36 protein-coding genes and 1 pseudogene (2 of these 37 cut by a window edge) are annotated in these 57671 nt (G+C 41.5%); 8 read left to right on the top strand and 29 right to left on the bottom strand.

Annotated features, from left to right (window positions below; genetic code table 11):
* The 7 genes and pseudogenes from V6D44_RS02040 to V6D44_RS02065 form a co-directional block, all read right to left on the bottom strand.
* Nucleotides 1-6499, bottom strand: the 5' portion of a protein-coding gene (locus V6D44_RS02040; protein WP_333516250.1) for an SDR family NAD(P)-dependent oxidoreductase. It extends 2249 nt beyond the left edge of the window; 6499 of the gene's 8748 nt are visible here — the first part of the coding sequence; it begins with the start codon at nt 6497-6499; its stop codon lies off the left edge, out of view.
* Between the two features lie 46 nt (nt 6500-6545).
* On the bottom strand, nt 6546-11333 hold the full coding sequence (locus V6D44_RS02045) for a type I polyketide synthase (protein ID WP_202328629.1): 4788 nt from the start codon (nt 11331-11333) through the stop codon (nt 6546-6548).
* Nucleotides 11333-23860 (bottom strand): SDR family NAD(P)-dependent oxidoreductase, encoded by a 12528-nt coding sequence (locus V6D44_RS02050; protein ID WP_253269055.1) that lies wholly within the window; start codon nt 23858-23860, stop codon nt 11333-11335. The genes V6D44_RS02045 and V6D44_RS02050 overlap by 1 nt, the downstream gene beginning before the upstream one ends.
* Before the next feature lie 25 nt (nt 23861-23885).
* On the bottom strand, nt 23886-26186 hold the full coding sequence (gene fabD / locus V6D44_RS02055; RefSeq protein WP_437177784.1) for an ACP S-malonyltransferase: 2301 nt from the start codon (nt 26184-26186) through the stop codon (nt 23886-23888).
* Between the two features lie 135 nt (nt 26187-26321).
* Nucleotides 26322-27173, bottom strand: a pseudogene (locus tag V6D44_RS21050) (acyltransferase domain-containing protein); the annotation flags it as partial.
* Between the two features lie 415 nt (nt 27174-27588).
* On the bottom strand, nt 27589-27738 hold the full coding sequence (locus V6D44_RS02060; protein WP_333516298.1) for a YkyA family protein: 150 nt from the start codon (nt 27736-27738) through the stop codon (nt 27589-27591).
* A 141-nt stretch (nt 27739-27879) separates the two neighbouring features.
* A complete protein-coding gene (locus V6D44_RS02065) occupies nt 27880-28050 on the bottom strand; it encodes a YkyA family protein (protein WP_242519920.1) in 171 nt (56 codons plus the stop codon).
* 425 nt (nt 28051-28475) lie between these two features.
* Between V6D44_RS02065 and V6D44_RS02070 the strand changes: the two genes are divergently transcribed.
* Both V6D44_RS02070 and def read left to right on the top strand, forming a co-directional pair.
* Complete coding sequence (locus V6D44_RS02070) at nt 28476-28628, top strand: YjcZ family sporulation protein (protein WP_087992204.1); 153 nt, start codon at nt 28476-28478, stop codon at nt 28626-28628.
* A gap of 108 nt (nt 28629-28736) precedes the next feature.
* On the top strand, nt 28737-29291 hold the full coding sequence (gene def, locus V6D44_RS02075; RefSeq protein ID WP_202328627.1) for a peptide deformylase: 555 nt from the start codon (nt 28737-28739) through the stop codon (nt 29289-29291).
* Nucleotides 29292-29326: 35 nt separating this feature from the next.
* Here def and V6D44_RS02080 read toward each other — a convergent pair whose 3' ends face one another.
* On the bottom strand, nt 29327-30100 hold the full coding sequence (locus V6D44_RS02080) for a Cof-type HAD-IIB family hydrolase (protein WP_087992206.1): 774 nt from the start codon (nt 30098-30100) through the stop codon (nt 29327-29329).
* A 382-nt stretch (nt 30101-30482) separates the two neighbouring features.
* On the opposite strand from V6D44_RS02080, the gene rnpZA reads away from it, so the two are divergent.
* Both rnpZA and rnjA read left to right on the top strand, forming a co-directional pair.
* Complete coding sequence (gene rnpZA, locus V6D44_RS02085) at nt 30483-30692, top strand: RNA polymerase subunit omega 1 (protein ID WP_003238840.1); 210 nt, start codon at nt 30483-30485, stop codon at nt 30690-30692.
* Between the two features lie 5 nt (nt 30693-30697).
* Nucleotides 30698-32365, top strand: coding sequence for a ribonuclease J1 (gene rnjA / locus V6D44_RS02090; RefSeq protein ID WP_148963702.1), 1668 nt, complete (start codon nt 30698-30700; stop codon nt 32363-32365).
* 33 nt (nt 32366-32398) lie between these two features.
* On the opposite strand, the gene ade is transcribed toward rnjA, so the two are convergent.
* The 5 genes from ade to abhA all read right to left on the bottom strand — a co-directional run bounded on the left by ade (nt 32399) and on the right by abhA (nt 37578).
* Nucleotides 32399-34132 carry an adenine deaminase gene (gene ade / locus V6D44_RS02095; RefSeq protein WP_087992208.1) on the bottom strand — a complete coding sequence of 578 codons (1734 nt, stop codon included), beginning with the start codon at nt 34130-34132 and terminating at the stop codon, nt 32399-32401.
* Nucleotides 34133-34287: 155 nt separating this feature from the next.
* Nucleotides 34288-34953, bottom strand: a complete 666-nt coding sequence (gene ktrC / locus V6D44_RS02100; RefSeq protein ID WP_087992209.1) for a Ktr system potassium transporter KtrC — start codon at nt 34951-34953, stop codon at nt 34288-34290.
* A 71-nt stretch (nt 34954-35024) separates the two neighbouring features.
* Complete coding sequence (locus V6D44_RS02105) at nt 35025-35852, bottom strand: gamma-glutamylcyclotransferase (protein WP_253269054.1); 828 nt, start codon at nt 35850-35852, stop codon at nt 35025-35027.
* Between the two features lie 15 nt (nt 35853-35867).
* Complete coding sequence (gene kinC / locus V6D44_RS02110; protein WP_253269053.1) at nt 35868-37154, bottom strand: two-component sensor histidine kinase KinC; 1287 nt, start codon at nt 37152-37154, stop codon at nt 35868-35870.
* A 145-nt stretch (nt 37155-37299) separates the two neighbouring features.
* The gene (gene abhA, locus V6D44_RS02115) at nt 37300-37578 is read right to left on the bottom strand and encodes a transcriptional regulator AbhA (RefSeq protein WP_087992212.1); all 279 of its coding nucleotides are present in this window, start codon (nt 37576-37578) and stop codon (nt 37300-37302) included.
* A gap of 284 nt (nt 37579-37862) precedes the next feature.
* Here abhA and mreBH point away from each other — a divergent pair, with 284 nt between their 5' ends.
* The 3 genes from mreBH to V6D44_RS02130 all read left to right on the top strand — a co-directional run bounded on the left by mreBH (nt 37863) and on the right by V6D44_RS02130 (nt 40450).
* Nucleotides 37863-38870 (top strand): cell shape-determining protein MreBH, encoded by a 1008-nt coding sequence (gene mreBH, locus V6D44_RS02120; protein ID WP_087992213.1) that lies wholly within the window; start codon nt 37863-37865, stop codon nt 38868-38870.
* A gap of 101 nt (nt 38871-38971) precedes the next feature.
* Entirely contained in the window at nt 38972-39106 is a 135-nt protein-coding gene (locus V6D44_RS02125; protein WP_087992214.1) for a protein YkpC, read from the top strand.
* A gap of 111 nt (nt 39107-39217) precedes the next feature.
* A complete protein-coding gene (locus V6D44_RS02130; protein ID WP_087992215.1) occupies nt 39218-40450 on the top strand; it encodes an aminopeptidase in 1233 nt (410 codons plus the stop codon).
* A 30-nt stretch (nt 40451-40480) separates the two neighbouring features.
* Here the strand turns inward: V6D44_RS02130 and V6D44_RS02135 are convergent, their stop codons facing one another.
* Entirely contained in the window at nt 40481-41392 is a 912-nt protein-coding gene (locus V6D44_RS02135) for a ketopantoate reductase family protein (protein ID WP_087992216.1), read from the bottom strand.
* A gap of 59 nt (nt 41393-41451) precedes the next feature.
* On the bottom strand, nt 41452-43071 hold the full coding sequence (locus V6D44_RS02140; RefSeq protein WP_087992217.1) for an ABC-F family ATP-binding cassette domain-containing protein: 1620 nt from the start codon (nt 43069-43071) through the stop codon (nt 41452-41454).
* Between the two features lie 181 nt (nt 43072-43252).
* On the opposite strand from V6D44_RS02140, the gene V6D44_RS02145 reads away from it, so the two are divergent.
* Nucleotides 43253-43522: a hypothetical protein gene (locus V6D44_RS02145; RefSeq protein WP_087992218.1), complete on the top strand. Its 270-nt coding sequence runs from the start codon at nt 43253-43255 to the stop codon at nt 43520-43522.
* A gap of 35 nt (nt 43523-43557) precedes the next feature.
* Here the strand turns inward: V6D44_RS02145 and sipT are convergent, their stop codons facing one another.
* The 14 genes from sipT to V6D44_RS02215 all read right to left on the bottom strand — a co-directional run.
* Nucleotides 43558-44139, bottom strand: coding sequence for a signal peptidase I sipT (gene sipT / locus V6D44_RS02150; protein ID WP_087992219.1), 582 nt, complete (start codon nt 44137-44139; stop codon nt 43558-43560).
* Between the two features lie 143 nt (nt 44140-44282).
* A complete protein-coding gene (locus tag V6D44_RS02155) occupies nt 44283-46187 on the bottom strand; it encodes a PTS fructose transporter subunit IIABC (protein ID WP_087992220.1) in 1905 nt (634 codons plus the stop codon).
* Between the two features lie 14 nt (nt 46188-46201).
* Nucleotides 46202-47113 (bottom strand): 1-phosphofructokinase, encoded by a 912-nt coding sequence (gene pfkB / locus V6D44_RS02160; RefSeq protein WP_087992221.1) that lies wholly within the window; start codon nt 47111-47113, stop codon nt 46202-46204.
* Nucleotides 47110-47865 carry a DeoR/GlpR family DNA-binding transcription regulator gene (locus V6D44_RS02165; RefSeq protein WP_087992222.1) on the bottom strand — a complete coding sequence of 252 codons (756 nt, stop codon included), beginning with the start codon at nt 47863-47865 and terminating at the stop codon, nt 47110-47112. Before V6D44_RS02165 ends, pfkB begins: the two co-directional genes overlap by 4 nt.
* Before the next feature lie 278 nt (nt 47866-48143).
* Nucleotides 48144-49337 carry a sporulation-delaying-protein transporter subunit SkiZ gene (skiZ, locus tag V6D44_RS02170; protein WP_087992223.1) on the bottom strand — a complete coding sequence of 398 codons (1194 nt, stop codon included), beginning with the start codon at nt 49335-49337 and terminating at the stop codon, nt 48144-48146.
* Nucleotides 49334-50026: an ABC transporter ATP-binding protein YknY gene (gene yknY, locus V6D44_RS02175; RefSeq protein WP_087992224.1), complete on the bottom strand. Its 693-nt coding sequence runs from the start codon at nt 50024-50026 to the stop codon at nt 49334-49336. The genes skiZ and yknY overlap by 4 nt, the downstream gene beginning before the upstream one ends.
* Nucleotides 50027-51160 (bottom strand): efflux RND transporter periplasmic adaptor subunit, encoded by a 1134-nt coding sequence (locus tag V6D44_RS02180; RefSeq protein WP_202328622.1) that lies wholly within the window; start codon nt 51158-51160, stop codon nt 50027-50029.
* 4 nt (nt 51161-51164) lie between these two features.
* Complete coding sequence (gene yknW / locus V6D44_RS02185; protein WP_087992226.1) at nt 51165-51860, bottom strand: toxin SDP protection protein YknW; 696 nt, start codon at nt 51858-51860, stop codon at nt 51165-51167.
* Nucleotides 51861-51973: 113 nt separating this feature from the next.
* Nucleotides 51974-53788, bottom strand: a complete 1815-nt coding sequence (locus tag V6D44_RS02190; RefSeq protein WP_202328621.1) for an ABC transporter ATP-binding protein — start codon at nt 53786-53788, stop codon at nt 51974-51976.
* Nucleotides 53789-53797: 9 nt separating this feature from the next.
* Nucleotides 53798-55555: an ABC transporter ATP-binding protein gene (locus V6D44_RS02195; protein ID WP_253269052.1), complete on the bottom strand. Its 1758-nt coding sequence runs from the start codon at nt 55553-55555 to the stop codon at nt 53798-53800.
* Nucleotides 55556-55775: 220 nt separating this feature from the next.
* Entirely contained in the window at nt 55776-56009 is a 234-nt protein-coding gene (moaD, locus tag V6D44_RS02200) for a molybdopterin converting factor subunit 1 (RefSeq protein WP_087992229.1), read from the bottom strand.
* Nucleotides 56002-56475 (bottom strand): molybdenum cofactor biosynthesis protein MoaE, encoded by a 474-nt coding sequence (locus V6D44_RS02205; RefSeq protein ID WP_087992230.1) that lies wholly within the window; start codon nt 56473-56475, stop codon nt 56002-56004. Before V6D44_RS02205 ends, moaD begins: the two co-directional genes overlap by 8 nt.
* The gene (gene mobB / locus V6D44_RS02210; RefSeq protein ID WP_087992231.1) at nt 56475-56996 is read right to left on the bottom strand and encodes a molybdopterin-guanine dinucleotide biosynthesis protein B; all 522 of its coding nucleotides are present in this window, start codon (nt 56994-56996) and stop codon (nt 56475-56477) included. Before mobB ends, V6D44_RS02205 begins: the two co-directional genes overlap by 1 nt.
* A protein-coding gene (locus V6D44_RS02215; protein WP_087992232.1) for a molybdopterin molybdotransferase MoeA crosses the window boundary here: on the bottom strand, nt 56957-57671 show its 3' portion. Its footprint extends 578 nt past the window's final position; 715 of the gene's 1293 nt are visible here — the last part of the coding sequence; its start codon lies beyond the right edge, outside the window — the gene reads right to left on this strand; the stop codon is at nt 56957-56959. Before V6D44_RS02215 ends, mobB begins: the two co-directional genes overlap by 40 nt.

The raw sequence follows: 57671 nt of genomic DNA on the forward strand, positions 1-57671 counted from the left end.
CGCAGCTCATTCCGATAATTGCAATCGGTTCTTTCTGCAGAGGCTTTTTTAACTGACCTGTTTGCTTTTTTGCAGGCGGAAAGCGGATTTCAGACTTTTTCAACTTCTCAGTGTGCCGTGATTCTCTTTTTTCTTGAATATCTATATCAGATTTCACATTTTCTTTAGCTTCCACAGGCAGTTCACCAATTATAAAGTCAGAAAGCGATTCGATATTACTATAAGTAAAGAAAATCGCCGGTGTTAATTCCAGCTTATATCTTTGGTTTATTTGGACGGAGAAAGTTTTCAAACTGATGGAATCGAAGCCAAGATTGCCGAAATTCTCTGATATATCCAAGCGATCGATATTAATTTTCAGTAATTCAGACACCATCCGTTTCAACTCATCTAATACATGAGCCTGTCTAAATAATTGTGTATAATCACCTTTTTCTTGATCCAACTCAGCTGTTAATTCTTGAATAGACTTATCATCAGCTGCTGTAAACCTGCCGTTGTTACCAGTAAGCACGGCTATTTGCAGATCTTCATTTGATAAGATTGCCTCAAATGCTGTTATTCCGTCTTCTGTTTCTAAATAGCGGAACCCCGAAGTTAAAAGGTATGCAGATTCAGCTTCTTTACTTAAATGCATGCCGCCTTCTCGCCATAATGGCCAATTAATTGAAATGCTTCTACCCTGTCTCTCATGCTTTAGACTCTTTTCATTTCGCCAGTGGATATATCGATCTTGGAAATAATTACCTAACGAATAATTAACCTGTCCAAAGTCACCAAATATCGAAGAGATGGAAGAAAACACCACAAAGAAGTCGAGCGGTTCTTCTTTCGTTATTTGATCTAAACATATCGTCCCTTCAATTTTAGCAGCCAGCCCCTTCGAAAAATCAGCGAGACTCATTTCCGTAAATAGACGATCATCAGCATGACCAGCTGCGTGAATAACACCTTGAAGGGGTCCCCAGTTCCGTTTCGTTTCATCTAATACCTGTTTCATCGCATCTTTATCTGTTACATCAGCTTGAAAATACAGCACGGCAGCACCATGTGCCTTTAATTTTTCAATTTCATGCTGTTTTTCAGCTGTTAACGCTGACCTTCCCGTTAACACTAATCTCGCCTTATATTCAGACGCCAAATATTTAGCAAATGTCATTCCAAGACCGCCTAAACCGCCTGTTAACATATAAACCCCTTTATTTTTAAGTATTATGCCGCCTGCATTCGTTAGCGCTCTATCTTCCAGGGTTTTGACATACCTTATATCCTTTACATATTTGACTTCTTCAGCAGTAATATGGCCTTTTGCAGATACAATTTCTTGAAGGCAGTGTTCAGCCTGCTTGTCGGCTGAAATATGTTCAGAAAAGCTGATTGATACAGCATGCTCTACAGAAGGCAGCACCATGTTTATCGTTTTCAAATAACCTGGTAAAGTCTCACCAAAAGGATCACTCATATCTTCTCTATAAGACTGAGTAATCAGTAAATGTTTAAGAGATAAATTTTTTCGGTCACTCAGCGCCTTTAATAAATGAAAGACCGAATACAGTCCTCTAACCGGATGTTCGCCTGCATCAAAATCTCCCCCTGTATGCAGAACAATGTCTGGGAGCATCTTGTTTTTTTCTAATTTTTCAAACAAACGATTATAATCTGACGGTATTTTAGGGTCTATGCTAAATGTCAGAGCATTCTTTATAAGCTGTCGTTGATACGGCGTTACAAGAATTATCCGGTAGGCAGATTGGTCTATTAGCGCCTCAGCAATTTCTTTATCATTTGCAAACAACAAGATCGTACCTGCATTTTCATTTCCAACTTTCACAGGGGAAAGGTTCTTTTGCACCCACTTCTGCAAACAATAATTCACCTCAGTATGCGGCTGTGGATTTACAGTCAGTCCCTTAAGCTCTACAAGCACCCGTCCGTTACCGTCTAACAGAAATACGTGATAAGACGATTTGCCATATTCACTTGGTACTGCGTATGCATATACAGCTTTGGCCTCTTCATCAAAAATGGTACACTCTTCTACTGTTTTAGGTACTGTCCCCGTATTTTTCTCTAAGAGACATAATATCGTCTGATAAGCACTTTCAAGAACAGCGGGATCGAGCGTATAACCCTCTGCCTTGTCGCTTGCCTTTAAGATTGTAAGCGCCTTTCCGTCCCGTATCACGCAACGGTCTATGCCTTTAAGTTTACTGCTGCAATCATAGCCGTTTTCAGCAAGCCGATGATAAAACGCTTCTCCTGATATCCAGTCAGTATACTCTGACATAAACGGTTTAATATTGATAAATTGTCCCTTTTCCTTAAGCCCCTCTAATACAAGTTTGCCGGAGAAATAAAATGATGATTCATTCTGATCTTTTATAAAAAATGAAGCAGTATCGCCTTCCGGTGCCAGCACAATTTGAATTTGGTCATTTAGACCGCTTTGTACGATCGGTTTTGAAAAAGAAAGATTTGTCAATCGAGTAATCGGATGCCCTGAAGCTATTTCTCCTGCCGCCCTCGCGATTTCTATTTGTAAAAGATACGGAAACATCCTTTCATCGTGTTTTGCTTTTACGTATAAATTATCACCTTTGACATTTATATTGAACTTTTGGTCATTAAAATCTGAAACATTGCAGTTAATATGCGGATGCAGAACATCAATTGCATCTGCCTTTTGGCGGCTTCTAGGTTTAGAGGCGCTTATTCTGCATAATTCTTTGGCAAATGGATATGTCGGTGCAGAAATCCGTCTAGGTTTGTCATTTCCATAGAGGAACGACCAGTTTATCGTGTATCCGCTGATCCAAAACTCAGCAACCCTTGAAAGATCTCTCTCTGCAATTGCTTTTTCAATTTCTTTTTCTGTCTCATGACTTTCAAATTCAATGGTGTTTGATACGGATGTAAGTTCAGATGTAAATAGCTGCTCTGATAATGTTTTTCCCTGTGAATAATCTAAAAGCTTCTTAATCAATTCCTCTTTTGAAGATGCAATGACGGCCAATCGGTATGCCATTTCTTCTCTGCCTGTCTGTAAAGTATATGCTATATTCCTAAGTGCATCTGAAGTATAATCTTTTGACTGTATGTACTCCGCTGCACCCTTTGCATAGTCAACCAGTCTTTCAGCATTTTTGGCGGAAAAAACAAATACAAGCGGCTCTAGCTCGGTTGTTTCAAATACGGCATTCTCACTATTTACGTACTCTTCCAAGATGATATGGGCATTTGCCCCTCCGGCTCCGAATGAACTTATACCTGCACGCCTTGGAATTGATATTTTTTTTCCGTCACGCTCTGCAACGGAAGACACCCATTTTTCAGGACTTTCCGGTACATAGAAAGGCGTTTCTTGAAACTGAATATGCTCATTCAATTTAGAAGAATGAGTCAGCGATGGAACGATTGTTTTATGTTTCATTTGTAATATTACTTTTGTAATTCCAGCTATGCCTGCAGCTGCCTCCAAATGTCCGATATTAGATTTAATAGACCCGACTGCGCATGTCTTTCTGTCTGTCATTGCATCGGCAAATACTTTGTGCAATCCGGCAATTTCAATCGGATCTCCTAATGCAGTGCCTGTGCCGTGAGCTTCTATATAACTGATACTTTCCGGGTCAACCTTTCCTTTTTTCAGGGCTCTGCTAATCACCTTACTTTGAGCGGTCGGGTTAGGCACAGTATATCCATTCGTCTTTGCCCCATGGTTGACAGCTGTTGCCTTAATGATGGAATAAATTTGATCACCGTCAGCAATTGCTTTTTTTACAGGCTTCAGTAAAACAGCACCGGCTCCCTCCCCGGGAACATAGCCGTCTCCCCCAGATCCAAAGCTTCTGCAGCGACCATCGCTGGACAAAAAACCGCCTTGAGTGAGGAGTTTATATTTATCAGGATGAATGGAAAGATTAACTCCTCCGGCAATTGCAAGCTCACATTCATTCGTTATTAAACTCTCACATGCCAAATGAACAGCAGTCAAAGACGAGGAACACATTGTATCCAAAGCAATACTAGGTCCGCTGAAATTAAAAAAGTAAGATACTCTGTTCGCGATGGATGCATATGAAGAAGAAACGGCCTGCTCATGATTTCCAGCACTGTACAGCTGATATTGCCCGTACATGACACCTGCAAACACGCCGACATTTTTCCTTTCAAGCATTTTCTTCGCATACCCCGCATCTTCTATGGTATGCCACACTGTTTCCAGAAAAATTCTTTCTTGAGGATCTATTAACTCCGCTTCAGCCGGAGAAATATTGAAGAACAACGGATCGAAATGATACACGTCATCAATAAATCCTCCCCATTTACTTTGATTTTTTATGTCATGATCAGCTTCCGGCTGATAATGCAGGCTAAAATCCCAGCGGTCTTTAGGAATTTCAGTTATACAATCTTTCCCTTCCATTAAATTTCTCCAGAGAGTGTCAAGATCGTTTGCCATCGGATAGCGGCCACTGATTCCAATGACGGCAATATCATTGTCCTGATATTTTTCTGCTATTTTCAGGTTTGACTGATGAGCCAGCCCTTTTGATTTATGTTGAAAGCTCGGTACTACTGGATCAGCAGCTTCCGCCGCCTGTTGAACATTACCGCTGTCGTTTACTCCTAATTTCAGCATATGAACCAGAGCATCATGGTGCTTTTCAATGAAATAAGCTGATAATTCGGATGCAGTTTGAAACTCAAATAACAGGGTTTTTGAAAGCGCACCAAAATGCTTCTCCAGCTCATTGGTTATATTGATGATCATGACTGAGTCAAGTCCGTATTTATCCAGCGCTGCCTCTGCGTCTATTTTGTCTGCTGGCATTCTGAATTCTGCTGAAATAATTTCTTTTATAAATGTCAAAGTGTCAGCTTTCAGCTTTTTATCAGGCTTTACCGTCTCACTGACGGTTGTTTCTTCTTGAAGCAGACCGCTATCACGTTCATACAATTTATGTACATGTCTGTCTATATGATCATCTCCGCAAAATACCGTGAATTGGGAAAGCCCAGATGACAAACCTGCTGAAAACGCTCTGATCCCCTCCTCTTTCTCCAAGGGATAAAAGCCCGATTTTTTCATCGTCTCCAACGTGCGCTCATCTACTTGCATGCCGACTTCTTTCCAAAGTGGCCAATTCAGAGATAGGAACATTTTGCCCGTATTCTGAGCGGCACGCATGTTCATCAAATGATCCATATAACTATTTCCGAATGCATAATCAGCCTGTCCAATATTTCCTAAAACGGCTGAAGTAGAGGAAAAACAAATAAAAAAGTCGAGACGCTCCTGCTTTGTGGCTTCATCCAGCCAAAGTGTGCCCAATACTTTCGGCTTAATCACCTGATTGAATTCTTCTATTGTTTTTTTATGAAGAAATGAGTCGCGGATGATACCCGCGCTTTGAATGATTCCGTTTATCTTTCCATATGCTCTTTTGGTTTCATTGATTATATATTCTGCCTCTTCTTTTATTGAAATGTCAGCCTGTAAATAAATAGAAGAGGCTCCTAAGGCTTCTAATTGTGCTATCTTATTTTGTATTTTGTCTGAAAAAGGTGATCTCCCCGTTAAGACAATCTGGCATTTGGTTTGTTGAGCCAAATATTCAGCAAAGGTGAATCCTAATCCGCCCGCCCCTCCTGTGATAATATAAACACCATTGTCCCGCAGTATATATTCCTCACTTGTATGTTTGTTTGCAGGTTTATATGTTATCAGGCGTTTAACAAATCTCTCCATTCCTTGGTAACGGATTTCGATCTCAGGAGAGCTGAAGTCTCTCAGTTCATTGATCAAAATATCGCCTAAGCTGCCGTTTGCGAAAGCCGACCGCTCTAATTCAATGCTTTTTGGCGAAATTAGCGGGTTCTCCTGCTGCCAAGTCCGCAAAAAGCCGCTTGCCGATGCATAAAGGGGCTGTTCTCCTAAACGCTCGGAAAAATACGCATACAATACGTTTACTTTTTTGCGCATTTTACTCTTGAAGAGAGCCCGGTTTAATAAAAATAAAGAATAAACCCCGCTGTCACATTGTCTTTCAATCGCTTTCTCATTACTGCTAAACGGTTGGTCAGACCATAGATGGACGGCTTCCCTTATGTCTGCTTTCTCTTCTTTCAGTAACGCAAACAAGCTTGTATAATCTTTTTCAGACCGAGGGTTGATTTCAAACACACCACTCCGAATACGTCGAAATTCTTTCCCAGGCATGACTAAAATAATACTTCTATCATGCCGTACAGTCAGTTCCTTATGCAAATCCTCATTTGTATCAAATAATAAAAGACTGCCCTCTCTTCGGCTGTCTTTTGGATCTAAATCGAGATCAGCTGGCTGCCAATCCGTCTTATAATAAACAGTCTGTTCCCTTCGCTGAGCCATACCAGAATCAAGTTGCTTAATCCGTATTACTCCTTCTTCCAAGGAAATCAGGCCGCTTTTAATGTCAGAAAGTATTTTTTTTCTTACATCACGAGTTACGCTCATAAAACATATCATCCCCTTTACAAATTACATTGTTGAACATCCAGTGTTAATCCAGCATTTGAGCAAGCAAATGATCAGCTTCCTCTGTCGTCAACTCGCCAGCCTGCAATTGACCGAGCAGCTCGGTCAATTTTTCTTGTGTCACGGAAGAAACCTGTTTCTTTTGATACGGATCTCGATCTGAAAATACCTCGCCTTTTCGAAGTGTTACGTTTTGCAGTTGCACAAGCAGGTCTCCTTGATGATTCACCAGCATAATATCGTAAGTAAACTCGAATTGATCTTTTTGGCTTGTTTTGCGTGCATACACCCAGCATTCTTCCGGTACTTTCTGGTGGATATAAATCTCACCAATTGAATAAGGTACATATACAAAAGCACGTTCTCTTCCTTCGGTGATGCCAAACAATGATTGCAAAGCCCCATCAAGCAGAGACGGCGGCAGTATATTGTTATTAAAGGTATGTGCTGCTTCTTGAGGTAGTATTAAATGCGCCAGAGCTTCTGTGTCTCCGCCCCATAATCGTTGAATTGACTGAAAGCTGCGGCCATAGTCAAAACCGTTTTCCCGGAAGTGTCGGTAACATTCATCATGTTCATGGATAAAAGCGCTTCTCTTGATGATCTCGTGTCTATCAATACTCTCTATGGGCTTGACATTTTGATGAGCATCATAGCTTAATTCTCCTGATGCAAATACGGCTTTTGTACCTGCATCTTCGTCAGCCGTCATTTTAAAAAGGATGCGTCCGTCTTCGACAGAAATGAAGGAGTAAACAATTACGCTCTCTTGATATAACATTGCCGGTCTAATAAATGTAATGTTTTTCAAACCAGAGACCTTTTTCCTGCGATACGATAAATTTCCTGCGGCACATGCCATTTCAAGAAAAACCGCCGCAGGCAAAATACGCTTATCTTTCACCACATGATCCTTTAACCAGATCTCTTTTTCCATTACTGTTTTTTTAAAATATTGCTGCTCAAGGGTAGATTCGTTAGAATCAAGCAACGGATGCAAGACGGTTTTATTTTGCAATGCTGAAAGCTTTTCATCAGAAACACGGGGCACCCAATAAGATTCCTCAGCAAACGGGTACAAAGGAAGATCCACCCGCCGTGCTTTAGGTCTATCTTCATATAAATTTCTCCACTGAATATCGACACCGTAAGACCATAACTTAGCAAGGTCATTGACATCTCTTTTTTCCATAACAGCTTTAAGGAATTGTTCTTTCATTTTCCGATCATGGAAAACAAAGACTTTATCATAATCTTTAGTCACATTGCCCTTGTATACATTGTCTCCAATTATTCCTTCATCACAGAAAAGCTTCAAATTCCCCCTAAGTTCATGCAGATCCGATGCCACAAAAGCAATTCTCTCTTCCATCGGCTCCCTACACGTTTGTAGTGTATAAGCAATATCATCGACCGATACAGCTGTCACCTGGTCTGTGTATTGAAGAAGACGACGGGCGTATTCCCTCAGCCTGTCTTCGTTTCTTGCGGAGAGAACTGCGGCATAAGGACCGCTACCTGTATTTTTAACAGAATCAATATGATTTTCATATTCTTCAAGAATAATATGGGCATTCGCCCCCCCTGCTCCAAATGAACTAACCGCTGCCCTTCTACGAGTTATACTGGCTTCTTTACGCCACTCCTCTTCTTTTTGCTGAACATAAAAAGGCGTATTTTCGAAATTTATATTAGTATTTAATCGCTCAGAATGAATGGAAGGCGCCAATTTTCGGTGCTTAAACTGAAGCAATACCTTTGTAAGCGCCGCTATGCCTGCAGCGGATTCTAAATGTCCGATATTTGATTTAACTGAACCAATTGCACAAAATTGTTTATCATCGGTAAATTGTTCAAAAGCTTTTGTCAGCCCCGCAATTTCAATCGGATCTCCAAGTGAAGTACCCGTTCCATGTGCTTCCAAGTAACTGATGGATCTTGGACTAATACCTGACTTTTTAAAGTTTTCGGCGATCAGCTCAGCTTGCGCATTTGGATTTGGAACAGTAAAACCATTTGTTTTCCCTCCATGATTTACAGCTGTTCCTTTAATCACACCATAAATACAGTCTTGATCATTGATTGCTTTATGTAACGGTTTTAATAGTACGGCTCCCGCCCCTTCTCCTGGAACGTAGCCGTTCCCACCTTCCCCGAAGCTTCTGCATAGACCTTCTGTAGAAACAAAATTCCCTTGGCTCAGCCAAAGATATTTGTTAGGGTGTATGGACACATTTACGCCCCCAGCTAACGCAATCTCACTTTCTCCCCTTTTTATACTTTCACATGCCAAATGAATGGCTGTCAAAGATGACGAGCACATCGTATCTAAAGCAATACTTGGTCCAGAGAAATTAAAAAAGTATGAAACTCTATTAGCTATAGAAGAAAAAAAAGAACTGAGCGCAACAGCATTGCCTTTTGCTGTCTCCTCCGCACCAAATAATTGATATTGCCCGTACATTGCTCCTACAAACACCCCGGCTTTCATACCGTCAAGCCGATCTCTCGTATACCCGGAGTCTTCAAACGTATGCCAAGCGGTTTCGAGAAAAATACGTTCCTGAGGGTCCATCATCTCAGCTTCTTTATGGGAAATGTGAAAAAACAGCGGGTCGAATTGATCAACACGATTAATAAACCCTCCCCATTTACTGTTGATTTTCCCTCTGTCCATTCTGTCAGGACTGTAGTCCGATCTGAAATCCCACCGTTCTTTAGGGATCTCGGTAATACAATTCTTTCCACCAATGATGCAATCCCAGAATTCCATAACATTATCTGCCATTGGATATCTGCCGCTTACTCCAATAATTGCAATATCTTCATTAATTGGTGTATTTACACTCACTGCATGTGCCGGCTGTCTTTCCTGCTGCATTTTTGTATGTTTTTTCAGTTTTGGTGCGGCTTCTATTTGAGCTATCCCAACTTCTTTTAATACTGTCTCTTTAAACGATTTCAGAAAGAAATCAGCAAGCTCATCGACGTTCCGGTATTCGAAAAAGATCGTTTTAGGCAAATCCCCGAACGTATCTTCAAGCTTTGATATAAGCGACATGATTATAAGTGAATTAATCCCGAACTTTTCAAAAGAATCATAAGCATTTATTTTATGATTAGGGATTTTCAATTCACTGCAAATGGTTTTGATAAGATAATCATTAACTTTATCCTTAATTACAATTTCATTATCTTCAGTGTTTTTCTCTATTTCCGTTTGATTGTCTGAAGGAGTCAGTTTGCGGAAAGGGATTGTTTTTAAGAGCTTGTCCCGGTCTCCTTCCACAGGCATTATGTTACTAAATGAAGATTGCATCATTTTATCAAAAGCTTTAAAAGCCGCTGTTGAATGTATCGGAATCATTCCGAATTTCTCTTTCAAATGGACAACAGCACTGTCATCAAGATTCATTCCGCCCTCTTTCCATAGCGGCCAATTTATTGAAAGTGTCTTTCCATTTCTGTTCAGCTGATTTCGGAACATCGCATAACTGTCCATAAAACTGTTGGCGTACGCATAATCACTCTGACCGGCATTTCCGTTCGCAGCAACAGAAGAAAACAGAATAAAGAAATCAAGATTTTCATCTTTTGTCAGCTCATCCATCCAAATCGTTCCGAATACTTTCGGCTTTAATACTTCAACAAACTCACTCAGATTTTTTTTAGCAATAAAAGAATCTTGAATGAGACCTGCAGCATGGATAATGCCGCTTATTTGGCCACGCTGCTGTTTCACGTCACAGATAAATTGCTCAGCCTTTATTCGTTCCGATATGTCCGTCTGTATATACTCAACAAAAGACCCTTTTGCGTTTAGTTTTCTGAGCTGTTCCTTCTGAACTTCGCTTAAAGCTGAACGGCCTGTCAATATGATGACCGCCTCAACTTCGTTCGCGATATGTTCCGCAAACATAAGACCGAGTTTTCCTGCACCGCCGGTAATGATATACACGCCGCCTTTATGATATGATACATGCTTCGGAGCTAATGACTTTGCATTTTCTAAATCAATATGCTGCATTCCTTTAATATACCTGCTGTGAGAGTCAATTAAAATTTCGCATTCATTTGATTGAAAGCTTTGTAATTCATTACATGCCATCTCCCACAATTGCGAAGCGGTAGGATCTGAATCAGGCTCTTCTCTATGAATTTGAAGCGTTTTCGCCTTCAATTTGGAGCTTTCCATATTTACCGTTTTTATAAAACCCCCGACCGCTTCATTAAACGGCTGATTCTGACCGTTTGTCCAATACATATGCAATAATTTCGTATTATCATATTTTGCTTTTATTAAAGCCTTTGTTAAAACAAACAATGGCAAAATCCCGTTGAGAAGTGCCTTATGAATCAACTCTTCACTTAATTCCGGAACAGCGCTGTTCCATAGATATAGAACACATCCAGGTGTAAATTTGCTTTTTTCCAAGTCTGCAAACAGGTTTTCATAATGAGCCTCATTTGACGGGTCTATTGTGTATACATTTTGCTCCAGACAGCTGAAATAAACATTAGGAGTTACGAGAATAACATGCACTTGATCTTTGTAAAGCATACTAATATATTCTGTAAGTCGTTTATCTCGATCAAAAATTAATATGCTTCTTGGCGCCTGTTGTTTCTGTACATCATCATTTTTTGACGATATCCAATCTCTTTTAAAAAAGACAGTTTGGGACGCAGCTTGCGATTGCTGCTCCGTCCCATTTTTTATTTGTTCTTTTCTGTAAGTGCGAATTAGTTCTAATCCTGTATCAGGAGACATCTGCTGTTCTTCAATCAAGGAAAGTATTTGTTTAATATGCACTATTTTACCTCCAGCAGTTGATAGACTTGGTCAGCGGAAAGCTCACCGTTTTTCAATTGTTTTAATAGTAAAAGAATTGTCTGATCTTCACTGTCTTCCGGCAGTAATCCTCCCGCGTTTACTTTTCTGACAGAAAAGTTATTCATGCTTGCAGCAATTTCTCCGTCTTCATTAATAAATTGGATGCTATACGTGCAAAATCCAGTCTCTTTTACACGTGCAAAACATTTTTCCTCAAGCGGGCTACAAATCACAAGCTCCTCAAGTGAATAAGGAACATATAAGCTTCCTTTATCATTACCATTTAACAAAAATGCGACCGATTGAAATCCTCCGTCAATCAATGACGGGTGAAGTTTAAAATGCTCAAAATCGTTTTTCAGCTGCTCTGGCAGAACAAGTTCTGCCAGTACCTCCTGACCGCTGCAGTAGACGGCGGTCAGGCTTTGAAACCCAGAGCGATAATCCAGCCCCATTCTGCTAAAATGCTGATAACATTCTTTGCGGCTAATTTTTGTATCACTGCTGTGTTTAAACAGTTCAATATCAAAGTGTTCAAGCGGTCTGATAATATTTGATTCCTCGAACTCTGCAATACTTTGTGAGCAGATTTGCAATTCACCCTCCGGCTCTCCTGTGCAGATTGTTATATTCAGTTTATCTTTTTGCATTTGAAGACTTGAATAGATGTGAAACGGTGTTCCTTCGTAGGTAATTGGTTTGTTCCATACGACATCTTTAATCTTACATATAGTGCTCTCAGCAGCTATTTCCGCGGAGACAAGAGCCATTTCAAGATATGCTGCTCCCGGTAAAACAGGACGCCCAGAAACAAGGTGATCAGTGATAAAAAATTCAGAGCCGGTAATATTTGTTTTAAACTTCAAGCTCTTTAAAGTTGACAAATTTTCGCTTAACAAAGGATGAATCCGCTTTTCCAGTTCAACGTTTTTGATTTTCTGTCTGAACCAATAACTCTCCCTTGCAAAGGGGTAGGATGGCAACGGCATTTTGTTATATGTTTTATTGAATATTTGCCGCCAATTCACTTTTGCTCCCTCGGCCCACCATTGAGCCACCAATTCCTCTTTACCGCTTTGAATAGCCTCTAGAAGAAGCTCTTCAGTTATAACTGTGTATTTCTTTTTATTTTCATTGATAAATACGCCTTCTTGTTTCTTGTTAAACTCAAGGAAGCTGATGTATTTGTCTCTTAACTCTCTTATATCAGAAGCACATATAGCGATTCTTTCTTCCATTTCTTCGCGCCCGTTTTGCAGCGTACTTGCCATATCAGTCAGATTAACCGAAACTTCTTTTCTGATTGCATGATCCAAATACTGAATCATCAGCTTAATATAGTCGAGCAATTGATCTTTGGTTTTCGCTGACAACACAAAAATGTGGTTTCTTCCACTTTCCGATATTCTCCTGTTCTTTTCTCTGTATTCTTCTAAAACAATATGTGCATTTACACCTCCAAATCCAAAAGAGCTGACACCTGCTCGCATTGGTATGTCAGCGTACAGTTCATCTTTCATTCTTTTCCATTTTTCATTTGTATCTGTTATATAAAATGGTGTGCCATCTAGTTTGATATATGGATTAAGTTCAGAAAAATTAACAATTCCAGGGAGTTTTTGGTATTTAAACGCCAATAATACTTTGATCACCCCAGCTATTCCAGCAGCCGTTTCTAGATGACCTATATTTGTTTTAACGGAGCCTATCCCGCAAGACTTTTGTTCAGTAAAAGGAATGCCCCATTCTTCATATAATGTTTTGAATGCTTTTACAATGCTGTTTACCTCAATTGGATCGCCAAGGCTTGTCCCTGTCCCGTGAGCTTCAATATATCCGACCGTTGCAGGACTGACACCGGTTTTCCTCCAAGCTTCAGTTAATAAATCTACCTGCGCCTTCGGATTTGGTGCAGTCAAGGAATTGGCGTGTCCCCCATGGTTTATCGCTGTTCCTTTAATCAGGCCATATATGTGATCCCCATCCGCTTGTGCTTTACTGAGCGGTTTAAGCAATACCGCCGCTGCTCCTTCACTTCTCACATAGCCGTCCGCTCTTCTATCAAACGTTTTACACTTTCCGTCTTTTGCCAGCATACCTGCTTTGTCGAAAGCTATAAACAGGGTCGGGCTTGTCATAATATGAACGCCCCCTGCAATGGCCATGTCAAATTCTCCCCTCTGAATTCCCTCTGCCGCACGATGCAGCGCAACCAATGAACTAGAGCAAGCCGTGTCAACCGGTTCGCTTGGGCCCGTAATATTCAGCAGATAAGAGATTCGATTCGCCAATATACAATGATTTAGGCCAGTAGCTGTCTGTGCCTGAATCGGGGTAAGATTTTCACTGAGACGTTCAGCATAGTCTGTTGTAGCAACACCTGCAAATACAGCGGTTTTAGTCCCTGCCAAATCAGAAGGTTTATAACCTGCATCTTCTATTGCCTTCCAAACTGTCTCTATAAAAATCCTTTGCTGTGGATCCATTAATTCTGCTTCCGCAGGAGAAATTCCGAAAAACAAGGGATCAAATTTATCTGCGTCGTTTATAAATCCCCCTCTTTTTATATTCGTTTTATTTCTCTCTTTTATCGGATCACCATCAAATTCTCTCCAGTCCCAGCGGTCTTCAGGAATATCTGTAATCAAATCACGGCCCTTTTCGATTTGTTCCCAAAGTTCCTCTATTGTGTCTGATTGAGGGAATCGTCCGCTTATCCCCACTATTGCAACAGGCTCATTTAACGTGCCTTCTGCTTCACTGTTTTCTTCCGAAGAGGTAAGAGCAAGATCAGCATATCCGTCATCATAATCCAAAGACGGTTCCACTTCGTCTATTTTTTCAGCGTCTGTTTTGGAAGAAGAATCGGTTGAAAAACTGTAACTGTCCCCATACTGATCTATTAAATAACCTGCAACTTCATCTAACGAATTGTATTCAAAGAAAATGGAAGGCAGCAGGTCTGTTCCATACCTTTGATTAATTTCATTTCCAAGCCTTGTAAAAGTGATAGAATCAAACCCGTATTCACCAAATGAAGTTTCTCCTTCTATTTCTTGCCTTTCTATCTTCAAAAGAGCTGAAATGATATGTGCAATTTCCTCTTTCAGATATTCTCTGGTGTTCTTATTCTCATGATCTAATAGATTATTCTGCACCTGTTCTTGTGAACATTCATCATGTATATAATCAAGCAATTCATAAAAATCATAAAAATCAAAAAACTGGGATGGCATTATTGAAATTCCTAATGATTCGTTTAATTCATTACCCAGCATTGTAAACATAATTGAATCAAATCCATATTCACTTATAGGCAGCTCAAAATCAAATTCACTTTCATTAATCTTCAATACGGTGCATATAATGCGTGCCAAAGTGTTTCTCAGTGAAGATATAGTTCTATCTGGCTCATTATTTTCTTCAATGGCTTCTCTATTACCTTTTTCTTCGGCGATACCTATGATTCGCTCCAATTTTAATTCATTGCCGCTAAATACCATGATTTGATGTTCACACCCTGTCATTGCTTTATCAAATGCTGATAGACCCTCTTGTTCACCTAAGGACAGCATCCCAAAATGTTCATATAGAAATCTCTCTGAGTGTCTGTCAACTTGCATGCCGCCTTCTTTCCATAACGGCCAATTAATAGAGAGTGTCTTTCCAGGTTTGTCTTCAGCTGCTCTCAGCTCCGCAAAATAATCCATGAAACGATTAGCATAAGCATAATCCGTCTGTCCCGCATTCCCTATTTTTGCACTAATTGATGAAAACAGGACAAAAAAGTCCAGTGGCTCTTTTGCTGTGTACTGATCAAGCCAAATCGTACCATGTACTTTGCTTGCTAAGACAGCTCTCACATCCTCTTCACGTTTGTTAATGAGTAATGAATCTCTTATAACGCCCGCGCTGTGTATAATGCCCTTTAAAGAGCCTAGTTTGCTTTTTATAAGATTTATCAGATCGGCGGTATTTTTTTCCTCAGAAATATCAGTCTTAACATAAAAAATTTCCGATCCGGAGGCTTCCAGTTCTTTTATACACCTGACAGATTCCTCAGAAAGTTCTGACCTCCCTATCAACACTATCTTTATTCTGCCTTTTTGTATAAGGTGCTTGGCAAATATCAGTCCTAGTCCGCCTGCTCCTCCTGTAATGAGATAAACTCCATTTTCTTCTATTTCAACTTTTGAAATGCCGTCCGTATATTTAATACTGACGGACTTCTTCACGTATCTGATTCCATCCACATATCTGATTTCTGTGGAACCGCTGTCGCTAGCAACACTTTCTTTTACGATGCAGTCCAACTCCGGGAGAAGGCCATTCGGCAGCAACTTCTGCCCGCTGCATATTTCAATATTTCTACCTGTAATCATAGGCTGTTCTAGATGAAGCGCCTGAAAAAGACCGCTTAACGCCATTTGATAAGGTAAAACTTGATTTTTTTCTGTAAAAAACACATGAGATATTTTTATTTTATTTTTGGGCTTCACTGATATAAGTGCTTTCGTTATATAGAAAACCGGAAAAACAGCCTCATTAAGTTTACTTTTAATATCATGGGAAATTTTCGTTTCGGGACTCTTTCCAAACAAAACCACATGTCCGATTGTTACTTGCCTTCGCGTAAGAATCCCCAGCAGTGTCTTGTAATCGTCAAGTTTATGACTATTCAGCTCATATGAATAGATTCCCTTTTCTTTAAATTGGTTCCCGCCTCGAACAAAGATTAGTTTCAGGCCAATGCTTTCATACGCATTGCGAATGTGCTGCTCTGTTATATCGTCATGGAGCACAATAGCCAAACAGGTGTTTGAACGGCAGATTTCATCTGAATGGTGATTAAATTCCTGAACCCATTTGTCCTTATAATAAGTGATTGAATGCTCCGTTTTTACAATTTGATTGTGCTGTGGGCTCTTTAGTGCTTTGAGAGCTAAGTTTCTCAGTTTCAAACTTACTTGGCCTTTATCATCCATATACATAATATTGAATCTTTTTACAGATGAAGCATTCTTTTCATCAGCTGGTATGACATAAGCATAACCGCTATCCGAGGGAGCACTCAAAATCTCCAGCTCTCCTAATTCAAAAGGCAAATATGGCACTTGACCGCCATCATGCTCAAGCGTAAATCCGATAGTTGACTGGAAAATACCGTCTAACAAACATGGATTCAGCATTCCTCTGGCTCCATTTAACTGAAGATTGTCAGCAAGAGATATGCGTGAAAGAACCGCGTTTGGAAGGATAAACAGCTGCTTAATCACTTGGTAACTGCTGCCATAGTTCAAGCCTGCCTGCTTAAAGCTCTTATAGCACTCATCACCATTGATTGTGCTTTTTTGCTCCTTTAGCAAATTATTCAATTCAAATCGTTCTATTTCACGTGCTGCTTCTGCCTCGTAGAACTTAAGTTTACCTTGTGAATGAACAGCGGTTTCAGAATGCAAATTACTTTTTACTATAAACCTGCTGCTGCCTTCTTGATTGGGTAACAGATCAATAGCAATTGTCTTTTCTTCCTGAACGGTAATTGGAAGTGACCATACGATTTGACTCAACTTCACAACTTGTTTTCCATTTAATCTCTCTGCTGCTTCTCTTGCGGCTTCAATGACCGCAGCTCCCGGTAAAACAAACTCGCCATTTATGATATGGTCTTTCAGATAATAATCAGAACTTGACAGCTTTTTGTTAAACCGGCTTTCTCCCTCTGAAAAATTAAACAAAGGGTCTGGATCGACCAATTCTTTTTTCTGCATATGAACAGACTTCGAAACCCAAAGTTTATTCTTTAAAAAAGGATATGTGGGAAGCGCAATTTTGCTTGCAGCTCGCTCAATATGGATATCTTCCCATGCCAAATCTCCCCCTGAGACCCAATATTCAGCCATCTCTGCCATTGTTCGTTTATCCGCCTTCATTTGTATACCGTTTTGTTTTTGTCTTCGCTTCTGATTGATCTTTTTTCCTCTGAATATACTTTGATCTGTATCCCCATTAATGTACTTATTCAGTTTAGAGATTAAATCATAGACATCTTTTGATATAATGGCGAGTCTTTCAGACATAGGCTCACGTCCATTCAGGAGCGTAAAAGCAATATTTGAAAGACCTACGTTTTTGTAAAGTCCCTCTTGCTCGTAAAAATCACTGACTTGTTTCTTATTTTGTTCCAAAAAGCGTTCTGCCGTAAAATCTTCTGTATCTTGCGGCTGCCTGCTTCTTAAATTGTAAAAGTTATAAATTTCGTCAATCCATGACATGAACAGGTCTGACTGCCAATCGGTGCTTTTCGCAGTCTTTATGTCAACGCCGCATTTTTCAGCTGCTTTTTTAAACTCTTCCTTAACTGCTTTCACAAGTGAATGGTCATGTTTTTGACTGGCCCTTTGGAGATACCCTGCAAGCTGTTTTGCATACTCCTGTAAACTTAGCGGATGTTTTGCTGAAAGTACAATAAGTTCTTCACCTTCCTGCCAGCTGGTATCAGAAATTGCAGGAGGCTCGTACTCTTCAACAAGGATATGTGCATTTGACCCACCAGCTCCAAAAGAGCTTAGTCCCGCTCGTCTTGGGTATGTTTTTTCGGGATTTTTCTCATCAGTAAGCTTCACCCACTCAGATGTTTCCTGCTGAAGATGGAACGGTGTCTCGTCAAGATGAAGATCTGGATGTATTCGCTCAGCATGAAGTGTGGCAGCTATTTTTTTATATTTCATCTGTAATATGATTTTTGTCAGGCCGGCAATACCTGCTGCTGCTTCAAGATGACCTATGTTTGATTTAATGGACCCAAGCGAGCAATATGATGACTCGTCTGTATATTCTCTAAAGGCTTTTGTCAAGCCTCTGACTTCAATTGGGTCACCCAGCGGGGTACCTGTGCCGTGGGCTTCAATATAGCCGATGCTTCTTGCGCTCCAATCAGCTGCAGCAAGAGCCTCTTGAATAAGGCTTGCTTGAGCTGCTGGATTAGGAACGGTATAACCGTTCGTTTTCCCTCCATGGTTGATCGCTGTCCCTTTAATCACTGTGTACACCGTATCATTATCCCGTATTGCATCTTTCAGCGGTTTCAGAATAACTGCTCCTACACCTTCTCCGGGTACAAAACCGTCACCCCCTGCACCAAAGCTCCTGCATTGCCCTGTCTTTGAAAGCATCCCCATTTGACAGCGGTACAAGTAGTCCGACGGATGTAAATACAAGTTAACTCCCCCGGCAACAGCAATAGAGCACTCACCTTTTTTTAAGCTTTCACACGCCATATGGATTGCAGTTAATGATGAAGAACAAGCTGTGTCAACAGGTACACTTGGCCCTGTAAAATCAAATGTGTAAGAAACTCTGTTCGCAAGAGACCATGGAAACGAGTTTGGGATCACAGTATTTTTATCTGTCGGTATTCGTTCACCGAGCAGTTTATAAGAATTAGTCGTGACTCCAGCAAAAACCCCAACATGTTTTCCCGCTGTTTTTTGCAAACGATTCAGGGTATACCCTGAATCTTCAAACGCCTTCCACACAGTTTCTAGAAAGATACGTTCCTGAGGATCCATGGCTTCTGCTTCTCTTGGCGATATATGAAAAAACAAAGAATCAAATGAATCAGCACTCGGTAAAAAACCGCCCCATTTACAATAAATCTTTCCCTCTTGGGCTTTAGCAGGATCAGAATCATAATAAGCGTGGGCATCCCAGCGTTCTATCGGAACTTCTGTGATAGTATCTTTCTTTTGAGATAATACATCCCATAATTCCTCGATGTTCTCCGCACCGGGATATCGCCCGCTTATGCCGATGACAGCTATACCATCGTGTTTTTCTTTCTCCTTCATTACAGGCGCAATATGTAATTGAGCTGGATTAACAGCTGTAGAACTCTGAATTAGTTTTTCTTTCTTTTTCGCAGGAAATAAACTTTCCAGCCGATCCGGATATTCCTTTATGAGATAGTCTGCCAAGTCTGTGATGGTCTGGAACTCAAATAAAAGCGTTTTTGAAATAGCTCCTAACGCCTGCTCCAGCTTTGAATTGCATTGATGTATCATGACCGAGTCCATACCATATTCAGCTAAGTGCACAGAATGGTCTATTTCCTCAGGTTTAACACCAACTTCGGCTGAAATAATGCTTGCTAAAAATGATCTCGTCTGTATTTTCACATCACCCGAAGCCAACTGAATTGTGTCACTTATTTGTGTGTAATTCGTTTGAAATCGTTGCTCCATAAATTGTTCAAAACGATCTGAATCTCCGCAGACTGCAATATTATGCAGCTGTCCGGACATCACAATCTGGGCGAACCAATCCGCCCCAGCTTCAGAAGACAATTCTTCAAGACCGGAATCACGAAAAAGTGATGTTCTCGCCTGATCTGATATACTCACTCCCATTCCGATTTCTTTCCATAACGGCCAATTGATTGTTAAAGTACGCCCGTTGCGCTGAGATTTTTGACGCTTCTGTTCCCTATACTCAGCAAAGTGGTCTAAGAAGCTGTTTGCATATGCATAATCAGTCTGACCTTCGTTTCCTGCAATAGAGACCACTGATGAAAAAACAGCGAAAAAGTCCAATTCAATCTCCTTCGTCGCATTATCCAGATACAACGTTCCTTGCACTTTCGGAGCTATGACTTCTGAAAGCTCTTGCTTTGTTTTTTGAAAAAGGAATGAATCTCTGATAACTCCTGCACAATGAATAATCCCGCTAAGGCCTGAATATCGTTCCATAATATCATCGACCAGTTTTATTACGGTTTCTTTATCTGATATATCCGCCTGCATATAAAAGACTTCCGCATTAAATTGATTTAAAAATTCCAACAGCTTCTGTTTTTTCCCGCGTAATGGAGAACGTCCTGACAGAATGATTGTGCATGTTTCGGATTTTGCACAATACTCAGCAATTTTACTGCCAATCCCCCCTAATCCCCCTGTAATTAAGTACACTTTATCTTTCCCGGGATATTGGACTGGGGAGAAGTTCGTTTTAGTCTTCTTCTCTAATACCTGGGCATACCTTACACCGTCTTTGTACATAATGTTTATGTTATGGTCCGGGGCTGCATCTATTTCTTTATATAAGATGTCTGACTCTTCGGAATACGAAATTGACATTGAGCCATTTGTAAAGCGAATCGCCTTGCAGCACAGCTCAGGATATTCTTGCTTTACTGACTTAAAAAAACCGCCGATCCCTTCAAAACAGGGCAGTCTCTTTTCCTTATCATTACTGAATACATATATAAGCCGCACCTTGTTTATAAGGTTTTCACTTATTAATGCCTTTGTCAGGTAAAAAACGGAGTATATTCCTGTTTGCAACGCTTCATCAAATTCTGATTGTTTGTCAGCCCATGCATGCAAAATCGAATCTGGTATTGCATTTTTTTGTTTTAACAATCGGATCAGGCTTATATAATCTTCAGGGTTTTCTCTATTTATTGTGAACACATCATCGCTTATTTGCTCAAAACGATCACCTTTCGTGACAAGATATACAAAAGTGTTCTCTCTCTCTTGCAATACTTCCGAATACCTTTTATGATCCGAAAAAAGCAAAATCGTACTCCTTTGTCCATCTGTGAGAACTTCCGACAGCGGTGATTCCTTCCATACCGGTGCATATAATGACCGTTTTATATTCTCCACAGAAAATGCGTCTGTTTTTGATATTTCAGGTTTCAAGTCAAAATGATACCGTTCAAATGGATAAACAGGCAAAACTACTTTTTTCTTATTGTGATCACCCAGTCTTGCCCAAACAATCTCTTCTCCTTTTAGCCACATTTGCATAAACACCTGATAAAGAGACTCATCAGGCGATTTGCTCGGCTCAAAATATGCTTCATGCTTAATATTCATCGTAAGAGGCAAGGTTCCGAATTTAAAGGTGCAAAAGTTAGGAATTTCAATATCTCTATTCGGCTCAATTGTTTTTTCCGATATTTTTAGAACAAGGTCAGTTATCTCTTGATTTAAATCCTGTATTTGGTTGTGATCAACCATTAATGGAAATCGGTCTTTTTCATAAAAATCGGACGGTGCCTGTTGTAAATACTTAACTGCCTGTTTTATTCCTTCCGGCTGTTTCAATAACATGCTCATAACAAGCTCTTTAGACAGCACACCGGCATCAATTAGGTACAAGAGTTCTTGAGAATATCGGTTTTCTGATAAGCCTTCTTGCTCTGTTAAATCCCATTTCTTATAGAGTCTTTGCAAAGAAGCAAGGATTGCTACTAACGTTACTACTTCCTCATCCGTCAGTTTTTCTCCGCTAAATCCTGATCCATCAATAATATTCTTCAAGACACTGATTTGCTGAGAGTGCGCCGACTTTTCCCATTCCTCTATGTAGCCTTTAAATGTATATTGATGCTTAAGAAGTAATTGTGCTTTTTTCCGTAAATGAATCGCAGATTCAACTGAGAATTGAATACCATTCAGTAACATCCTGATATAATTCTCATCCAACTGAACTGGAAAATAGGTTTTCGCGGTATACGGACTCAGAAACGGAATGGACGGCGGATCACAAAATAATGCCGCTGCCTTCTCAACATTCGCGATAAAAGCGTATACATTTTCAATTTTTAGTATACCGGCTACAGCAAGAGCAATAAAATACCCGTCTCCAACACCAGTAATACAGCTTGGTCTAAAACCTGCAGTCAGCATGCTTTTTACTATTGCAGTATTGATAACTACAGAATACAGTCTGGATTTTTCAGTTGTCCATTTCTCTTTAAATGTATAATCTACAGTCGAAATGCCTTGCAGCATTTTCTCTACTTCTTTTTCTATATTAGGGAATACCCTTTTAATCTCTGTAAATTGTTCGTAGCTTTCCCACTTTAAGTCACCAATAACAAGTATCCACTTACAATCATTTTTCTTATGAATCGTCAGTCCATTTTCAATATGATTCCTTAATTCGGCCTTGCTGTCTGCTAATATACCTGCTCTATACTCAAACGTTGCTCTGCCGGTCAGAAGCGTGCTGCTAATTTCTTCATGTGAAAATTTTTGAAATTCCTCGGACTCACCGGAAAATAATTTCCACTGCTGTAACATTTGCTCCATGCTTTTTTCACTTTTTGCAGAGAAAAGAAACGGTTGTATTTTACCGTTACAGCTTGCTTTTGATACTTCTTTGTGTATAAATTCTTCGATAATGACATGAGAGTTAACGCCCCCAAAGCCGAAAGAACTTATTCCCGCTCTAAGCGGTTCTCCGTCCGGAGCCTGCCAATCACATGAATTCATTGCCAGAACAAATGGTGTTTTTTCAAATTGGATAATTGGATTAACCATATTTACATTTAGCGTTTTCGGTATCCTTCGATGTTTCATCATCATTAACACTTTAATTAATCCTGCCATACCGGCTGCTGCTTCCAAATGACCGATATTCGTTTTGACACTTCCGATCCGGCAATATTGTGTATGATCAGTATATTGCAGATACGCTTTCGTCAAAGCTTCAATTTCGATTGGATCGCCCAAAGATGTTCCCGTGCCGTGTGCTTCAATATAAGAAATCGTTGAAGCATCTACATTGGCACTTTTTAAAGCAGCTAAAATGACTTGACATTGAGCATCCACACTAGGCGCAGTAATTGAACGGGTTTTCCCGCCATGATTTACAGCTGTTCCTTTAATAATGCCGTAGATATGATGACCGGCTTTTACTGCTTCATCCAGTCGTTGAATCAATAAAACTCCTGCGCCTTCGCCAGGAACATAGCCGTTTGCAGCCGCGTCAAAACTCTTACATTTACCATCGGGGCTCAGCATTCTGGCCTTTGAGAATGATATGTATTTCCAAGGCTGAAAATTTAAATTCACGCCCGAAGCAATGGCAAAATCGCTTTCCTTTTCCCTCAGTGATCTAACCGCTTCATCCAAAGCAACAAGCGATGACGCGCACGCAGCATTTACAGACATGCTTTTCCCCGTAAAATCAAATGCGAATGAAATGCGGTTGGAAAGAATAGACTCAAAGCTCCCGAGACAAGCATAGCTGTCAATTTCCGAATCAGCACAGCCCATCTGACGATAGTCAGAGTTCATAATACCTGTAAAGACAGAAGTAGTTTTATCCTGAAGCTCACTCAATGATACACCTGAATCTTCAATGCAGCGCCATGTCTCCTCTAAAAGAATTCTTTGTTCAGGATCCATGTTTTTTGCTTCACGAGGAGAAATATGAAAGAATTTATGGTCGAAGTATCTGGCCTGTTCAATAAACCCTCCCCATTTACTGATACTTTTATTTGGAATGTTGATGTCAGCAGAATAATATTGTTCAGGGTTCCACCGTTCAAGCGGCACTTCTCGAATGGAATCTTTACCGCTATGTATATTCTCCCAGAATTCATGATAATCATTAGCATCAGGAAATCTGCATGAAATTCCTATAATTGCTATATCAGATGATTTATACGAGTTATCGCTCCCAGTCTTTTTATTCAAATGATGAACCATTCGTTTCCAGCACCCCTCTCTTTTATTAAAATATCGTTTTCAATCGATGCCTTAGTAAGTTTTCTGCTTCAATCATTATCTTTTCACCGATTTCCCCAACATGCCTGTTTCTCCATGCTTCTAATTCTGTTCCCTTCACCCACTGATTAAAAGCACCCAGAGACGGACCGCAATGCACCTGATAATCCACCCTTCTTTTTTCGTCCCCTTCCAATGCAAACAAACTGGCTTTTCGCAAATACCACTTAAAAATTAATAACATCTTAAATTTTGGATTACAGTCCGCTTTTTCAACTAGATTTGGATATGTTCTTTTAATGTCTTCATAGATTTCATCAAAAGTTTTTTTAAAATACTTACTTTCTAACTGGATCTTTGTTTTATCATCTATCTCATCAAGAGACTGAAATTGCTGATACAATTGCTGCAATTTATTTGCTCTGACAGGGAACAACATTCCCCTTTTCATTACCTGGACCTTTGCGCCGAACTCAAACATAGCTTCGGAAGGTGCATAAGCAGTATCCTGTATTTCCATTTCACTCAATAATTCTTTGACAGATTCACTTGTGCCGGACTCAGCTGTACATTGATTGATAGACCCTGTCATAACAAAATCAGCTCCCATTAAAAAAGCAGAGGCTGCTGCTTCGGGAGTTCCGATACCTCCGGCAGCTCCAATTCTAATTCTCTTTTTATAGTTATTCGTTTTCATCATATCGTCACGCATCCTCATAAAAAACGGAAGCATAACTGATAACGCTCCTTGATCAGTATGACTGCCGGAATCCGCTTCAATGATCATATCGTCAGCTACAGGAATTCGGCTTAGCCATTTTACTTGTTGTGAAGTTAAAATGCCCTGTTCGGCCATTTTCTCGACTATGTTTGCAGGAGCTGGACTCAGAAACGCCGCTGCAACTTCCGGTCGGGACACTTTTGCAATGATTCGATTATAAGGCATGACATGACCGTCTTTGTCTTCCTTCAACTGTTGCGCTTTGTAATAAATTAATGCCTCATTAACGGAAAGGTACGAAGACGCTTCTATCACCCTTACATCATGTTTTACATATAAATCAATCAGCTGTTTTTCTTTATCTAGATTATCTGGTTCCGATTGAATATTCATTCCATAAAACTGACTTTTTTCGAGTCCATTCTTAATCGAAATAATCGCTTGCTCAATATCCTCAATTTCTAAGCCTGCAGTTCCGAAAAAACCCATCATTCCTTTTTCACCAAGATGGATGATCATTTCAGCTGAAGAAATTCCTCTATGCATGCCCCCTGCCAAATATGCATATTTCAAATTATAATCATTTTTGAAAGATTGATCTCCCAGTTGAGATTTTGGAGAATTTTCCCCAGTAGATTCTTTCCCTGGGTTGGTTTCTGCCGTCAGCTCTATTCCAGAATTTATATCATCATCTTCAGGAATAGAGTCAATGACCTCAGGTGCGTTGATGATAAGCGGCAGCTCATTTTTTTGAATGGTTTGTGTCAACTTCGTCAGGATGTTGCCCGGTCCGACCTCTTCAAAAGCAGTTACCCCCTGTCCCATTAGGTATCTGATACTTTCAGTCCATTTTACTGAATGTGTTATTTGTTCAATCAAGTTATGTTTAATGTCTTCTTGCTTATAAGGTCTAGCTAAATAGTTTGATATGACCGGAATGTTTAATTTCGAAAATTGAAAGGGTTCGATAAATTTGGCAAAATGCTTTTTCGCATCCTCCATAAAACGAGAATGAAAAGCTCCCCCGACTTTCAGAACAACATATGCCGTTGCCCCCGCTTGTTCAAAATATACGGCTGCCCGCTTTATGTCCTCGACTTCCCCTGCTATCACAATTTGAGACGACGTATTGTAATTAGCAATATCTATTTGATCAAAATCAAACTGTTTAAGCACCTCTCTTATTTTATTTTCATTGAGTCCAATGACAGCCGCCATTCCGCCTTGTGAAGACGCACTCATTAATTCTCCTCTTTTTGCAACTAATTTGAGCCCTGTTTCAAAGTCAAAGACACCCGCTGCAAATAAAGCTGTATATTCGCCGAGACTGTGTCCTGCTGTAAAATCCGGGGATGCTTTCCCCTCTTTTTTGAGCTTTAAATATTGAAGTGCGCTCACTGTATAAATCGCAGGTTGTGTATATTTTGTATCAGTTAATTTGTTGTCTATGTCTGATAGGCATAAATCCTTTATGGAATACCCTAAAATAGCATCTGCTCTATGAACCAGATCACTGAACTCATTAAATATGTCTCCACCCATTCCTTTAAATTGTGCACCCTGCCCAGGAAAAACGTAAGCCAGCATTTGTTTTTCTCCCCCTGTCCCATATTTCTGCCTTTGTTCTTCAATACGTTTGGTTATCTGTTCCATGCGGTTGATCTCATTTCCAAACGGACTCAACACTGTATGAAACGACGATTTTGAATAATCTGCAGCACTCTCTTCGGCAATCCCCGCAAGACTGCCGGAGGGACTTGTATCGATATAGAATGCTGGGTTTCTTTTTTCATTAAAATCAACTGCATCCAGAAATCGAATGGGCTCTCTTATTGCATCCCAATGGTAGTTTTCAGGAATATATTTCAGTTCTTTACCGTACACCGAAGAGATGAAAGTGATATTTGGTTTCTTAAAAACTTTATGTTTCATATATTCTTTAAACTTTTGTGCAGCACCATCGATTAATTCGGAATGAAAACCAAAACAAACAGGCAATTTTTGACTTGCAATTCCTTTTTTCTGCATTAGAGAGGATGCCTGATCTAATGCTTTTATTTCACCGGAAATAACGAAATGATTACGGCCATTCACCGAAACTAAATTGGTATTCTGTCGTAAAAAAGGCTCAGTATCATATAACAAAGGCTTACCCAGCACAGCCATCATTCCGCCTTGCTGACTGTAGTTTTCTAAAATTTCGGCCTGCTTTAAAACACACTCCATCGTTTCTTCCGGCGACAGTATTTCTGCTACTGCTCCTGCTGCAAATTCACCTAAACTCATTCCGATAACTCCGTCAGGCTCGATACCTTTTTGTATCAGTGTTTGTGCAGCAGCGTACCCCGTCATATAAATTGCCGGGTGAGAATATAGTATATTGCTGAAATTAGAATTTTTTCGTTTTTCATCATATATATACTCGATGATTGAATATCCTTTCAGCTCGATAGCAATGGCATCAAGTCGGTGCATTGTTTCTCGAAAAACTGTGTCCTTGTTAAAAAGCTTTTTGCCCATTCCCCAGTATTGAGAACCTTGCCCTGAAAACATCAAAATGTTGGACTTTTGCATGTTATTTTATCTCCCCAAATTTCTTCTCTTGATTTAAACACAACATCTTTGAAAACAGCAAAAAACCTTTTATTTAATAAAAGGTTTAAGTTCATATTTGATTTGAATTAGCGGGCTAACTTCAAATGGTGCAAGTCATCGCATTCTATAGGGTTCTCACTCATATAAAATTAAGAATATTCAGTTAATTTATTCTGCAAATATGTTCCTATTGCATCATAATAAGACATAATGAATCCTACCAACGTGCCGAAACAACGATTGGTTTTATGTGAATTTATCTCTAAATAAATTTTAGAGTATTAATTTCACATTGTCAATATCAAATACATTTATATCCTGGTTAAACTGTCTTTTTACGGACGGCTTAGCTCATTTAATATCAACTCATATGCTTAATATACTTTACTCCATATTACCTAGTAAACAGTTTTTCTTTTTCTTTGTTGTAATCCTCAGCATAAGTATTAAATTCATCCATTTGTTTATGCACTTTTTCATAAACTGAATTTATTTTTTCAATTTGCTCTGCAAGCTGAACGAATGTCGCATTATCTGCTTGTATAAATCTTTGTCACACGAAAAAGCCTTATTCTATTTATGGCACATTGTGTCGATACAGCATATCTCTTTCCTCGAAAGCGATTACACGATTTGCTTTTTCTCTCACTTTCTTATCCTTAATATCTTCAGTTGATTTTTTTGCTCATTCAAATTCTATTTTACAATCAGTAATACTGTCTTTTTCTGCTTCCAAATGTTTCTTGCGCTGGTTTGCATTATTTAATGCCTGATTGGGTATTGAGACAATTTTTGAGTAATAATCTATATTAAAATTAAGCAAACTGTCGCAAAACTTGCGCTCTATATTTTCCATTTTTCATTTTTCATTACCAGTTTTTGTTCTTTTTGAATCGGCTTTTCCACTTATACAGTTTTTCCATTGAATCATGAAGTAATTCAACCGGCTGCTTTCCTCCACAACCTGCAAGCAGTATACTTGCTGCCCCAATTGCTCCCATGCCCAAAAACATGGTTTCAGAAAATTCCCCATATAGAAATTCCACAATTTTGACATTTTCGACTATAGATGCCTAATCGCCATTTGACAATAGCCAAGCTGAAATTACTTTCTTAGGGTCCCCTGATGTGTCTGTCAGTAAATTGTCGAAGATAACCGACCAAAAACTTGAGAAAACAAGGCATATGACCATACAACTTTTTTGTTTTTACATAGGTTATAGTAGACGCTATGCCTACTAATAAAGGCTCTGGCGTAATTTAAAGAGGAGGTTTTGTAATATGTATGGATATGGTTACGGCGGAGGCTGCTGCGGTTATGGTGGTTACGGATATGGCGGAGCAGGATATGGCCGCACATTTGCGTTAATCGTTGTTTTATTCATTCTGTTAATCATTGTCGGAGCTGCTTATTTAGGCGGAGGCTGTTGCTAATTACACAGCATGAACTTGACCAGCCGAGATGGCTGGTCATTTGTTTCATTGCACCTTTGTGAAGAAATCCGATATAATTTACATATTAAGCTTTAGGAGTGAAGTTTCTTGATTACTATGGAAAACATCGTACGTGACGGCCATCCAGCCCTAAGAGAGACAGCCGAACCTGTCGAGCTGCCTCCGGGTGATACAGAAAAACAGCAGCTGGCCGACATGATCGAATTTGTTAAGAACAGCCAAAATCCCGAATTAGCCGAAAAATACAAGCTGCGTCCAGGCGTAGGTCTCGCAGCTCCTCAAATTAATATTAAAAAACGCATGATCGCAGTTCATGCGGAAGATGCTTCCGGAACGTTATACAGCTATGCTTTATTTAATCCAAGGATCGTCAGCCATTCTGTCGAAAAAAGCTACTTAACTAGCGGCGAGGGCTGCCTGTCTGTTGATGAAGCGATTCCAGGCTATGTTCCCCGCCATGCTCGCATCAGAGTAAAAGGAACAACCCTTGAAGGCGAAAACATTGATATTCGTTTAAAAGGATTTCCGGCTATTGTGTTTCAGCATGAGATCGATCATTTGAACGGCGTGATGTTCTATGATTATATTGATAAAGAAAATCCTTTCAAAGAACCTGAAAATGCAATCGCGATTGAACGCTAAAAATAAAAACGGCTGGCACAGTGCCAGCCGTTTCTTTATTTTAAAAGGCCCAATTCTTTGACAGCGTACGCAATTCCATCCTCGTCTACCGGCTTTGTTACAAAATCCGCGATTTCTTTCAATTCAGGTACAGCATTTCCCATAGCTACGCCTGTCCCGACATACTCAATCATTTGCAGATCGTTTAATCCGTCGCCGAAAGCATATGTATCGCTGATAGCAAAAGGAAGACGCTCGATGACTTTTTTAATCCCTTCCGCCTTCGAACCTCCATGCGGAAGAACATCAGTCGAAAGCTCATGCCAGCGCACTAGATCAAATTCAGGAAAAGCGACATAAACCTGTTCTTCTTCATCCTGGCAAAATAAAAGAAGCTGAAAAATTTCTTTTCCTTCATAGAAAAGCTCATCGGTTTCTGGATAATCGGTTTTAAGACTTCCGATTCCCTCCATTACATGAGGATGATCCGCAACAGTCGCTTTCATCGTGTCCTCAGCCATAAACACGACAGGATGTTTGTCCTTTCCCGCCCGCTTTAATAATCGGCTGATTGCCTCTTCAGGCAGTGGATTTTTATAAATCACTTGATTTTCAAAGACAACATACTGCCCATTATAGGAAATAAACGAGTGTATGCCCAGCTCCTCTAAAATCGGCTTAACTAAAAACGGAGACCGCCCGCTGGCAATAAACACATGATGCCCTTGGCGCTGCAGCTCCGCCACCGTTTCCCTCGTACTTTCCGGTATATTTTTGTCATGATCATATATCGTACCGTCAATATCAAAAAAAATTAATTTTGAATCCATTATAACTTCCCCTTTATCGTCTTGATCTGCAATTCCCACCCTCATCATACAAAAAGATTGCCATTCAGCAAACTATTTCGTTCAAAACTCATATTAAATTCCATTAATAACCACGAGAAGTCTTCCATAATCTCCGTATACTATTTGTATAAAAGAACTCTGGACAAGTTATGATGAAAGGAGGAACTAACAAATGCTGCGCAAATTAAGAAAGAAACTCAGAAGACAATGGAACGGAATGCTCCGCAAGAAAGCAATTGCCTGACAAGGGATCTTTCGCTTTTCGAGGGGGCCTTATTTTTCTCAAGGCTTTCCTTATATTCCGTTTTCGAATATAATAGAATAAGCGAGTCTAACATACGGCATTTAAGGAGAGATTTGGATGATTTATAAGGTATTTTATCAAGAAAAGGCTGACGAAGTACCTGTTCGGGAAAAGACAGATTCACTTTATATTGAAGGCGTATCTGAGCGTGACGTCAGAACAAAGCTGAAAGAGAAGAAATTTAATATTGAGTTTATTACACCTGTGAATGGTGCATTTTTAGAATATGAACAACAAAGCGAAAATTTTAAAGTATTGGAGTTATGAGCGGTATGAAATTTGTAAAAAATGATCAGACTGCTGTTTTCGCCCTCGGAGGATTGGGCGAAATCGGTAAAAATACGTACGCAGTACAATTTCAGGATGAGATTGTGCTAATTGATGCGGGGATCAAGTTTCCCGAGGACGAACTGCTCGGCATTGACTACGTTATCCCTGATTACACGTATTTAGTCAAAAATGAAGATAAAATTAAAGGGCTTTTTATCACCCACGGCCATGAAGACCATATCGGCGGTATTCCGTACCTGCTCAGACAAGTGAATATTCCTGTTTACGGCGGTAAACTCGCGATCGGCTTACTTCGGAATAAACTTGAAGAGCATGGATTATTACGACAGACGAAACTGAACATTATCGGTGAGGATGATATCGTAAAATTCCGTAAAACGGCTGTGTCATTCTTCAGAACAACACATAGTATTCCGGATTCCTACGGTATAGTTGTAAAAACGCCGCCCGGAAACATTGTACATACTGGAGATTTTAAATTCGATTTTACTCCAGTCGGTGAGCCGGCAAACTTAACGAAAATGGCCGAAATCGGCAAAGAAGGCGTTCTGTGTCTCCTATCAGACAGCACAAACAGTGAAAACCCGGAGTTCACCATGTCTGAGCGCCGTGTCGGAGAAAGCATTCATGACATTTTCCGCAAGGTGGACGGCCGAGTTATTTTCGCTACATTTGCGTCGAATATTCACCGCTTGCAGCAGGTGATTGAGGCTGCTGTATTAAATGGGAGAAAAGTTGCCGTATTTGGACGCAGTATGGAATCAGCTATCGAAATCGGACAAACGCTCGGTTATATTAGCTGTCCTAAAAATACATTTATTGAGCATAACGAAATCAATCGTTTACCTGCCAATAAAGTAACGATATTATGTACCGGAAGCCAAGGGGAACCGATGGCAGCTTTATCAAGAATTGCAAACGGCACACACCGCCAGATTTCGATTATTCCTGGGGATACAGTCGTATTTTCTTCATCCCCTATCCCAGGAAACACAATCAGCGTGAGCCGTACAATCAATCAGCTGTACCGTGCTGGGGCTGAGGTTATTCACGGGCCTCTTAATGATATCCATACATCCGGTCACGGCGGGCAGGAAGAACAGAAGCTGATGCTTCGTTTAATCAAGCCTAAATTCTTCATGCCGATTCACGGTGAGTACAGAATGCAAAAAATGCATGTCAAGCTTGCAACTGATTGCGGCATCCCTGAAGAAAATTGCTTTATCATGGATAATGGTGAGGTTTTGGCGCTTAAGGGCGATGAAGCTTCAGTTGCCGGTAAAATCCCGTCCGGTTCAGTATACATTGACGGAAGCGGTATCGGTGATATTGGCAATATCGTACTTCGTGACCGCAGAATTCTTTCTGAGGAAGGGCTTGTCATTGTGGTTGTCAGCATTGACATGGAGGACTTTAAGGTTTCAGCGGGACCTGATTTGATTTCCAGAGGGTTTGTTTACATGAGAGAATCTGGCGACTTGATCAATGACGCTCAAGAGCTCATTTCAAACCACTTACAAAAAGTGATGGAACGAAAAACGACTCAATGGTCTGAAATCAAAAACGAGATTACAGATACGCTTGCGCCGTTCTTATACGAAAAAACGAAACGCCGTCCGATGATCCTTCCGATCATTATGGAGGTTTAAAAAAAGATGCACTCCAAAGTGAGTGCATCTTTTTTATTGCAGTGTTATGTGCTGAAATGACTTTACATCAAATAATCCTGTTGTTGTCATTTTAATGTCAGGAATGACAGGCAAAGCTAAAAACGACAGCGTCAAAAATGGATTAAACTCGCCTGTGAAACCGACTGACGACAATTGATCATGCAGCGTCAGCAAGCTTTGATTCACCTGCTCCGCAGATTGGTCTGATAGTAACCCCGCAATCGGCAGCGGTACTGAATGAAGCTCTTCTCCATTTTTTATAATCGTTAATCCTCCGCCAATTTCCTGCAGCTTATTAACTGCAGCCGCAATATCGGCATCATTTGTCCCAACGGCAATAATATTATGGGAATCGTGCGAAATGCTTGTGGCAATCGCTCCGCTCTTGAATCCAAATCCTTTCACAACACCAAGACCGGTTTCTTTTAACCCTTTATGCCGCTCAACAACTGCAATCTTTAACAAATCGAGCTCAGTGTCAGGCTCAAAAACATGGGCATCAGGAGACGGCACACGCACCAACCGTGTTTCAAGCTGATTAGGAATGATTTGAATCACATGGATTTGCCGCTTTGAATCGATTGGCATATTTAAATTCTGTTTGTTAAGAGGAGCAGCAAGCTTAACAGAATCAAGCAGTGCCGGTTCTGGTGCGGGAGCTGAAGCGCTATCGTGATAGACTGCTTCGCCTCCTTCAGCAACAGTCTGCCCATGTACCATTGTCTTTGTGACAGTGACGTTTCCCAGATCAGAAACAAAAAGCAAATCAGCATCAAAACCCGGAGCAATCGCTCCCTTTGTATCTAATCCGTAGCATTCAGCTGCATTGAGGCTCCCTAATTGATAGGCTAAAAACGGGTCAAGTCCGGCTTGAATCGCCATTTTCACCTGATGATTCACACTTCCCTCTGACAATAAATCATCCACATGCTTATCATCCGTACAGAAGAAGAAACGGCGTGCATTCTTTTCATTCACCGCCGGGAGCACATTGAGAGTGTTTTTTGCGACTGATCCCTCACGCATCATGACATACATTCCTCTTCTAATACGATCAAGCGCTTCTTCCTTCGTCGTTACTTCATGATCATTTAAGACAAATGCTGTTCTATAAATGTTAATGAGGTCTGTCGTTAAACCCGCTAAATGACCGTCAACCCGCTTTCCTGCAATACGGGCATCGAGCAGTTTCTGAACCATATCTTCTTCAGCCTGCTGAACTGATACATAGTCCATGACTTCAGCTAGCCCTAAGACTTCTTTCTCTTCGTAAAAAGGCTTTAAATCGGCAGCTTTAAGAACTGCGCCTGATCGCTCAAAGCTTGCGGCAGGCACACTGGAGGGAAGCATAAAATGAATATTCAGCGGTGTTTGCCGAGCCTGTTCAATCATAAATGCAATCCCTTTTTCACCAGACACATTCGCGATCTCATGCGGATCGGTAACAACTGTCGTCACACCATGCGGCAATACCGCTTTAGCGAACTCAATCGGTGTAACCATTGATGACTCAATATGTACATGTCCATCAATAAAACCCGGAACAATCATTTGTCCCTCTGCATCAATGTTATTTTCGCCTTCATACTCGCCGAGGCCTACAATGACTCCGTCCGTAATCGCAATATCTTCATAAATCCACTCTTGATTAAATACGTCCATGATTTTTCCGTTCTTAATGACGATATCAGCTTTTTGTCTTCGGGCTGAAGCATTCAGCCTATTCACCAGCACTTCTTTATTCAAATAGGCCCCTCCTCTTTTTTATTATATGGTACAACATGCTATCGGAACGCCTGTGCTTAGTCAATAAAATTTTAAGAAATTGCCGCTCACTTCATTAAAGTTGTTATATTCTGATAATATGAAAAACCGCCCTTTGGGGACGGTTTGTCTTACTGCTATTTTGTATAAAGAACTCTTTTTTCAAAACGGGAAATGTCTGTAACAGAACCAATAACGATGAGGATATCTTCTCGATGGATGACTTCGGTCGCAAGCGGCGACACGATGACTTCCTTGCCTCTTTTAATGGCTACAATGTTAATCCCGTATTTCGCACGGATATCTAAATCAAGAAGCGTATTTCCGGCCAGGCGGCTGTTGGCTACGATTTCAACTAGACTATGCTCTTCAGACAGTTCCAAATAATCAAGTACGTTGTTGGACACGATGTTATGCGCAATTCGTTTTGCCATATCGCGTTCCGGGTGGACGATGTGGTCCGCACCGATTTTAGAAAGCACTTTTTCGTGATAATCGTTCTGTGCCTTCACTGTAATGGTATGAACGCCCAGTTCTTTCAGAATGAGAGTCGTTAAAATACTCGCCTGGATATTTTCACCGATTGCTACAATAACATGGTCAAAATTTCGCAGACCTAAGTTTTTCAGGACAGATTCGTCTGTTGAATCACCGATAACGGCGTGAGATGCGATCTTGGCATACTCGTTGACTTTATCCTCATCGATATCCATCGCCATAACCTCGACGCCTTCCTCGCTTAATGCTTTGCAAATACTGCCACCAAAACGGCCCAGTCCAATTACCGCAAATTCTTTTTTCATAGTGGTGCTCCTTTACCTAACATCATATTGAACAAATTTTATCATATTCTTTTGTAACAGTGTTAATTTCGTTATTCTTTTGGCAGCGAATTCATATGCCGCTTGAGCTTTTCAGCAAACCCCGGTGATAAATACATCTCCGCTCCCCGTTCAATTTCCATCTGATAGTGCTGAGGCGGAGCGGTTTCCGCTTCTTTTTGGAGGACGAGAAAGGTTAAGCAATCTGTGTAGCGCCTTCCGCCTGCTTCAACGTCTACAAATGCAGGCCGATACGTAAGAGATGCAACGCCCTCCCTTTTATATAGATAGGTGAGAGCGGAAAAAGGAATGCGATATAAAACGCCTTCTGTTGTTCCTCCGTCTTCCATCATATCCGCTCTTGAGCCGTCTTCCCTTTTTAGAGTGAAGCGGGTTGTGTACCCTTTTAAAACAGCTCCTCCCACTGGATCTTGAAAATAGTGATCGACTCCCGCCTTTTGAAAGCGGGCATTGTCCATGCAGGACCCATAGGCAAAATAATAAACAGGATTTTGCGATTTGCTGATCATCTGATGTGCTTTCCAGTCACCGCTGCTTATTTTCGGAAAGCCGGCACACACGTCATTGTTCATAAAATAAACAAGCGCTTTTTTGATTCCGGCATCCGTTTCTACAAGCGCTGTTTGTTTTTCATAGCCTTGATAAAATTGATCGAGCTTATGTATACACCATTCATCTGCTTCATATAACTCGCCGCATATATAACCTTCATCTTCAAAAACAGCTGCGGGTCCCTCATTTGCAGCAAACAGACATCCCTTCGTTCTGGCCTGCTCATTGATACATGCCGATTGTGCAAGCAGATGATGATTCTTTTCATGTTTTCTCAATGTCCCGTATACAAAGAGAAGCGAGTTCATCTTATTTTCCCCCTCTCAGCTGTCTGATTTGAAAGGCAAAACAACTTGAAAGACACTGCCTTTTCCAGCTTCACTTTCGATTTTCAATTCTCCGTCATGTTCCTTCAGGATTCTTAAACAAATGGCAAGTCCGAGTCCGGTGCCCTTTTCCTTTGTTGAATAAAAAGGTTTGCCAATCTGCTTAAGCTTTTCCTGCGGCATGCCATTTCCTTCATCTTTGACGCTTATCACGGCGTGAGAGGCTGTCTTAGCAGTCGAAATGGTAACGATACCGCCTTTTGGCATTGCCTCAATCCCATTTTTAATGATATTGATAAAGACCTGCTTCAGCTGATTCTCATCCCCGTTAATGATACAGCTATCTGTCTCTTCGAAATTTTTTTCTATGACGATATTGGACAGAATAGCATTGGTATCAAGCAATGTCGTGACTTGTGTCAGGATCTCATTGAGTTGATGCATTTTAAATGTGACCGCCTGCGGTTTTGCAAGCAGCAACAGCTCGCCGAGCACCAAATCGATTCTTTTAATCTCTGAAAAGATGATGTCAAAATAGCCCTTTCTGTCGGGATATTGTGTTTTCATAATCTGAAGGAAACCGCTGACAGAGGTTAAAGGGTTTCTGACTTCATGTGCAATACCGGCGGCAAGTTCACTTGTGATTGACAGTTTCTGTGATTCTCTCGCCAACCGTTCATTAATCTCAATGAGCTCATCTTCAGCCTCTTTCCGCTCAGTGATATCTGACATTGTTCCCAAGCTGCCTGTAAATTGGTCATCCCGATCGTAATAAAGTTTATAATGAACTTCTCCCCAAAAAATCGTGCCGTTCTTTGTCACGTATTTTGCAGTAAACATACCAGATGACGCTTGGTTTTGGATTTGGGTGTTGATGTGGTCGGCTACGTGTTTTTCTTTTATGAAGTAATCATTATACATCGTTCCCATACATTCATTGATTGAAAAGCCGGTTATGGATGCCCACGCTTGATTTAAATATGTAATTTCGCCTTTTGCATTCGTTTGAAATACGATTTCCTGCAAATTATCCATGATGCGGTTTTTTTCCTCAGAAAGCTGTTTATACTTCCATTCATTATCCTTCATTGTCTTAACCAGCTGCTGTTTCTCATCAATATAATAAGCCAGCATCCAGACACTTGCTAACGTGACTGCAGTATACACAATATCAACAGGCCAATTAATCGGGTTTTTGCCTATAAAATAAAATAAATAATCCCAAAACATAATAAAAATCATTGCCAAGATGATGGAAATGATACGTGCTTGATATTTTCTCATATGACCACCTGCCGCTTGTGTTTCTCTATTTATTGTACCATTCTTCGACAAATAATTGAGTAAAATATGTAAAGTATCCCAAATCATTCATCACCTGAGGCAAAAAAGGCGGAGATTGTATCTCTCCGCCTTTTTCAACATCATATTATTCTTTTAGAGCGGCTTGAATTTCTTCGAGAAGCAGCTGTGCACCCTCAGGGCTTAACGTAATTTTACCGTTGCCGTATTCAGTATTTTCTGAAGTGATTTCTCCGGTCATTAAACAAACGCCATGAGGTTTATACTTTTTCAAGATAATTTTATCTCCGTCAACAAAAAACTCAATGCTGTCTTTTATAGCAATATCCAGTGCTCGTCTTAATTCTATCGGCATGACAATGCGCCCTAATTCATCTACTTTTCTCACAACACCTATTGATTTCATAAAAAACCCTTCTTCCTTTAAATGTTTCTTTTCTCATGTAATGTTTAAGGATGCACCTCAATATATCGTAGACGTATGAAACTAAGAAAAAGTTTCCCGCTTTCTATAAGAATCACAAGATATTTTTACCATAAAACCGAAAAATGTATTACTTCTGTTACACAGTTCCGTGATTTTTTACAAAAACATTTCTTTCCCGACGAACACCCCCAAAAATCGCTTCATTTCTTAGAAACTTTAAATGTAGAATCATATAAAATCAGGATAGAGATTGGGTGAATAACATGTTTCAATCAACTGAAATCGGGATTGACTTAGGAACAGCTAATATACTTGTTTACAGCAAAAATAAAGGGATTATTTTAAATGAACCATCTGTTGTCGCAGTGGATACAACGACTAAAGCAGTGCTTGCAATCGGGGCTGACGCGAAAAACATGATCGGCAAAACGCCGGGAAAAATTGTCGCTGTCAGACCAATGAAAGATGGCGTTATCGCAGACTATGATATGACAACCGATTTGCTAAAGCACATTATGAAAAAAGCCGGAAAAAGCATCGGCATGTCGTTCAGAAAACCGAACGTAGTCGTTTGCACACCGTCAGGCTCAACAGCAGTAGAACGCCGCGCCATCAGTGATGCGGTGAAAAATTGCGGCGCGAAAAACGTCCATTTAATTGAAGAGCCAGTAGCGGCCGCCATCGGAGCGGATTTACCTGTCGATGAGCCGGTTGCCAATGTGGTGGTAGATATCGGCGGAGGAACAACAGAAGTCGCCATCATCTCCTTCGGCGGTGTTGTTTCCTGCCACTCTATCAGAATCGGCGGAGACCAGCTTGATGAAGATATCGTTTCCTTCGTCCGGAAAAAATACAATTTGCTGATTGGCGAACGGACAGCTGAGCAGGTAAAAATGGAAATTGGACATGCACTGATTGAGCATGTGCCGGAAGCAATGGAAATTCGGGGACGCGACCTCGTAACAGGCCTTCCAAAAACCATTATGCTTCAATCTAATGAAATTCAAGACGCAATGCGTGAATCTCTCCTCCATATTCTTGAAGCCATCAGAGCTACACTTGAGGACTGCCCGCCTGAATTGAGCGGAGATATTGTTGACCGCGGCGTTATTTTAACAGGCGGCGGCGCGCTTCTTAACGGGATTAAAGAATGGCTCACAGAAGAGATTGTAGTGCCTGTACACGTGGCGCAAAATCCGCTTGAATCTGTGGCAATCGGCACAGGCCGTTCTTTAGAAGTGATCGATAAGCTTCAAAAGGCGATTAAATAGTCTTTTCCTTCAAAAAATCTCACACGCAGCAAATTTCTTGCTTCTTTTTTCCTCACTCCCTTCATATTGTGGGAAATGGAGAAACTTTAAGGAGGAAACAGATGCTAAGAGATTTAGGAAGAAGAGTAGCGATCGCAGCCATTTTAAGCGGAATCATTCTTGGAGGCATGAGCATTTCTTTGGCCAACATGCCCCATTCGCCTGGAGGCGGCACTGTAAAACTGAATCATCCGTAATATCGAAAGACCCAAGACATGTTGTTTTGGGTTTTTCACTTTAGCCTCCTTTCTTTCCTTTATAGGATCATATTTGATATGATGAGAAAAAAGCTCGAGGAGGAATGATTCATGGATTCATTTTCACAGAAATTAAATACATATGCGCAGCTTGCGGTAGAGGTCGGCGTAAACGTCCAAAAAGGCCAGTATGTAGTCGTAAATGCTTCAACAGACGTACGGGATTTTGTCCGCTTAATTGTGAAACATGCATATGAAAAAGGTGCCAAAAATGTCACGGTGAATTGGCAGGATGACGAAGTCGCCAAATTAAAATATGAACTCGCACCTTTTGAAGCATTTGAAGAATACCCTGAATGGGAAGCAAAAGGCAGAGAAGAGCTTGCTAAAAAAGGAGCCGCTTTCATCTCTGTTGTGTCGTCAAACCCAGACTTACTAAAAGGTGCAGATTCCAAACGGATCGCTGCATTCCAAAAAGCAGCAGGCAAGGCATTACATACATACAGACAATATATTCAATCGGACAAAGTCAGCTGGACTGTCGTAGGTGCGGCATCAGCGGGCTGGGCCCAAAAAGTCTTTCCTGGCCAATCAGAAGAGGAAGCGACTCAGCTTCTGTGGGAAGAAATTTTTAAAGCAACGCGCGTAAACGAAGACAATCCGGTTCAAGCGTGGTTCAAGCATGATCAAAATCTTCATGAAAAAGTTGACCATTTGAACGAGAGACATTACACTGCTTTACACTATCTAGCAGAAGGAACTGATTTAACCATTAAGCTGCCTAGAAAGCATGTTTGGGCTGGTGCGGGAAGCGTGAGTGAAAGCGGCCATGAGTTTATGGCCAATATGCCGACAGAAGAAGTATTCACGCTGCCGCAAAAAGATGGGGTCGACGGAGTCGTATCGAGCACAAAACCGCTAAGCTACGGCGGAAATATTATTGAAAACTTCACCCTCACATTTGAAAATGGCCGTATAGTCGACATTAAAGCCGAAAAAGGAGAGGACATTTTAAAAGAACTAGTGGAAACAGATGAGGGTTCTCACTATTTAGGTGAAGTGGCACTTGTTCCTTACGATTCGCCTATATCACAATCAAATATTCTTTTCTATAACACATTGTTTGATGAAAACGCGTCAAACCATTTGGCGATCGGCAGCGCCTACGCCTTTAACATTGAAGGCGGAAAGCAGATGTCTCGTGAGGAACTTGTCAAAGAGGGCTTAAATGAAAGCATTACACACGTGGACTTTATGATTGGTTCTCCGGATATGAATATTGACGGCATTACGGCAGACGGAAAAAGAGAGCCTATCTTCAGAAATGGGAATTGGGCTTTTTAAATAAACAAAAGGAGGCTTTTCGCCTCCTTTTTATTTTTCTGCTTCATACATTTGCAGATTGGCATACACCGTTTCTAATATGGGTGCTGCAAGAGATAAACGCTTTGCTTTTTCAAGTAAAAAGCCATGCAGGTGGTTACCTTCAGTCGTTTGTCCGTTTTCCATATCCCGAAGCATAGAGGATTTCATATGGTAAGACATGCTTGTCATCGTTCGGAAGCTCTCTTCCTCAAGATCCGGATCAGCCGGAACACCCTCTTTTCGCAAAATAGCGCCAATTTCTCCAATAAGGGCTTGGGCCGTGTGACGTCCGCCTTCTGTTTCGAGGATTGGGCCAAGCGGTCTTTGAAATAACGTTGTGATCCCTGCTTGCGCCGAAATAAACAGATACTTTTTCCAAATGTCCTTCTCGATATGCCCGCTGATGATGACGTCTGCTTTCACGCCTGAAAATGCCTCTTCAATCACTGTTATTCGTTCCGTACGCTCACCGTTCCATTCTCCGAATACAAAACGATGTGATGCGCTCGTATGATGAATTTCCCCCTTGTTGTCTAAGGCACTTTCTATAAAACACAAACCGCCCAGCACCTGTTCTTTTGAAAGTGCCGTAAACAGCTGCTCATAATGGCGGTACCCGTTTAAAAAAGGTATAATGACAGATTCCCGATTGATAAACGGTTTGACATCATCTATTACTTGCTCAAGTGAATAGGCTTTAGAAGCAATGATAACGACGTCAAACTGCCCTGTTTCTCCAGCACTGATTAATGCGGGCTGAAATGATATATCCCCTTTTTCACTATGGATGACAAGCCCGGTTTCTTTAAGCTGCTCAGCTCTTTTTTGGCGTACGAGAAATGTCACATCATTGCCTTTCTCTGCAAGCCGTCCGCCAATATACCCGCCTACTCCTCCTGCTCCGACAACCAAAAATTTCATGTTGTATCTCCTTTCAACTCTATGTATCAAAAAAAGCAGAGGAATCTCTGCTTTTTTGATTACGCGTAAAGTTCAGCCAGTTTTTTCTGCACATCAGCATTTGCAAGGAACTCATCATAACTCATTTGCTTATCGACGATGCCGTTAGGTGTAATTTCGATAATTCTGTTGGCAATAGTCTGTACAAACTGATGGTCATGGGATGTAAACAGCATAGCCCCTTTAAAGCTGATTAAACCGTTATTGAGCGCTGTAATGGATTCTAAGTCTAAATGGTTGGTCGGCTCATCCAAAATTAAAATATTGGCGCCGGAAAGCATCGCTTTGGACAGCATACAGCGAACCTTTTCTCCCCCAGATAGTACGTTTGATTTTTTGTGGACTTCTTCTCCTGAGAACAGCATCCGTCCTAAGAAACCGCGTAAAAAGCTCTCACTTTGGTCATGAGGAGAATATTGGCGAAGCCAGTCTACAAGATTTAGATCACTGCCTTCGAAATATTCGCTGTTGTCTTTTGGAAAATACGCTTGAGATGTCGTTACGCCCCATTTAAACGTTCCGCTGTCAGCTTCCATTTCCCCGGAAATGATTTTAAACAGCGTGGTAACAGCCAGTTCGTTGCGGCCAGTGAAAGCAATTTTATCTTCTCTATTCATAATAAAGCTGACATTGTCAAGCACCTTTACGCCATCGATTGTTTTCGTTAAGCCCTCCACCTGAAGAACATCATTTCCGATTTCCCGTTCTGGTGTAAAGTTAACGTAAGGATAGCGGCGGGAAGACGGTTTAATATCATCGAGCGTAATTTTTTCGAGAAGTTTCTTTCTTGATGTTGCCTGCTTAGATTTAGACGCGTTGGCGCTGAATCTAGCGACAAACTCTTGAAGCTGTTTAATTTGCTCTTCTTTTTTCTTGTTCGCTTCTTGAGAAAGCTTTAACGCCAGCTGGCTCGATTCATACCAGAAATCATAGTTTCCGACATAGATTTGGATCTTATTAAAATCAAGGTCAGCAATGTGCGTACACACTTTATTTAAGAAGTGACGGTCATGGGATACCACAATAACTGTGTTTTCAAAGTTAATCAGAAACTCTTCCAGCCACTGAATGGCCTGAAGGTCCAAGTGGTTCGTCGGCTCATCAAGCAGCAGAACATCCGGCTTTCCGAATAATGCCTGTGCCAAGAGAACTTTTACTTTCTCTGAACCGCCAAGGTCTTCCATCTTCTTCGTATGAAGATCTTCTGAGATACCAAGGCCTTTTAAAAGAATCGCAGCTTCACTTTCGGCTTCCCATCCGTTCAGCTCTGCAAATTCACCTTCGAGCTCTGCCGCACGAATTCCATCCTCATCTGAGAAATCAGGCTTCATGTAAATGGCGTCTTTCTCCTGCATGACTTCATACAGGCGTTTGTGGCCCATAATGACCACTTTCAGCACTTCATACTCTTCGTACTCAAAATGGTTCTGCTTCAAGATGGCAAGACGCTCTCCAGGACTCATATGGACATCGCCTGTCTGAGGATCGATTTCGCCAGATAGCACTTTCAGAAACGTTGATTTACCGGCACCATTTGCACCAATTAACCCATAGCAGTTGCCTGGGGTAAATTTAATATTGACATCTTCAAATAACTTGCGATCCGCAAACCGCAAGCTTACATTATTTACAGCAATCATTTATTATCCTCCATCATGTCTATCATCAATAAAAGTATACCATGAATGCTGGGCAAGAGAAATGATTCCCTGATAAATCGGAGAGAAAACACTTATACACTCAATGCTGCCAGCTATGTTACAATAAAGCAGAGAGGATACATCCAGCCGGGAAAATTACACACTCTCATGGAGGAACACGTTGAAGCTTTTAACACTTACTGAATACTGCTTATTGATCTTTTTTACGGGCTTTTACCTTGCCGTAACAGGCTTTACCGCTAAAGATATCGGCTTATATATTGGCATAGCCCTCATTTACATATTTTCACATATTTTTTCTAAACGACTTTTAGAAAAGCGTGGCAAAGAAAACAAACAGGTTCATCTTTTCTTCAGCGTGCTGGCCATTATCGGTTCAGTGTTTATCACGGTATTATGCATTGCATTAGTCGCTTCTTTTTCAAATTAAAAAACGCCTGCTGTCCCAAGGCCAGCAAGGCGTTTTTATTTTGTTTGACGCATTTCGTTAAACGGGAAAAAGACAAACTTCGATGTGCCGACAATCCGGTCTTCGGCAATCAGTCCGAGCCCGTTTCGGCTGTCCATTGAATTCAGCCGGTTATCTCCCATGACAAAATATTTGCCTTTGGGAACCTTAACCGGTCCAAAATCGCCAGTCAGACTCACACCAAGTTTTTCTGCTTCTTTTTTGTTTTTAGACAAGTAAGGCTCAGCTGCTTTTTTTCCGTTTATATAAAGCGTGTCATCCTTCATTTGAACGGTTTCTCCAGGCTTTCCGATCAATCTTTTTACGTAATGGATTTTCGACGTCTCACCGTTGATAATAACGATATCTCCGCGCTCCAGCTCGCCGATATAGTTGACTGTTTTATTCACAAACAGCCTTTCGCCGTCATGTAATGTGGGATCCATAGATGAACCTTCGACTAAATAAGGTTCAAACAAAAAGTGACGGATCAAGAGAGCCAGCAGGACAGCGATGACAATCGCTTTTCCCCATTCCAAATACGTATTGGTTTTTTTCTTCGCCGTTTTTTCAGTTTTCGTGTTTTTTTCCTCGGTCAAAGTGTTTCCTCCTAGACGGTTGCTGTGTCAGTTGTTTCCCTTCTTTTACTTTATCATAAATGATAATAAAATACATAACTTAACCGCGCTCCCGCCAGCAGGATAAAGAAAAAGCGCCCTTTCGAATGAAGGACGCTTTTTTCTTATTTCTCTGTAACAGGTTTTTTAAGAATACCGAGGATAATTGCCATCACGACAGCACCGATCACGATACTTAATAGGTAAAGCAGCGGATGGTTTGTAATGAAGGCTACGAATACTCCTCCGTGAGGTGCCGGAAGCGTTACACGGAAGAATTCAGTTAATCCTCCGGCAACAGCTGCACCAGCGACAGCAGCTGGAATCACGCGAAGCGGATCAGCCGCAGCAAACGGGATCGCTCCCTCTGTTACGAAAGCAGCCCCCATGAAGTAGCATGTAATACCAGCTTCACGGTCACGCTGAGTGAATTTATTTCTGAAAATGGTTGTTGCAAGTGCGATACCAAGCGGCGGAACCATACCGCCGGCCATGATCGCTGCGTGAGGCGCATAGTTGCCTGCATCGATCATCGCGATACCGAACGTAAAGGCTGCTTTATTAAGCGGACCGCCCATATCAATCGCCATCATACCGCCCAAAATAATACCCATTAATACAAGGTTGCCAGTCCCAAGGCTTTCAAGCCAATTTGTTAAGAAATCCATAAATGCCGCTACCGGTGTATTGACCACGAAACGCATGATAATACCAGTTAAGAAAATACCAAACAGCGGATAGATTAACACTGGTTTCAGTCCGTCAAGTGACTGAGGAATAAAGACGAATGCTTTTTTCAAAAGAACAACGATATAACCAGCCAGGAATCCGGCAATTAGTCCGCCTAAGAATCCAGCATTTGCTTGAGTTGCCATAAATCCGCCGATCATACCAGGCGCAAAACCAGGACGGTCTGCAATACTCATTGCAATGAAACCGGCAAGAACTGCCACAATTAATCCTAATGCATTGTCACCGCCGATAAACTTAAGAGCGGCAGCGAACGTGTTGTAAGTAGGATCATCCGGATTGGAAGAATTAATCCCCCAGAAGAATGAAATCGCAACGAGGATACCACCGCCGACTACGAACGGAAGCATGTTGCTGACACCGCTCATCAGATGCTTATAAAACATGCTTCCGATGCTGCCGCCAGACTTGCCTCTCGCTTCATCTTCATCGTTTGAAGCTGAAGAACCGCCGCCGCTGCCTTGGTAAACCGGCGCGTCTTGATTTTTCGCTTTTTCGATAAGCTCTTGCGGGCGTCTGATACCAGCTGTAACAGGTACTTGAAGCACGCGCTTACCTTTAAATCGTTCCATTTCAACCTGCTTGTCCGCTGCGACAATGATGGCAGGTGCATCTTCAATTTCTTGGGCAGTCAGCTTGTGCTTAATACCGCTTGAACCATTTGTTTCGACCTTAATTTCCACACCAAGCTCTTTCGCTTTTTCTTTAAGGGCATCCGCAGCCATGAATGTGTGTGCAATACCTGTCGGACATGCAGTAACCGCTAGGATTTTCCCTTTTCCGGCAGGTGCAGGTGCCGCTTCTTCTTCTTCCTCTTCGTCATCATCTTTATCGTGCTGATTAATAATGTCGATAATAGCATCTTCTGACTCAGCTTCAAGGAGCTGCTTGCGAATTTCTTCACGCATTAACAGTGTTGAAAGTCTTGACAATGCTTCAAGGTGAGTGTTGTTTGCGCCTTCAGTCGCCGCTATCATGAACACCAAGTGAGCCGGCTGGCCGTCTAATGATTCATAATCGACACCGTCTTTTGAACGCCCGAACGCGATCGCCGGGTTGATAACGCTTGCTGTTTTCGCATGCGGGATAGCGATTCCTTCACCAATTCCCGTCGAGCTTTGGCTCTCGCGATTTAAAATGGCTTCTTTGTAGGCTTGTCGGTCATTTAATTTTCCAGCTTTATCAAGAACAGTGACCATTTCGTCAATAACATTTTCTTTTTCTTTGCTCTCAATATTAAGCTTTATTGTATGCTTTGTTAAAAGCTCAGTTATTTTCACTTTTGTTTCCTCCTCTATAGACGTGTGACCTTAACTTCAGGAAGAAGCTGCTGGACAAATTCTTCTGTTCCAAGTTCTTCAGAGAACGCGGTAGCACTGCCTGATGTAACACCTAAACGGAATGCTTCTTCAAGCGGCAGCTGTTTGGAAATACCGGCAAGAAAACCTGCAACGACGGAATCTCCCGCTCCGACTGAGTTGACCAATTTCCCCTTTGGCACGTTTGCAAAATAAACAGCTTCCTTCGTAAATAGAAGCGCTCCGTCTCCGGCCATGGATACGATTACATGTTCAGCCCCTTGTTCTACAAGCTTTTTCCCATAAGGAACAGCTTCTTCAACAGATGTAATTGTTGTGCCGAACATTTCTCCAAGCTCATGATGGTTTGGCTTCATCAAAAACGGTTTCATTTCTGTTGCTTTCATAAGCGCCTCGCCTGAGATATCCAGAACAACTCGCGCGTTCTGCTGTGTGCAGGCCTCTGCGATTTTTTCGTAAGTGTCGTGGGGCAGTGAAGATGGAATGCTTCCTGCAAGGACGACGATATCCCCTTCTTGTAAAGACTGGAACTGTTCTAAAAAGGTTTTGAAATCTTCATCTGAAATTGTCGGTCCCTGACCGTTAATTTCAGTTTCATCACCCGTTTTCAGCTTTACATTGATTCGGGTATCTTCTTTCACTTCAGAAAAGGCTGTTTCCAGATTTTCTTCCCGCAAAAATGTTTTGATATATTCTCCGGTAAATCCGCCGACGAATCCGAGCGCTTTAGACGGTACATGGTGTCTTTTCAGCAGTCTCGATACGTTGATGCCCTTGCCCCCTGGATACTTTGTATCGTATGAGGAACGGTTCAGTCCTCCTACAGTAAAATCTTCAACGTGAACAATATAATCGACAGATGGATTAAGTGTTACAGTGTAAATCATGGTTTCACTACCTTTACGACAGTTTTTTCTTGGTAATTATCGAATGTAAGCTCTTCAGCGCCAGTCGTAATGATTGTTGCGTCGCCTATTCCGGCGAATGCCGAAAATGAAATTTCTCCGAATTTCGAAGGGTCTGCTAAGACATAAGCGTGTTTTGCCTGTTTGACAGCTTTCTGTTTTAAAAGAGCCTCATCAGGGTCCGGCGTTGTGAATCCAGCCTCTGTATGAACACCGTTTGTCCCCAGAAAACTCTTGTCGAATCTGTACTGATCCATGGCAATCAGTGAAGCTCCTCCAATAATCGCGCCCGTTCTGTGCTTTACGTATCCTCCAAGCAGGTAAAAAGAAATTTCTTTCCTTATTAATGCATCGACATGCATCACCCCGTTTGTGACTACGACAATATCTTTGCTTTTATCCATAAAATCAATCATGTGCAAAGTCGTCGTGCCTGCATCAAGGTAAATGCAATCTCCTTCTTCTAAAAGAGAAACTGCTTTTTCAGCAATTTTCAATTTATCGTGAAGGTTTTTGGATGATTTTTCAAGCATATCGGGTTCAAGTCTGATATCGGAAAGCTTGGCTGCTCCCCCATGAACACGCTTTAAAAAACCGCGTTCTTCAAGTGTTGATAAATCTCTTCTGATAGTTGATTCAGAAGCGTTTGTAAGATTTATAAGCTCTTGAATTTTTACCACATCATGCTTTTCGATTTGATCAATAATCAATTGATGCCGTTCAGGAGTTAGCATGCTTCACCTCCTAATGAAAACGTATTCATTTTGAATACAATTTCATTGTAAACGCTTTTTTCAATTTAGGCAACTAGAATCATTCAAATTCATTCAATAACTATCAAAATCTTTCACGTTTATCCATATTAACGTATGTCTATAGGGTTTGTAAACTGTAAATTCGACAAAAATAAGGACAATTGTACGACATTTTCTTCTTATTTTAATGAAAAAAGTCTTTTATATTCATAGTAGAAAAACTAAACATAAAAAAACCTCATGCATGTTGCATGAGGCTACTCGTAACGCAGCGCTTCAATCGGATCAAGCTTTGCGGCTTTATTTGCGGGAAGCATGCCAAAAATAACGCCAATGAGCATACTGAACAGCACGCCCCCGCCTACAACCTGCCAGGATATGAGTGACGGCCAGCCCGCAATGGCAGAAACAAGAGAGGCCCCTCCATATCCGATTCCAATTCCAATCAGTCCTCCGATCAGCGTCAATACGACTGATTCAATTAAAAACTGAGTCAGAATCTGTCCTCTCGTCGCACCGAGTGATTTTCTGATTCCGATTTCCCGCGTCCGTTCTGTAACTGATACGAGCATAATATTCATGACACCGATTCCGCCGACCAAAAGAGAGATACCTGCAATCGAACCGATAATCGTCGTCATAATCGCCGTTACTTTGCCAATTCCGGCCGCTATCTCTTCCATGTTCATCACTTGATATGAATCTTCTGTGCCATGATTGTCATTTACAAGCTGTACCGCTTCTTTTCCAGCTGTTTTTATGTCGTCTGCTGATTCGACTTGCAATGATACGTTACTGAAATCACTTGTGCCAAAAGAAGATTTCATCATATTAAATGGCACATACATTTCACTTAAACCGAAAGAAAGCAAGCCTGTTTCTTTTTTCAGCACGCCGATGATTTCAACAGGCTGTCCGTTGATCCAGACAACTTCTCCGAGAGGGGATGTTTTATCAAACAGTTCTTCAGCCATCTTTTGAGAGATCACTCCGGCTCTTTTCCCCGCAAAAAAATCATGATCGGTAAAGGTTTTGCCGTTTTCGATTTTTAAAGAATTGACATTCATGTATCCATCGTTTATTCCGTTAATGGTGACATCAGTTTCTTCCTCATGATAACGCGCTGTCATACTTTCAGAAGTCGAGGCAACGACTTGTTTGATGCCCTCTATCTCTTTTAAACCTTTTATATCATTTTCTGTAAAAGTAGATTCGGCTAAGGCGTTCGGATTGCTTGCAAGCTCCTCATCGCTTGGCATATAGTACAGCTCCACAGTATTTCCCGGGCCGCTGATCGACTGTTTCAGCATTTGCTCGCCGCCCTGTCCTACCGCAACCACGACGATGACAGAGCCTACACCAATGATAATGCCGAGCATCGTTAAGATCGAACGCATTTTATGGGCAAGGACTGAGCTTAAAGCCATTCTGATGTTCTCTAACAGGCTCATTCTCCCACGCTCCTTTGTCCGGAGCTGGCAGGAACAATGTTTCCGTCACGCACCATGACGATTCGATTCGTGCAATCTGCGACTTCCGGCTCGTGAGTAACAAGAACGATAGTTGTTCCCTCGGCATTTAATGCTGTAAATTGCTCCATAATCGCCGCGCTTGTTTTCGTATCCAGCGCGCCGGTCGGTTCATCAGCTAAAATCAATTTTGGCTCATTCACGATTGCCCTCGCAATGGCTACCCGCTGCTTCTGCCCGCCCGAGAGCTCGTTGGGCATGTGGAGCATTCGATCGGTTAACCCGACCTTTTTCAACGCTCTCTCAGCCCGCTCTTGACGTTCTTTTTTGCCTATACCGGAATAAATCATCGGCAGCTCGACATTTTTTTTGGCGTTCAGCCGCGGAAGAAGCTGGAATTGCTGAAATACAAAACCGATGGACCGGTTACGGACTGCCGCCAGTTCTTTATCTTTATATGAAGAAATATCTTCGCCGTCCAATTTATACGTACCGGAAGTCGGCCGGTCAAGACAGCCGATAATATTCATGATTGTCGATTTCCCTGAACCTGACGGCCCCATAATCGATACATATTCCCCTTGATGAATGTCCAAATCAATAGAATGGAGAACATCAAACGTTTCCCTGCCGATCTGATAGCTTTTTCTCACATTAGAAAGCTGAATCATTTATGCTTTCACTTCCGTTCCATCGGTCACCTGATCAGAGGGATTCAAAATGACTTGATCCTCTTGAGAAATCCCCTCTTTAATCTCTGTCAGATCATCTGTTACTTCACCGATTTTGACATCAGCTCGTTTTGCTTTTCCGTCTTTTACTGTATACACATAATATTGATCATCTTCTTTTTTGACTGCCTTTGAAGGAAGCGTATTTGCTTTCCGCTTGTCTGTTTCAATATTCATGATAAATTTAAAGCCGGGCTTTCCTTCTGGAAGATCCCCTTTTATTTTCACTTGAAGCGGATATTGAACCGCTTGTTCTGTTCCTTGTACCGCAGCGCTTTCCTGCTGATCCGGAACAAGTCCGACTGCGGAAACTGTGCCTTTCCATGTTTTATCCTGAATAACATCTGAAGTGAGTGTGACCTTCTGGCCTTTTTTGATTTTCAGTGTATCGTATTCAGACAATTTCCCTGAGACGACAAGGTCTTTTGGGTTGCCGATATGTATGACAGGCTCTTGAATATCTGATTTTTTAGATGCCGCTTCTTGGTTGACACTAATAACCGTACCTTCGATTTCGCTTTTCACTTCAAGATCTGACACCCGATTGGCAAGTGACTGCCGCTGGAGCTCGGTTTGTTTTAAATCGATCTCAGTCGTTTTTTTCTGCATTTGAAGCTCCGTACGCTCAGATTCAATTTGTTTTTTTGCTTCTTTCTTTCCAACCTGTTTTGCCAGTTCTTTTTCTTTATGATCTAACGCATTTATCTTTACTTGAATTTGGTCAATTTGAAGCTGGTTGGATTCAGCCGTTAACTGGTTCTGTTCTTTTTCCAGGCTCAGCTGCTCATTTGTATAGGTGACTAAAGGCGTGCCCTTTTTCACTTTGTCGCCTTCCTTCACTTTAATGTCTTCTAATGTCCCTTTATCCGCTTCATAAAAGACATACTGTTCATTTGAAAATTGAAGTGTGCCGGGAACCATAACCGTTGACGAGATTTCTTTTTCTTCAAGGCTTCCCGCCTGTATCTTTTGGCCGGCGCTGCCGCTTGTAGGGGCAGCAGACCGGTATATATTGATTCCAATAAAAAGAGCGACTAAAATGGCGATTCCAATTCCGATCCATACTTTTTTCATGAGTTTATGCACCCGCCGCAGAATTGATTAAACCTGAAAAGAACGAAAATGCAACTAAAATTCCGAAAAGAACAATCACTGAAATCCATCCTGCTTTTTTTGAGATGCCGCCTGTTTTGTGAAGGCCGATTGCTAATAATACATAGCTCCATATGCTAAATATCTCAAAAGTATTTAACACGCTGGCGAGAGCCCCGTCAGACGGAATAATCCCCGCCAATGATGTCATGCTGTAAAGCGAATTCGTGTCAGTCGTAAAAGCAACGATTCCGTTAACCAATAATCCAAGACTGCTAATCAAAGAGACAAACAGACCGAGAGAAAGCATTTTTTTGTATGTCGTAACTCCGCCTGATAGTTTTACACAGAGCCAATAAATAAGAGGGGCAATAAATAACGCTGCGATACCGCCGAAAATCGCGCCTGCCATTCCTCCAAATTTGGTTATTGTGGCGACAGTTTCAATTTGTTCAGCTGTTAATCCTTGAGTGTCACTGCTTTTCATAAGCTCACTATAATCCGTACCGAGAGATTGCAGCACGGCACCGACGATGATAATGGCTGCAACAATAAATAGCGGTCCCCATACAGCCGGTCTTTCTCTTATTCTTTCAAATTGAACGGACGGATTTGTGATCACTCCAAAAAGTGACGGCTTTTCAGTCGCCGTTGCGTTGTTTTTTTCTACATTTGTTTCCATTTCAAAACCTCCTTGAGAATGTCTAACAGATAATACGAGAGTGATAGCGAAAAGTTTCATGTTTTTCTAATAAATTTCCAAAAGCCTTCAATCTATACTGAAGGCTTTTTATATTATTTTATCTCTGTGCTGTATTGCGCTTTTACGAGCCCGGCATAAATGCCCCCTTTAGCAAGCAGTTGCTCATGGTTTCCTTCTTCCATTTTCTTGCCGTGATCAAGCACAATGATGCGGTCGGCATCGCGGATCGTGGATAATCTGTGGGCGATCATCACTGCTGTACGCCCTTTCAGCAGGGTTTTTAAAGCCTGTTGAATTTTCACCTCCGTCTCTGTATCAATACTTGCCGTTGCTTCGTCGAGGATGATAATAGCTGGATCGGCGAGCAATGCTCTTGCAAACGAAATGAGCTGGCGCTGTCCGGCAGACAGTACGCTGCCCCTTTCCTCCACCTCTGTTTCGTACCCTTCTCTTAAACCAGAGATAAACTCATCCGCTCCGACCGCTCGGGCTGCTTTCATCACTTCTTCGTCTGAAGCACCCGGCCGGCCGAAACGAATATTTTCCATGATGGTCCCGGAGAAAATAAATGTATCTTGCAGCACAATGCTGATTTGAGAGCGCAAACCGGCAAGGGAAAGATCCTGAATCGGAATACCGTCTATTTTTATGGTGCCTCCCGCGGCATCATAAAAACGGCTGATTAAATTGGCGATCGTCGTTTTCCCGCTCCCCGTATGCCCGACAAGCGCAAGCGTCGACCCCGCCGGAATAGAGAAGGAAACAGCGCGGAGGGCTTTTCGTTTTTCATCATACGAAAATTCAACCTCTTCGAAGCTGATCTCCCCATTTATTTTTTGCTTATGAATCGCGTCCCGCTTCTCTTTGACATTTGGCTGTTCGTCCAGAAACTCAAAAATGCGCTCAGATGACGCCATCCCCATTAACAGCTGGTTATAGACCTGGCCCAGTCTCGAAATAGGTTCCCAAAACATGCCGAGATAGAAGGCAAAAGAAACGAAGACGCCAATCGTGATGGTTTCATTCATGATGAGTGTGGCGCCATACCAAATCAACACACCCGTTCCAATCGCATTCGTCATTTCTACCAGCGGACGGAACATGGCGTTTTTTCTTGTGGCTTCCTGCCATGATTGATAGTTCTCCTGATTGACGCCGTCAAAATACGCCATGTTTTCTTCTTCCTGCGTAAATGCCTGTGTGACACGGATGCCCTGAATGCTTTCGTTCAAATGAGAGTTCAGCTTTGATTGCTTTAGACGCACCTTTTGCCAGGAGCGGCGTATTTTTTTTCTGAGACTTGTTGAAATAAAAAACATAATCGGCAGTGTCACCATAATGGCTATGGTCAGCTCAGGACTCAGCGTAAACAAAATGATCATAACGCCGGCCAGAAGCAGCAAGTCGGTCAATAAGTTGATGACTCCGCTTGTAAAGAGCTCCTGAAGAGAGTTAATGTCATTCATAATCCTGACCAAAATAGATCCAGCCGACCGCTGATCAAAAAATCGGTGGGATAAGCGCTGCACATGAGTAAACAAATGCTGGCGCAAGTCGTAAATCACATGCTGGCCAAGCTGATTCATCCATCTGATTCTTAACACATTGGCGGCATAATTAAGGACGTATAAACCGCTAATGATGAAAATGAGCTGGATCAGCAGCTCCGAGTTTTTCTCTGCAATGGCTTGATCGAGAACATACACGCCGATCAGAATGGGGATCACAAGCTTCACAGCAGTCCCAATCAAAACGGTGAGAAAAGAAAGCGGCAAAATGGTTTTTCGATATGGTTTGACATAGCCCAGCAGCCGCCACATTTGAGCCCAGTTAAACGGCTTTTCAATGATTTCATCTGAAGAATAATAGAAACGCTCCAAAATTCCTTGTTTTTTTGCTTGTTTCATAAGTCCTCCCTATCCGACCTGATGCGGCTCATTGATCATTTTGGCATCACGGTATTGCAAATCGTATATCTTTTGATAGTAGCCGCCTTTTTCGAGAAGCTCATGATGTGTTCCCCTTTCACAAATGCGCCCTTTATCAAAAACGAGAATTTCATCGGCATGTTTCAGTGAAGAAATGCGGTGAGCGATGATAAAGGTTGTGCGGTTTTTCATGACTTCTTTTAAAGCAAGCTGTATGCTGTGCTCAGTTTGCATGTCTACTGCGCTTGTGGCGTCATCCAATATTAAAATGCCCGGGTTCAAACAAATGGCTCTCGCAATGGCGATACGCTGTTTCTGTCCGCCGGAAAGCCCCATTCCCCTCTCTCCCAGCATAGTGTCATATCCATCAGGAAGCTCCATAATAAAGTCGTGTGCCTGAGCACTTTTTGCCGCTTCGATGATGTCTTCCATTGATGCATTCGGCCTCCCGTACGAAATGTTTGATCGAATTGTAGATGAAAACAGAAAAGATTCTTGAAGAACGACCCCGATATTGGAGCGAAGGGTTTTTAACGAGTAATCAGTGATAGGTTTATCATCAATCGTAATCATTCCGCCAACAGGACTGTAAAATCTGGTGAGGAGCTGTGTAACTGAGCTTTTGCCTGAACCTGTAGGGCCCAATAGTCCGATTACCTTCCCGCTGTTTGCCTCAAAACTGACATTGCATAGCGCGTTTATTTGTTCTTTACCGTATGCAAGAGAAACATTTTTGAATAGGACATCTCCTGTTAATTTTTGTTTATGCAAAGCGTGGGCATGGTCTGTGATGTCTTCTTCTTTTTCGAGAATTTCCAGCAGGCGTTCACCTGACGCTTTTGCTTGAGAGAACATATTGATGACAAAACCTAAGTTCATAATCGGCCACATCATATAATTGACAAGGCTGAAAAAAGCGACAAGCTCACCGGGATTGAGCTGGTTCTGCATAACCAAGTAGCCGCCGTAGGAGAGGAGAGCCACAATACAAACATTACCGATGAACTCCATTAAAGGGAAATACGCAGACCAGATGGATGATGTTTGTAAATACTGTGTTCTGTATTCCGCATTGGCCTTATTGAATGTGCTGATCTGAAAATCTTCTCTTGATAGAGATTTAACCGTATTGATGCCGCTGATATTTTCCTGGACTTTTGTGTTGAGTTTCGCAAACGACTTGCGAATTCCTCTGAAGGCGGGATGGACTCTTTTGTCGAACTGATATACCGCAACAGCGAGAAATGGCAGAACAGCGATTGTTACAAGCGTAAGAGGAACAGAATAGTAAAACATGACCGAAAGGCTGATGGCGACCAGCAGACCGAATCGAATGAGTTCAGCTAAACCATATGATAAGAAAAAACGAAGCCCCTCAACGTCAGCTGTCAGTCTGGACATCAAATCACCTGTTTTCGCGTTATCATAATAAGAAAAAGAAAGCCTCTGCAGTTTTTCATACAGGCCATTTCTCAGCCGATAAACGGATTTGATGCCGAACATATCTCCTAAATATTGATGAAAAAAAGTGGCGGTTCCTTTCAGGGCCATTACCGCAATAAAACCTAAGCTGACCCATGCTGCAAGCTGATACTGCCTCCCCAGCACGATTTCATCAATCGTGATTTGCAGGATAATCGGGTAAACGACAGTAATCACAGTCATAAAAAGCATGGCCAGAAGCGACCACATAAACACCTTTCTGTAAGGCCAATAAAACATTTTTAATCTTTTAAATATCTCCATATTCAGCACCTTTCCATTTATTATCATCTTTACTATATCGATACCCGAAATAAATTTCTATTGTTTTTTAAAAATTCAGTCTAATGATGGGGTGAGTCTCTTACTTTATAGGGAGTTACGTATGTAAAATAAACGCTTACAGAAAATCATTGTATGCTGGGGGTGCTTGGGAATATGCGAATGAAATACAAAAAACCGGATGGCTGAATGCCGTCCGGTCTCATCCCCCGCTGACAGGCGGAATGATGGCTACCGTGTCCCTTGAAGATACGGAGGTATTTTCTTTTACATAGCTTTCATTAACGGCAATCATAGCTGTATCAATCGATTCGAGGCCGTATTGTTCTTTTAAACTCGCTTTTATTTCGTCTGTCGTTGCTTGTTCCATATCTATTTCCAATGCTTGTGTGCCGGCCTGTTCCGCAAGCCCTGCAAATAAAAGAATTTTAATCATGCCGCTCTCCCTCGCTTAAATCTGGTTTTCCGTTCGGATAAGCTGTTGTTTCAAGCTGGTCGCCGATCCATTGCTCACCATTTTCCCAAATTTCTTTTTTCCAAATCGGCACAATCTGTTTGATTCGTTCGATCGCATATTCATTGGCCTCATAAGCAGCTTTTCGATGGGGAGAGGATACAGCGATCACAACCGCCGCTTCACCGATATCCAGCACACCTATACGATGTGTGATCGCGGCTGAAGCACCTTCCCATTTTTCTTCGATTTCAGTACCGATTTGAGCCAGCATTTGCACAGCCATCGGTTCATATGCCTCATATTCAAGCCGAACCGTTCTTTTTCCGTTTGTCCATTCCCGAACCGTACCAATAAATGTGGTAATTGCCCCGGCTTCCCGTTTCTCCACTTTTTTGATGATATCTTCCGTAATAATGGGTGTTTTTGTGACCTCAAACCGTTCCATTACGCAGATTCCCCCTTCAGCTGTGAAAGCACAAAATCCACAGCAACCGGATCATCCGCATGAAAAACGGGTAATCCATGGCGCTCTGTCATATGCTCTTTTTTCCTATAGATGATGGCGATTGTATTGACTGCCTGCAGTGCTTCTAGATCTTCCTTTTCGTTTAGTAAAACCACTTTAGGATAAGGGGCTTTTTTAAAGCCTTCAATCAGAAGGCAGTCTATTTCGAGAAACCGATATAACTCGATCAGGCGCGGCAAATCCCATTTGCGGCGGGCTGTCAGCTGCAACACACCAGCACCTTCTACTGCTGTCACACCAGCACCTGCCGCTTGGTAACGATCAGTATCTTTTCCTTTAGTGAACGTTTGCGGTTCACCGCCGTGACCGTGATGCTTCAAGCAGCCTAAATTGAGCCCCTGTTCTGAGGCCTTTTCCAGAATACGCTCGATAAACGTTGTTTTCCCGCTGTTCTGAAATCCTACGACTTGGACGATTGGGAAAGGGCGGACCAAGGCCATTCACTTCCATTCTCTTCTCTGATGAGCAGCGCTTGAACCGTTCTGCCTGATTCATATCCTCTCGTGCCGCCCGGCAGGATAATAAACGCATTTGCTTCTGCAAGTGACGTGACGGAGCTGGACTTATCCAATCCGACGGGTTCCGCCAACAGCTTTCCTTCCTGATGGTACACGAAAGCACGAACAAATCGGGTAAATGGGTTCGGCTTTGGGAAATCCTTGGTCAAAACCGCTTCCGCACAAATCGAATGCGGTTTTTCATTGAGCAGCCATGTCTGGATCATTGGTTTGACAAACAGTTCAAAGCCGACATAACATGCTGACGGATTACCTGACAGGCCAAACAGCAGCATATCGTTTGCATGCGCCACCGTTGTCACGCTGCCCGGGCGCATGGCAACTTTATTAAAGAGCACGTCCGCTCCGAGTTTTTCATAGATCGCAGGCAAAAAGTCAAAATCACCCACTGACACACCGCCAGTTGTGATCAGAAAATCAACCTTTTTCATCGCTTCTTCGACCGCGGCAAAGCTTTTATCCAGATCATCAGAAATTTTCCCTAGATAAAGCGGTGTTGCGCCTGCTTCAATTACTTGCGCATACACCGTGCTGGCATTGCTGTTGCGAATTTTCCCCGGCTCCAGCGGATCACTGACATTCAGCAATTCGGTGCCA

Source organism: Bacillus sp. 0209A, assembly GCF_036765095.1.
GTDB lineage: Bacteria > Bacillota > Bacilli > Bacillales > Bacillaceae > Bacillus > Bacillus subtilis_G.

Coding starts and splice junctions, on each gene's coding strand:
- V6D44_RS02050 (WP_253269055.1), bottom strand. CDS start 23,860: ATGGTTCATCATTTGAATAAAAAGACTGGGAGCGATAACTCGTATAAA.
- yknW (WP_087992226.1), bottom strand. CDS start 51,860: ATGGAAACAAATGTAGAAAAAAACAACGCAACGGCGACTGAAAAGCCG.
- V6D44_RS02195 (WP_253269052.1), bottom strand. CDS start 55,555: ATGGAGATATTTAAAAGATTAAAAATGTTTTATTGGCCTTACAGAAAG.
- V6D44_RS02070 (WP_087992204.1), top strand. CDS start 28,476: ATGTATGGATATGGTTACGGCGGAGGCTGCTGCGGTTATGGTGGTTAC.
- fabD (WP_437177784.1), bottom strand. CDS start 26,186: ATGCTGGCTTACGTTTTTCCTGGGCAGGGTGCACAATTTAAAGGAATG.
- V6D44_RS02080 (WP_087992206.1), bottom strand. CDS start 30,100: ATGGATTCAAAATTAATTTTTTTTGATATTGACGGTACGATATATGAT.
- V6D44_RS02205 (WP_087992230.1), bottom strand. CDS start 56,475: ATGGAACGGTTTGAGGTCACAAAAACACCCATTATTACGGAAGATATC.
- V6D44_RS02190 (WP_202328621.1), bottom strand. CDS start 53,788: ATGAAACAAGCAAAAAAACAAGGAATTTTGGAGCGTTTCTATTATTCT.
- moaD (WP_087992229.1), bottom strand. CDS start 56,009: ATGATTAAAATTCTTTTATTTGCAGGGCTTGCGGAACAGGCCGGCACA.
- abhA (WP_087992212.1), bottom strand. CDS start 37,578: ATGAAATCAATAGGTGTTGTGAGAAAAGTAGATGAATTAGGGCGCATT.
- V6D44_RS02180 (WP_202328622.1), bottom strand. CDS start 51,160: ATGAAAAAAGTATGGATCGGAATTGGAATCGCCATTTTAGTCGCTCTT.
- rnpZA (WP_003238840.1), top strand. CDS start 30,483: ATGATTTATAAGGTATTTTATCAAGAAAAGGCTGACGAAGTACCTGTT.
- ktrC (WP_087992209.1), bottom strand. CDS start 34,953: ATGAAAAAAGAATTTGCGGTAATTGGACTGGGCCGTTTTGGTGGCAGT.
- kinC (WP_253269053.1), bottom strand. CDS start 37,154: ATGAGAAAATATCAAGCACGTATCATTTCCATCATCTTGGCAATGATT.
- V6D44_RS02105 (WP_253269054.1), bottom strand. CDS start 35,852: ATGAACTCGCTTCTCTTTGTATACGGGACATTGAGAAAACATGAAAAG.
- yknY (WP_087992224.1), bottom strand. CDS start 50,026: ATGATTCAGCTTTCTAATGTGAGAAAAAGCTATCAGATCGGCAGGGAA.
- mobB (WP_087992231.1), bottom strand. CDS start 56,996: ATGGCCTTGGTCCGCCCTTTCCCAATCGTCCAAGTCGTAGGATTTCAG.
- V6D44_RS02140 (WP_087992217.1), bottom strand. CDS start 43,071: ATGATTGCTGTAAATAATGTAAGCTTGCGGTTTGCGGATCGCAAGTTA.
- V6D44_RS02165 (WP_087992222.1), bottom strand. CDS start 47,865: ATGCTAACTCCTGAACGGCATCAATTGATTATTGATCAAATCGAAAAG.
- V6D44_RS02065 (WP_242519920.1), bottom strand. CDS start 28,050: ATGGAAAATATAGAGCGCAAGTTTTGCGACAGTTTGCTTAATTTTAAT.
- V6D44_RS02130 (WP_087992215.1), top strand. CDS start 39,218: ATGGATTCATTTTCACAGAAATTAAATACATATGCGCAGCTTGCGGTA.
- mreBH (WP_087992213.1), top strand. CDS start 37,863: ATGTTTCAATCAACTGAAATCGGGATTGACTTAGGAACAGCTAATATA.
- rnjA (WP_148963702.1), top strand. CDS start 30,698: ATGAAATTTGTAAAAAATGATCAGACTGCTGTTTTCGCCCTCGGAGGA.
- skiZ (WP_087992223.1), bottom strand. CDS start 49,337: ATGAGCCTGTTAGAGAACATCAGAATGGCTTTAAGCTCAGTCCTTGCC.
- V6D44_RS02135 (WP_087992216.1), bottom strand. CDS start 41,392: ATGAAATTTTTGGTTGTCGGAGCAGGAGGAGTAGGCGGGTATATTGGC.
- V6D44_RS02125 (WP_087992214.1), top strand. CDS start 38,972: ATGCTAAGAGATTTAGGAAGAAGAGTAGCGATCGCAGCCATTTTAAGC.
- pfkB (WP_087992221.1), bottom strand. CDS start 47,113: ATGATTTACACTGTAACACTTAATCCATCTGTCGATTATATTGTTCAC.